Raw genomic sequence first — 56,315 nt, 5'->3', positions numbered from 1 at the left:
GGATCGGGGGGGTAACTTTCGTGGTGGTCGTGCTGGCGCTCACAGTCACGATGCTGGGTATGTTGGCGCAGTTTGGCCGTGCTCAGCGTGCGGGCACCGGGCGCAGTGTGGTTAGCGGGTTGGCCGTGTTGGCTGTCGCAGCCATTGCCCTGATCGCCATGCCGCAGCCGCGCCCGCTTGCCGCATCGGCGCAGGACAGTCTGCTGGCGCCCGAACCTTTCAGCGAGGCGGCGCTGGCCAGCGCCCGCACTTCAGGCAGGCCGGTGTTTGTGTGGTTTACCGCCGACTGGTGCGTCACCTGCAAAGTCAATGAAAGCGTCGCAATCGAACGTGAGACCACGCGCGCCGCCTTTGCCAAGGCAGACGTCAAAATATTGCGCGGCGACTGGACGCGGCGCGATCCGGAAATTGCGACTTTCCTGGCGCGTCAGGGCGCAGCGGGCGTGCCGTTATATGTGTGGTATCCGCCCGGCGGCGAGGCGCGGCAATTGCCGCAGGTGCTTACGCCGGATCTGCTGGCGGAACTGGCGCAGTCTGTTGCAGCCCGCGGCACTGCTCAATAAGCGTTCGCGGCAGATTGCTGGGATGCAGCACCACGCTACCGGCCCCGGGAATCGTAGCTTCAACTTCGCGGGCACCGATAAATACATCCAGCCGCGGGTCCGCAGCGGGCACTTCACCGTGCCACAGAAACACGTCCCTGGCCGGTGCCGCATCGACAAACAGACGTTCAACCCGGCCATTGCCGATCAGCGCCAGAATGCCCTGCGCGTGCTGGTCCGCCAGCGCAAAGCGCGTGATTGCGAACATGGGCCTGGCTTCATCGGTCAGGCATTCCAGTGCCATCAGGGGCTGCTGTCCGGGTATGCCGTAAAGCACGCGGTTGGCATGGCGGCCCGGTGCCCAGATCGCCCCTTCGACATCCGGGGAACCGATCGGTTCGGATGGCGCGGCAGCACGATCGGTAATGCGGGTGCGCGCGATATAGTCATCCGCAGCGGGCGGCTTGCACGCCGATAGCGTCAGCCCCAGCGTCAACACGGCCAGGGCGGTTCGGGATCGCATCATCACGGTTTGCCGCCCATTTTCTTGTAACGCGTCTTGCCATATCGGGTCTTGCGGGTCCCCGGCTTGCCTTCATTGCTGCGGCCCACCAGCGGCGCTTTCTTTTCGCCATCGGGTATGCCCAATTCATCAGCTTCAAGTCGTCTGATCTCGTCGCGCAGCCGGCCTGCTTCCTCAAATTCGAGGTCGGCTGCGGCGGTCCGCATGCGCTTTTCCAGATCCTGAATATAGGCGCGCAGATTGTGGCCGACCAGATTGTTGCGTTCAGGATCGCCGGTGCCGATGACCACGCCATCCTGACTGGCGGTATGCGCGACGATGTCCTGAATGCCGCGGATGATGGTGGTCGGCGTGATGCCGTTCGCCTGATTGAAGGCGTGCTGTTTCTCGCGGCGGCGGTCGGTTTCCGCCATCGCGCGTTCCATGCTGCCGGTGATGCGGTCGGCATAGAGAATGACCTTGCCTTCGACGTTACGCGCCGCCCGGCCGATGGTCTGGACCAGGCTGGTTTCTGAGCGCAGGAAGCCTTCCTTGTCGGCATCGAGAATGCAGACCAGCCCGCATTCGGGAATGTCCAGCCCTTCGCGCAGCAGATTGATGCCCACCAGCACATCATAAACGCCCAGCCGCAAGTCGCGGATCAGTTCGATCCGCTCCAGCGTCTCGACATCGGAATGCATGTAGCGCACCCGCAGCCCGGCCTCGTGCATGAACTCGGTCAGATCCTCCGCCATCCGCTTGGTCAGCGTGGTGACCAGCGTGCGATAGCCTTTTTGCGCGGTCTGTTTGCACTGGTCGATACAGTCCTGAACCTGATCCTCGACCGGGCGGATTTCCACCGGCGGGTCGATCAGGCCGGTGGGGCGGATGACCTGTTCGGCAAATACGCCGCCGGTCTGCTCCATCTCCCAATTTCCGGGAGTCGCGGACACTGCGATGGTCTGCGGGCGCATCGCGTCCCATTCGTTGAAGCGCAGCGGGCGATTGTCGATGCAGCTGGGCAGGCGGAAACCAAACTCTGCCAGCGTGATCTTGCGGCGGTGATCGCCTTTCGACATCGCGCCGATCTGCGGCACGGTCTGGTGGCTTTCATCGACAAACAGCAGCGCATTGTCGGGCAAATATTCGAACAGCGTTGGCGGTGGTTCGCCCGGCAGGCGGCCGGTCAGGAAGCGGCTGTAATTCTCGATCCCCGCACAGCTGCCCGTGGCGGCAATCATTTCGAGATCGAAATTGGTGCGCTGTTCAAGCCGCTGATGCTCCAGCAGTTTGCCTTCCGCCTCCAGCTCCTTGAGTCGTTCGGTCAGTTCAAACCGGATCGCGGCGGCTGCCTGCTTCATGGTCGGGCCGGGAGTGACATAGTGCGAATTGGCGTAAATCCGGACGGTTTCCAGGCTCGCGCCTTTCTTGCCGGTCAGCGGATCGAACTCGCTGATTTCCTCGATCTCGTCACCGAAGAAACTGATCCGCCATGCCATGTCTTCATAATGGCTGGGGAAGATTTCCAGACTGTCCCCCCGCACGCGGAAATTGCCGCGTTGGAAGGCGGCATCGTTGCGCTTGTATTGCAATGCCACCAGTTTGCGGATGATCTCACGCTGGTCGGCACTGGCGCCTTTTTTCAGATCGAAAATCATCGCCGAATAGGTTTCGACCGAACCGATTCCGTAAAGGCAGCTGACCGATGCCACGATGATCACGTCATCACGTTCCAGCAGCGCGCGCGTGGCCGAATGGCGCATCCGGTCGATCGCCTCGTTCACGCTGCTTTCTTTTTCGATGTAGGTGTCGGACCGCGGCACATAGGCTTCGGGCTGGTAATAGTCGTAATAGCTGACGAAATATTCGACCGCATTATCGGGAAAGAAGCTCTTGAATTCGCCATAGAGCTGCGCGGCGAGGATCTTGTTGGGTGCCAGGATCAGCGCGGGGCGCTGCAATTCCTCGATCACCTTGGCCATCGTGAAGGTCTTGCCCGACCCCGTCACGCCCAACAGGACCTGCGTGTTCTCGTCCTCTTTCAGCGATCCCACCAATTCGGCAATCGCGGTCGGCTGATCGCCAGCGGGTTCATAATCGCTGACTATGCGGAATTTCTTGCCTGGCAGTGATTTTTCGGGCCGCGCCGGTTTGTGCGGGACGAAATTGTCCGATGTGTCAGGTTCCGCGAGGCCGCGGCGGATTACGAGTTCTGCCATGCGCGAACATATGGGGGACATCACCGGGTGCTGCAACGCCCACTTTGGTGTTTCGCGCAGGGTTTGATAGGCTTGGGCAGATATACAGGGGGGACGGACATGCGGGGATATGCGATTGGGGCGGCGGCGGCACTGCTGCTGGCAGGGTGCGGCGGCAACGAAGCCGGGGAGAAGGGCGCTGGGGCAGGCGGTGACGGCGTCAGCAATGCCGAGGTGGCTGAACGCGCCAAGGCCGCGATCAGACCGCAGGCCGGGCAGTACCGCACCACCATGCAGCTGGTCGATATCGAAATTCCCGGTGCACCGCAGAGCGCCATCGACATGATGCGCAAGATGATGGACGGGCAGAGCCACGAATATTGCCTGACCCCCTCTGACGTGGAGCAGGGTTTCGAGGAAATGGCCAAGCAGTCACAGGATGGCGATTGCAGCTACGAAAAATTCGACGTTTCCGGCAGCAAGATCGACGCACTGATGCGCTGCAAGGGCGAGACCTCGATGACTATGGCGATGACCGGCAGCGTCACCGAAACTTCCGCAGAAATGGATATGACCATGAAGGGCGACATGACCGGTATGGGCGATTCGACCATCCAGATGCGCGCGAAGCACACAAGGATTGGCGATTGCGCGGGGTAATTCGCCTCGCCGTGTCAGGAACGCAATGCTGCACTGCGGCATTTACCTGTACATGGCAGACCGTACCCTCTTCGATCCCGAGGTCTTCAACCGGACAGAGCTGAGCCGGCGCTGGTCGCTGGCCAAGGAACCATGTCCTGACGAGGCGCGCGGTCCGCGCGCGGCGCTGCTGGCGCAGGAAATGCTGTGGCCGCTTTATCCGGTGAAACGCGTGTTCGGGAAGCTGGCGGTCACGCCTACTGCCAATCCGCGCACGGTGATGTTGCTGCCGGGCTTTGGCGCGCACCCGGTGCGGATGCGCTGGATGGCGCGCCAGCTTGAGGCTGCGGGGCATACTGCCAAGCGCTGGGGGCTGGGCTTCAATCTGGGCGCAACGGCACAGCGCTTTGCCAAGGTGGAGCAACGGCTGAGCGAACTTTACGGCAGGGCAGGCGAACCGATCGTGCTGGTCGGTTGGAGCCTGGGCGGAGTGATGGCCCGCGAAATCGCCAAGCAGCATCCCGACAAGGTGGCCAAGGTCATCACGATGGGCTCGCCTTTCTCGGGCAGTGCACGCGCCAACAATGGCTGGCGCGCGTATCAGGCGATTGCTGGCCACCGCGTGGATGAACCTGAAATCGACACAGAAATTGCCGCCAAACCGCCGGTTGAAACAGTGGCGATGTGGAGCCCGCGCGATGGCATCGTCAACCCGCGCAGCGCCAGCGGACGGCCTGGTGAACGCGACCGCAGCATTGCCCTGCGATGTTCGCATATGGGGTTTGTCCTGTCTGCCGAGGCTGTGAGCGCGGTTCTTGTGGAACTGGACCGCGTCTGAACCTTTGTGTTGGCAAGAGCGGCAGTCCTGCCCTCGCGGCTGCCTGACCGGGTGGCGTGGCTCCCCGGGGGAAAATGAGCGGTTCAGTCAACAGCTTCGATGAGATGCACAATGCGGACGGTTCCGTACGCGCTGCATATTCCGATTACAGCACCTGGTTTGAAGAACAGAACACCGCGCTGCTGAATCGCAAACACGCTGAGGCGGAAACCAATTTCCGCAAAACCGGGATCACGTTCAACGTCTATGGCGAGGATGAGGCCGAGGAACGGCTGATCCCCTTCGACATGGTCCCCCGCGTGATAACCGCGCAGGAATGGCGCAAGCTGACCCGCGGGATCGAGCAGCGCGTCTCCGCCATCAATTCCTTTATCCACGATCTGTATCACCGGCAGGAAATCATCCGCGCGGGCCGCATCCCCGAACGTCTGTTTCGCAACAATGCGGCATGGCTGCCAAACATGGTGGGCTTCACACCTCCGGGCGGGATTTACACACATATCGTCGGCATCGATCTGGTGCGGACCGGGCCGGACGAGTTCTTCGTGCTGGAGGATAATGCCCGCACCCCATCGGGTGTGAGTTACATGCTCGAAAATCGCGAAACCATGATGGCGATGTTTCCTGAGTTGTTCATGCGGGTGCAGGTCGCCAGCGTGTCCGATTACCCGCGGCGGCTGGCCAAGAGCTTGGCCGCTTGCGCACCGAAATGTGCTGGCGACAAGCCGGTGGTCGCGGTGCTGACGCCGGGCATCTACAATGCGGCCTATTTCGAGCATGCATTTCTGGCTGACCAGATGGGCGCGGAGCTTATCGAAGGCAGCGATCTGCGTGTCATGAACGGCCGCGTCGCGATGCGGACCACCAGCGGGTATAAACCCGTCGATGTCATTTATCGCCGTGTCGATGACGAATATCTCGATCCGCTGACCTTCAATCCCGACAGCGCGCTTGGCATTCCCGGGATCATGGATGTGTACCGCGCGGGGGGTGTGACGATCGCCAATGCACCGGGAACGGGGATCTCTGACGACAAGGCGATTTATTCTTTCATGCCGGAGATCGTCGAATTTTACACCGGCGAGAAACCGCTGCTGCCCAATGTGGAAACGCATCGCTGTGCTGATGAGGAGAGCCTGAAATACGTGCTCGACAACCTCGCCGAACTGGTGGTGAAGGAAGTCCACGGTTCGGGCGGCTACGGAATGCTGATCGGTCCGACCTCATCGAAAAAAGAGATCGAGGATTTCCGCAAGAAATTGGTCGCCAACCCTTCCAACTATATCGCACAGCCGACGCTGGCGCTGTCGACCTGTCCGATCTTCACCAAAAAGGGACTTACACCGCGTCATGTTGATTTGCGGCCCTTCGTGCTGGTTTCGCCAGACAAGATAGACATCACGCCCGGCGGATTGACCCGCGTGGCGCTGGAAGAAGGATCACTGGTCGTCAATTCGAGCCAGGGCGGAGGGACCAAGGACACATGGGTGCTCAAGGACTGATGGCCGGAGACCTGTCATGTTAGGCCGCACTGCCAATGGGCTGTACTGGATGTTCCGCTATCTTGAGCGGGCGGAGAACACTGCGCGTCTGCTCGATGCCGGTATGCGGATGGCACTGACCAAGGATATCGTCACCGCCGAAGAGGAATGGCGTTCGGTCATTGCGACCTCTGGCCAGCGTGCGGGGTACGAGGCCAAGCACGGCACCTATACCGGCACGCAAACCTGGAACTTCATTCTGCGCGACCGGGACAATCCTGCGTCGATCCGCACCATGTTCGGTCTGGTCCGGCAGAACGCCCGGCTGGCCCGCAACGCCATCAGCGGCGAGCTGTGGGAAGCGGTCAACGAAAGCTGGCTGGAAATCGAAAAGCAGCTGGCCGACCCGGTGGGGGAGAACCGCGTGCTGGAAGTGATGGGCACAGTGCGCCGCGCCGGAATGCTGGCGCATGGCGCGATGGCCGGGTCCATGCTGCGCGACGAATCCTTCCACTTCGCCCGTGCCGGGACCTTTATCGAACGCGCTGACAGCATCGCGCGCATTCTCGACATCAAATATTATTTGCTGCTGCCGTCGCTGTCATGGGTCGGGTCCAGCCTTGATACAGGTCAGTGGGACACCGTGCTGCGATCGGTTTCGGGCGACCGCGCCTATCGCTGGCTCAATGCCGGGCAGATTGACGCGCGGGGGATCTGCGAATTCCTGGTGCTCGACAACCGCTTCCCCAGAAGTCTGGCGTTCTGTCATTCTGCACTGCGGCAGGACCTGGCAGCGCTGGCCCGTCTGCATGGACAGGAAGGCGAATCCAACACCCTGATGCGCGATGCCGACACCCGCCTTACCGATCTGACGATTGATGCGATTTTCGATCAGGGGCTGCACCAATTCCTGCTCGACTTTACCGCCGCCAATGCCGCTGTCGGTGTCGCCATCGCCTCCGATTACAGGTTCCTTGCCTAATGCGCCTCTCGATCCGTCATACCACCCGCTACAATTTCGGCTCGCCCGTCATGCATGCGTTGCAACGGCTGCGACTGACGCCGAAGGCAACGCATGGGCAGGAGATCATCGAGTGGGCGATGGAATATGAAAATGCGGAGCCGGAAATCTCTTATGAGGATCAGCATCACAACACTGTTACCCTGGTCGCAGTGGCAGAGGGTGCCGAGACGGTCACGGTGACCTGTCACGGCGTCGTCGACACTAGCGACAAATCTGGGGTTATCGGCCACCATTCCGGCCATTTACCGTTGTGGAGCTTCATCGGACAGACCGATCACACGCGGCCCGGTCCGCAGATGGAAGAACTGGCCCGCCAGGTGAAAGCTGTGGAAGGTAGCCGGATCGATATGCTGCACGCATTGTCCTCCGCTGTCTCGGATAAGGTCACTTACCGCACCGGCACCACCGATTGGCAAACCACCGCCGAACAGGCCATCGGCGTGGGGTCGGGTGTGTGTCAGGATCATGCGCATATTTTCATCGGCGTGGCGCGGATGCTGGGCATTCCGGCGCGCTATGTCAGTGGCTATCTGATGATGAATGACCGCATCGATCAGGAGGCTTCGCACGCCTGGGCAGAGGCGCATATTGACGGGCTGGGCTGGGTTGGGTTCGATGTTTCGAACGGCATCTGCCCAGACGAGCGCTATGTCCGGGTGGCAACAGGCCGCGATTATCGCGATGCCGCCCCGGTGACCGGGATCAGTTTCGGCCCGGCCTCGACCAAGCTCGAAGTCGCGGTGGCGGTCGAACAGCAACCGCAAGTTCAACAATAGGAATAATTTGATGACGTATTGCGTGGGAATGATGCTCGACAAGGGCCTGGTGCTCATGAGCGACACACGGACCAATTCGGGCGTCGATAACATCTCGGTGTTCCGCAAAATGTTCACCTGGAGCGTGCCAGGTGAGCGGATCATTACCGTGATGACCGCTGGCAATCTGGCAACGACGCAGGCGGTGGTGAGCAAGCTGGAAGAACGCACCAAGGCGCCGGACGAGCGGGACAATGCGATCCTGCGGTCCCCGACGATGTTTCAGGTCGCAACCGAAATCGGGCGTCTGACGCGCGAGATCATAAGTGATCGCCAAGAGGCCAATGGCACACGCGGGCGCGGGCGGTTTACCGCCTCGATCATCGTCGCAGGGCAGATTACCGGCATGAAGCCGCGCCTGTTCATGGTCTATCCCGAAGGCAATTTCATCGAAGCCAGCACCGACACCCCGTTCTTCCAGATTGGCGAAACCAAATACGGTCGCCCGATCATCATCCGCGGTTATGACCGGACGATGAGCCTGGAGGATGCCGTGAAGCTGGTGATGGTGTCGTTCGATTCCACGCTAAAGGCCAATCTGTCGGTCGGCTTGCCACTGGACCTACAAGTGATCGAGAAGGATTCTTTCGCCGCGACGCATGAAAACCGTATCACCTTTGACGATCCCTATTTCGAGGCGATCTCGTCGAGTTGGGGCAATGCGCTGAAAAACGCGTTTCATTCGCTGCCCGGCTACAGCTTCGATCAGGATGATGATGCCAAAAAATCGTGAGGATTGGCTGCGTCAAAAATTAGTATATCGGAAACGGACCTTGATCGAACCGGGCAACTTCCCGACTCCTGAAGTGTACTGTAGAAATACATCGAGATGCGTAGTGATACGGAGTGCGCATTTCCCCTGATTGCGTAGTCTGCTCTTCATGAGAAACACAGATACGCTTCACCTTATCGATGGCTCTTCCCGGTCACGGGCAGAGATGTCTCATCTGATATTTGGCCTGGGCCATCACTGCGAAGTCTATGCCGATGTCGGTGAGCTGACATTGCGGCCGCCCGAAGATGGCGTTGTCCTTGCTTGCGATGATCCGCAGGCTGGCGGCATCGGCGGGGTCCTGGCGGCACTCGCTGAACTTGGAATATGGCTGCCAATAATTGCCACTTCGCCCGATCCCCGTCCGCGCCGGGTGGTCGATGCGATCCGTGTGGGGGCACTCGATTATCTGCGAACCCCGCTCCAGCCTGAGCGTCTGACAGAGGCATTAGGCCGGATTGCGAAAGAGGCTCAGGCCTACGCTGACGCCCGCCGCAAGATGGTCGCAGCGCGCAGCCGTATCTCCACGCTGTCACCCCGCGAACGCGAAGTGCTCGACTGGTTGGCCGAAGGGCGCAGCAACAAGATGATCGCGCGCGAGCTGGAAATCAGCCCGCGAACGGTGGAAATTCACCGGGCCAATATGATGGTCAAACTGGGCGCGTGCCATGCGGCGCAGGCGGTGCGGCTGAAGATCGAGGCGCATCTGGAGGAATCCGGCAACAGAGTCGCGCTCAACTGAGGTTCAGCGGCAAAAACTGCCGCCGCCATATTCCAGATGGAAATGGTCGCGATGGGCGGCATTGTATTCCGGGCCCAGCACGGTGCCAAACCGCTTGCAGGCGCTCTGGTGAATAGTCCGCAGGAATTCGCGCTCCTCTGCGGATGCATTCCAATTGCCCAGCACGCTGATCCGGCGGCCATCTGCCAGCACAAAGCCCGCAACATCGATCGCTTCTGCACGAGAATGCGCGGACATCCGCCCGGTCCCCGCGACATTTCGGCATGAATAGCTGCCCATCGTTTCGATCCGGGCGAGCGGGCTGCCGAGGATCTGGCGCGCGGCGCGGTCAACGCCGTAGCGTGCCCAACCGGCGAAAGTGTTGGCCAGCGGACAAGCCACCACGCCCAGATTGGTGACCGAAAACTGCGCTGTATCGCCGCCGACGCCGTCCAGCTTGACGCTATTGAGTGTCGAGCATCCGGCACCATAGAATTTGTCGGGTAGGGCGGCAAAGCGTGAGCCGGTCTGGCCAAGCTGGGTCACGCATTTGCGGGCTTCAGGCCGAGATACCGCTGCGGGTTGGCGCGCGCTGGCCGCTTGTGGGCGATCCGGTGCGCGCGCCGAGGGTATCGCTCCGCAACCCGCCAGGAGCAGCGGGGTAATGAGCAGGAATGGCAGACGGCTTCGCATGACTGCCAGTGTGCGCCGAACATGGTTAACATTTGCCTAGCGGTCTATTCGAGCCGTCTCATCCAGCCGTTCAGTCACATGGTAGATCGCATGACAAATCATATATCGCTTGAACTGCTAGGGTATTTAGCCTATTAGCTAAATTACGATGAGCACTGTATTCGACGCCCTGTCCCACCCGATTCGCCGCGAGGTTCTGGAAGAACTGAAGCGTGGCGGGCAGACTGCGGGCGAGCTGGCTGATCGTTTCCCGGTGTCGAAACCCACCATGTCCGGTCACTTTGCCAAGCTGAAGGCAGCGGGCCTGATTCTGGGCGAACAACGCGGCGGGTCGATCATCTACACACTCAATATGTCCACGCTGGAAGAGGCGTTGCACGGATTTATGGGCCGGATGGGGATGCGTCCGGGTGAACAGGAGGAAAGCGAATGAAAATCAGGGTTCTTGTCATGACTTCGCTGGCGCTGGCCGCTGCAATGGCGGTGTTCGCCTTTGTCACAGCAGCGCGCTTGCCTGCCGATGCGCTGTTGCCCACGCACTGGAATGCCTCGGGACAGGCCGATGATTTCAGCCCGGCGCTGACGGCATTGTTGCTGCCGGCCGGATTGGTTTTGTTTGTCACGGCAATTTTTGCGATCATCCCGCGGATTGAGCCGCTGCAAGATCGCCTGGAGGGATCTGCGCCGGTCCTGCGCGCGGCATGGGTAGGGATGCTGTTGGTGGCAGCGGTAATCCAGCTGACCATCGGCCTGCCTGCTTATGGCGTGACTGTGCCGGTCAATGTCATCATGCTGGGCGTCGGAGCTTTGCTCATGCTGTTGGGTAATGCCTTGCCGAAGAGTCGGCCCGGCTTCTTCGTGGGCATCCGGACTCCGTGGGCGATAGTCGATACCGACAATTGGATTGCCACACACCGGCTTGGCGGCAAGCTGATGCTGCTGGCTGGCGCCGCGATCATTGCGGCCAGCCTGTTGCCGATCTCGCCAGAGACGACTGCGATAATTGTGGTCGCCGCGATTGCCGTGACGGTGGTGGTGCCATTTGCCTATAGCTGGTGGTTCTGGCGCAATAAGCGCTCGCAGGCCTGACCGTTTAATCGGGCGCAGTGACCTGCTGCCACAGCTCGATTTTTACACCGTCCGGGTCAAGCAGCTAGGCAAATTTTCCGTAACCTTCGTCAACACTATCCAGCACATCGACGTCTTTGGCTTTCAACTGCGCCACAAAGCCGTCGAGATCATCGACGCGCAAATTGATCATGAACCGCCACGTCCGGGTTTGATGTAGCTGTCATCGGAGAAATGACTGATCAGCGAATAGGGCTTGTTGCCAGTCTCTTCAGACCAGTTGAGCTGCGGTCCGTATTCGCCGTCCACGCCCAGCGTGTCGCAATACCAGGCGCGGGTCGCTGCCGGGTCTTTCACCGCATAGAAGACTCCGCCCAATCCGGTAATCTTGGCCATCGTCAGATCTCCTGAGTGGCAGGCTCTGCATAGGTTGCGCGGCTGACCAGCACGATCACCAGCCAGGCGGCGATAAAGCCGGGCACGATCTCGTACAAACCGCCGCCAAAGCCCGGCAGTGCCGCGTTCCAGCCCAGTGCGATCCACGCCATCACGACCCCCGCGCCGGTGACCAGCCCGGCAACCGCACCTGTGCCGGTCATCTTGTCCCAGGTCAGCGCCAGCACGATCAGCGGGCCAAAGGCCGCGCCGAACCCGGCCCAGGCGTTGGAGACCAGACCCAGCACCTGGCTGTCAGGATTGCGGGCAATGACGATTGCCGCCAGCGCCACCAGCAACACGCACAGTCGCCCGATATTGACGCTCTCACGCTCACCTGCCTGCCTGCGGAAGAACAGCTTGTAAAAATCCTCTGTCAGTGATGATGAAGCGACCAGCAATTGCGAGCTGATGGTGGACATGATCGCGGCCAGCAATGCGGCATAGAGGAACCCGGTGACCAGCGGATGGAACAGCAGGTTGGCAAGTACAATGAAGATCGTCTCAGGATCATCGACCACCAGCCCGTTACGCTCGATATAAGCGCGGCCCGCCAATCCGACACCCAGCGCACCCGCCAGACATACCGCCATCCAGCTCATCCCGATGGCCCGCGCGGCGGGGACATCGGCGACACTGCGCAGCGCCATAAACCGCACGATGATATGCGGTTGACCGAAATAACCGAGGCCCCACGTCACCGCACTCATCAGGCCCAGCACGGTGAGCCCCTGTGTCAGGCTGAGGAAGCCCGGTACATCAACCGCCTGCAGCGAACCGCCTGCGCTTCCGCCGGGGCCAAAGATCACCACCAGCGGCATGATGACGAGTGCCAGAACCATGATGATACCCTGCACGAAATCGGTCAGGCTGACCGCCAGAAAGCCGCCGACCATCGTGTAGGCCAGCACCACCAGCGCGGTGATCCAGATCCCTGCCATATAATCGCTCATCCCGCCCAGCACGGGCAGCCCCTGCGCCACTCCGGCAAAGGCGCTGGCGAACAGCTTGCCTCCGCCAACCAGCCCGGCGGCAGTGTAAACCGCGAAGAACAGCACGATGATGATTGCCGAGATTACCCGCAGAGCGACGGCCTTGTCGGGGAAGCGGTTGGCGAGAAATTCGGGGATCGTCAGCGCATTTCCCAATTCCTCGGTCTGGCGGCGCAGACGCGGCGCGACAATGATCCAATTGGCCAGCGCGCCCACGAACAGGCCGATTCCGATCCATGCCTCCACCAGTCCGGCGGCATACAGCGCCCCGGGCAGACCCAGCAGCAGCCAGCCCGACATATCGCTGGCCCCGGCAGACAGCGCGGCGACTGCAGGCGGCAAATTGCGCCCCGCGAGCAGGTAGCCTTCCGAGGTGTCGGTAGATTTGCGCCAGGCGTAAAATCCGATGCCCATCATCAGGGCGAAGTACAGGGCGAGGCTGATCACAATTCCGGTTTGCATGGGCAGCGGGGTAACAGCCGCCGCCCGGCTTGGCTACCGATGCCCCCCGCACCTTTGACTGGCGGGGATTGCCCTGCGGCCTGCCCTCGGCCATATCCGCGATTGTGAACCAATCCCGCCCCCGTAAGACTGTGCTGACCTATGGCACATTCGACCTGTTCCACATCGGCCATCTGCGGTTGATCGAGCGGCTGGCGGCGCTGGGCGACCGCCTGATCGTAGGCGTGTCCACCGATGGGTTCAACGCGGGTAAGGGCAAGCATTCGCTGGTGCCGTATGAGGACCGTGCGGCAATCGTCGCGGCGCTGCGCCAGGTGGATGCGGTGATTGCCGAGGACAGCTGGGATCAGAAAGAGCGCGACATCGCCGCACATTCGGTCGACATCTTCGGTATGGGCGGCGACTGGCGGGGCCAGTTCGACCACCTGTCTGAGCTGTGCGAAGTGGTTTATCTCGACCGTACCGAGGGGATCAGCACAACCACGATCCGCGGCCAGTTGATCCCGCGTTCATCGCAGCCGTGAGGATTGCCTACGAAAACGGCGAGCCGAGTGCGGATTTGCAGCGGCTGCAACAGACCCTGCTCGCCATGTGCGCCAAATTGCTCACCTATTGCGAGCAACGGGGTATCGCGATTTTCCTGATTGGCGGGACCGCATTGGGCGCGCTGCGCGATGGCGAAATTATCCCGTGGGATGACGATATCGATCTGGCTTTATTGCGGCCTGATTATGAACGGCTGATGCTGTCGCTGGCGGCCGATTCAATCCCCGGAATGAGCTTGCAGGAATGGCGCACCGAGCCGCGCTATCACTACCCCTTTGCCAAGCTGCGGCTGGATGGCAGCAGCGCTGGCGAGGTGGATTTTGCAGGGACGGGAATGCACGAAGGGCTGTTCCTCGACATCTTCCCCTATGACCGCCTGCCGCTGGATGAGGCGGCGCGCGAGCGGCAGCGGCGGCGGTTGGGGTTGCTCAACCTGGTGATCCTGCCGCCTGTGCTCGATCCGCTGGTGGGCGGCAAACCTCTGTGGCGGCGTGCAGCGCGCGGGCTGGGGCTATTGCTGCGCCAATCCTTGCCGCTGCGTTGGTTCGTTTGGCTGCGCGAACGCGTGCAGCAAGCCAGCGGGGCCGCGCTGTCGGATGAATATGATAGCTTCGGAATGCTGGGCATCAGCCAATGGCGCAAAAAGGTACTGCGCGAGAGTGATCTGGTCCCGCCGCGCCCCGCGCAGTTTGGCCCAGTATCCGCCGCAATACCCGCCAATTGCGAACGTTTCTGTGAGCTACACTATGGCAATTGGCGCGACCCGCCGCCGCCTGAACACCGCAGGCCTATACACGTAGGAAAGGTTGTTTTGCCCGAATGAGGGCACCATCGCGGTGTCAGGGCAGGAACATGCCCGTGTTTGCAAGATCGAGCGGCATTGCAGAGTGCATATCTGCTGCCGGAGCCATCCAGTAACCACCATGAGCACCCGGACCATTGGCCGAATCGATATGGACATCGGCAAAATTGCTGACGCCCAGCAAGGTGACTGTGCCGCTGCCGTCACTGAAGAAAATCCGCAAATCGAGGTTGCCGTCACCATCAGCGTCGAGGACGCGGCTTGAGGTTGCAGAAACGCCGTCGAGCATCACGATCCGGTCGTCGGCAGTGCTGAAATCGGTGACTGTGTCATGCGCAGTGGCTTTGCCCACGGCAAAACTGTCACGACCGGCGCCGCCGGTCAGAATATCGTTGCCGCGGTCACCCTGAAGCCAGTCATGGCCTGCAAAACCGATCAGCGTGTCTGAGCCATTGCCGCCATACAGCCGGTCTTCGCCGCCAGTGCCTAGCAGCAGATCCTTGCCATTGCCGCCATAGAGCACCACGCCATCTGCCTCGCCCGTAATTACTATTGTCACAGTGGCGGTGTGGGTCAGGCCGTGCTCGTCGGTAACGGTGTAAGCGAAGCTGTCGGCCAGAACTTCACCCGGCTTGAGCGTATCGAAGACATCGGCATCGGCGGTGTAACGAAGCGTCGCAGTCACCGCGTCGAATTCGACCGTGCCGAGCGTGCCCGACAGATCGACTTCACTGATCGACAGGCGGCTACCCGCGTCGGGATCACTGTCATTGGCCAGCACATATGACCACAAATTCGCGGTCTGTGCGTCCTCGGCAACATCGATTGTGTCACTGGCCGCAACCGGCGCTTCGTTCACATCGCGCACCCGCACCACGACAGTCGCATCGGTCGATAGGCCGGTGCTGTCGGTTACGCGGGCTGTGAGGGTATAGCTGTTGTTGGCTTCGTAATTCAGCGCGCGGGTGGTGGTGACCAGGCCGCTTGCCGCATCGACCACGAAGCGTCCCCCGGCATCGTCCAGCAGGACATAGCGCAGCGTCTCGCCAGCGGTGTCATCCACCACCAGCTGTCCAGCCACCGCGCCGGGCCGCAGATTTTCTTCAACCGAACCACCATTGAGCAGCAGATTTTCTGGCGCATGGTCGAGGAAGATCGAGCTGACCAGGGGATCATGATTGCTGCCGCGCGGCTGTCCGGCAAATTCACTGTTGATATGGACGATGTCGAAATCGACCAGATCAAGCAGGCCGTTGCTGACCAGAATATTGTCGACCAGCTGGGCATTGCCATCGACGATGGTGCTGTACCGCTCCGCCGCGTCGAGTTCGAGCGCGAGATTGGCAAACAGGCCGGTGTCGGTGAGCTGTGTCTGCGCCCGCTCGAACATATAGCCGTTCCAATTGCCTGCCAGCATGACATTGGCGGCGGGATTGTGCGCCAGCAGATCGGTGACATATTCCTGCACCGCAGCAATCTGGTTGGTCCGCATGATGGTGCCGGCGTGATAGGGTGCCTGCACATCGCCCCACAGCGCATCGCTGCCTACACGTGAGGTGAAGTGGACATTGACTGTCGTCACCTCGTGCCCGTTGAACTCCCAAGTGGCGACCAGCGGGCTGCGGGTGCCTTCGAAAATCGCATTGTCGATCTGGACCAGGCTGCCTTCGACCAGGCTGACCCGGTCGGCGCGGTAGAGATAGCCATTGCGGATATTGCCATGCTCTTCGCCCGCTGTGGAATCCCGGCTGTTTGGCGCGATTTCGACATAGGTGTAGCGGATGCCGCTTTCTTCGTAGATGGCATCGATCAGCGCCTGTGCGGTCGCCTCGCCCGAAAGATCGCTGCCAGTGCCGGTCCCGTCAGCATCCTGCAGCCGCTGCACCGCGATGACGTCGGGCGCGCGCAGATTGGCGACGATGTCGTGGCTCAGCTGCGCAAAGCGGTCACCGTCGCCCGGATCGATGTTCTCCAGATCATAGGTTGCCACGGTCATGTGGTTGGCATCGCCCACCAGATCGGTGGTTTCGCGCTGCAGGGTCACATCCTGAACGATCCGTGCGCGCTGGGTGGCCTGCAATTCGTAATGGTCGAAGCCATAGCCGATCACACCGGTCAGATTGCCCAGCTGATCGCCGATGGTCATACCGGGCTGACGCACCAGATTGTCGTCGAGCTGGATCATCTCGGGATTCCAATCGCCTTCCGAGATCGTAATCCCGCCGCGATCATTCATCCCGGTGGCGCCATTGCCGCGTGCTGCGACAAGGTAAGTCTCGCCGTAGCTATTGGTATTCGAAACCGCCTGCGGTGCCACCATAGTGACGCGCATACCCTCAAGCGATTCCCAGAAATCGAGCCCGTCCGTCTGCGGGTCGTAAGACGTCATACCGTCATTATCGATGACCGAGGTCGGCGGGTTGAGGCCGTTGCCGCCGATCCGCACCGCTTCAGGCAAAGCGTTGCCGCGGCTTTCGATAGACAGAGTCTCGGCGGCGAGCTGGGTAATGGTCAGACCCGATCCGCGCACATCCTCATGAACCACGCCGGTAACGGTCAGCGCATCGCCAATGGCCACGCGAACGCCTGCTTCGTTGCGGACATAGATCGCGTCCGACGTCGCGGCATTGCCGTCGCCCTGAGCGGCCTGGAGGTAAAAGCCGTTGCCGCTGCGATCGATGGCGGTGACGATGCCGGTGGTGGCGACAAAATGCCCTTCGAAAGCCGACAGATGGCCTTCGCCCTGAATGTCATAAATTTGCACGACCGGCGGCACATAGTCGGCGTCACGAATGCTGGTGACGCTGATATCGTCGATCCCGATCCATTCGTCATAGCCGCTGGCGTCGACGGTCATGATGCGGATTTGCAGGTCGGCATGGCCCGAAGCTTCGTCCGGCAGCGTGACGGAGACATGCGTTTCCATCGTTGCATTATCGGCGCTGGCATCGGCGATGTAGCCGCCGGGCACATTGGTCCAGATCCCGCTATCGCCGATCCGGTACTGCACATTGAGTTGCTGGACAGAATTGTGACTGCCGGTTTCAAGATCGCGCGCGGTGAAGGACAGGGTGATGTCTTCGCGGCCCGTGGCGTCCATATAAAGCACCAGGCTGGGTGCACGCGTGCTGCCCGCGCCGCCCAGCGCGACTACCGGATTGTCGAGTTCGAATTCGGCGATACCGGCGCGGTTATAGCTGTTGGGATCGGACTGCCCAGTGGCGCTATAAAGATCGTCGGAAAATCCGGTGACGCTGCGCGCATCGACATCGGCGCGGCCAGTCAGGCTGGCCCCGCGATAGCCCATGATGCTGGCGACTTGCGACCAGTCATGAAACCGCGACAGGCGGGAGGTGTCGCTCCAGTCCTCGAAGAAATTACCCGATTCAAGCGAATGATAGATATTTGACACCGGCAAACGTCTCCGGCGGCCGGGCGACGATTCGCCGGTGAGCCAGAGGTAACTTTACTTGGGTTACCGTAAACGAATTGCTACCAAATCGCTGACGGAATGCCGGAAATTCGCGCTTTTTCGGTTAAGATTACTCTCAACGAAAAGGGTTAACTTTCGGTTACGCTCACGTTGAAATCATCCCTTGCGACGCGCTTTCTTGCGTTCATGCGGGTCGAGCAATGCCTTGCGCAGGCGAATGCTTGCAGGCGTCACCTCGACCATTTCGTCATCGTCGATATAGGCAATGGCCTGTTCAAGCGTCATCACCCGCGGGGTGGTGAGGCGGATGGCGTCGTCCTTGCCGGTAGAGCGGAAGTTGGTCAGCTGCTTCGACTTCATCGGGTTGACTTCAAGATCGTCAGGCTTGGCGTTTTCGCCAATGATCATGCCTTCGTAAATCTTCGCCTGGCTGCCGATGAACAGTTCGCCGCGTTCCTCCAGCATATTCAGCGCATAGGCCACGGCCTCGCCCGAACAATTGGATATCAACACGCCGTTCTGGCGCCCCTCGATGGGGCCTTTGTGGACGTCATATTTCTCGTACAGCCGGTTCATGATGCCCGTACCGCGCGTGTCGGACAGGAATTCACCGTGATAGCCGATCAGGCCGCGGCTGGGGGCGGAGAAGGTGATGCGGGTCTTGCCCACGCCGCTGGGGCGCATATCGGCCAGCTCGGCCTTGCGGCGCTGCATCTTCTCGACAACCGTGCCGGAATGCTCGTCATCGACGTCGATCACGACGGTTTCGTATGGCTCCATACGCTGGCCGTTTTCTTCACGGAACAGCACGCGGGGGCGGCTGATGCCGAGTTCAAAGCCTTCGCGGCGCATGGTTTCGATCAGCACGCCCAGCTGCAATTCGCCGCGCCCGGCGACTTCGAAGCTGTCCTTGTCTGCGCTTTCCGTGATGCGGATAGCGACATTGGTTTCGGCTTCGCGGTACAGGCGGTCGCGGATCATGCGGCTGGTGACCTTGCTGCCTTCGCGCCCGGCCAGCGGGCTGTCGTTGACGGCAAAGCGCATCGCCAGTGTCGGCGGATCGATCGGCTGCGAGGCGATGGGTTCGGTCACTGCCGGATCGGCAATGGTGTTGGAAACGGTGGCCTTTTCAAGCCCGGCCAGCGCGATGATGTCGCCGGCAACAGCGCTTTCCACGGGGACACGGTCGAGCCCGTCGAAGCTCATCAGCTTGGTGGCGCGGCCAACTTCGACAACCTTGCCGTCGCTGTCGATGGCGCGGATCGGGTCGTTGACGTTGATCTTGCCCGACTGGACGCGGCCGGTCAGCACGCGGCCCATGAAATTGTCGCGGTCGAGCAGCGTCGCCAGGAAGCTGAACGGACCGTCTTCATCCAGGCCGGGTGAGGGCACATGGTCGACGATCAGCTTGAACAGCGGGTCCAGATTGCCCGAACGGGCGGTTTCGTCTTCGCTGGCATAGCCATCACGGCCCGAAGCCCAGAGCGAGGGGAATTCCAGCTGGTCGTCATTGGCGTCGAGATTGGCGAACAGGTCGAAACATTCGTCGAGCACTTCCTGCGGGCGCGCGTCGCTGCGGTCGATCTTGTTGACGACCACAATCGGACGCAGGCCCAGTGCCAGCGCCTTGCCAGTGACGAATTTGGTCTGCGGCATCGGCCCTTCGGCGCTGTCGACCAGCAGGATAACCCCGTCGACCATGCTGAGGATTCGTTCGACCTCGGCGCCGAAATCGGCGTGGCCCGGGGTGTCGACGATGTTGATACGCGTGTTGGTGCCGTCTTCCTTGGTCCATTCGACACTGGTGCATTTCGCGAGGATCGTGATCCCACGTTCTTTTTCCAGATCGTTGGAATCCATCGCACGTTCTTCCACGCGCTGGTTTTCGCGAAAAGTGCCGGATTGACGGAATAGCTGGTCGACAAGAGTGGTTTTGCCGTGGTCGACGTGGGCGATAATCGCCACGTTGCGAAGGTCGCGGGACATGGGTGCGTGCTTTCGTAGAGGATGCCGTAGCGGAAGGCACATTAAGTGGCCTACCATCTTGGGCGCGCCCCTAACCCAGATGCTGCATTGCGGCAAGGAAAAGGGGGTGCCACACTGTGTTACTTGAAAGGCACAGTGCGGTGTCTCACGAGGGCAAAGACAAGCTAAACGCTTGAGGGCAGCGCTCTGGCGGAATATCTGACAAGTTGAAGTGGTCGCCTACGAACAAATCGGGCGGTCTAACGAATTTTATAATGGGAAGAGGATCCTACATGCGTTCCATCGCTTACAGCCTTTCCGCAGGCTTTCGTGTCGCATTGCTCGCCGGTGCCGCCGCACTGGCGCTGCCGTCGATTGCACAGGCCCAGGATGTCGATCCGGGCGACGTCAACACTGACGGCGACAGCTATGAAGAGCAGGAAGACAGCAGCACAGGTAACGTCATCATCGTTACCGCGACCAAGCGCGAACAGACGCTGCAGGAAATCCCTGTGGCGGTCAGCGTCACCTCGGCTGAAACCATCGAACGCAACCAGATCCGCGATCTGAAGGATCTGCAGACGCTGGTCCCTTCGCTCCGCGTGAACCAGCTGCAGAGCTCGGCCAACACCAACTTCCTGATCCGCGGCTTCGGCAACGGCGCCAACAACGCAGGCATCGAGCCTTCGGTTGGCGTGTTCGTGGACGGTGTCTATCGCAGCCGTACTGCCTCGCAGATCACCGATCTTCCCGATGTGCAGCGCGTCGAAGTGCTGCGCGGCCCGCAGTCCACACTGTTCGGCAAGAACGCCAGCGCGGGTGTCATCTCGATCATCACCAAGGAACCGGAGTTCAACTTCGGCGGCTCGGTCGAACTCAGCTATGGCAATTTCGACGCCATCGTCGGCAAGGCGCTGGTCACTGGCCCGATTTCGGACAGCCTGGCTTTCAGCGTGTCGGGCGGCATCAACAAACGTGACGGTTACCTCGACGATCTGGGCACCGGCAGCGATGCCAACACCCGTGACCGTTGGTTTACCCGTGGTCAGCTGCTGTTTGACAATGGCGGCGCGGTCAAGGTCCGCATTATCGGCGATTACGACAAGATCGATGAAGTGTGCTGCGGCGTCATCAACCTGCAACGCAGCGCGGCCAGCAATGCGATCCTGGCGATTGGCGGCCAGATCCCCAATCCCAATGATCGCTTCGCTGATGTGATCTACAACAATTTTGATTCGGCCAATGACATCGAGAACTACGGTATTTCGGGCCAGATCGACTTCGAACTGAGCGATGCCTTCTCGCTCACCTCGATCACCGCCTATCGCAAGTCGAACGTGATCACCAATCAGGATTCGGACTTCACCAGCGCCGATCTGATCGGTCGCAACTTCGCCGATGTCGGTCTCGACACCTTTACGCAGGAACTGCGGCTTGCTGGCGAAATCGGCGACAGGGTCACCTTCTTGGTTGGCGGCTTCTACTTCAATGAAGATATCGAGCAATCGAACGAAATCCTGTTTGGTAACGATTTCCGTGAATATGCGAATTTGCTGATCGGTGGTCCGGTTACCAGCCCGCCTAACGATTTTGCAGTACAGAGCATCGAAGCCACGCTTGGGCCACTTCTTGGGCAGGACTTTACCGGTCAGTTTTTCCAGGGCGGTCAAGGTCTATTCGAAGCCTACACGCTCAAAAATGAAGCGCTGTCATTCTTCGGTCAGGTCGATTTTGAATTCGTCGACGGCCTCGTTCTTACGCTGGGTGCGAACTACACCGACGACAAGAAGCGCGTGACAACCAATGTCGTCTCGACCGACGTGTTCTCAGGTCTCGACCTGCAGGTTGCGCGTGACAACGCCTTCAACTTCAATGTTGCACAGACAGTTGGCGGCTTCCTGGGTATTCCGGGTGGCGGGCTTGCAACGCCCGATCAGATTGCCTTCTTTGCGGCGAACTTCCCCGACGCATTCGGTGCCATTACACAGGGCGTCGCTGCTGCGGTTGATCCACTGCTCGACCTCCAGCCTCTCCAGTTCCTGCCGCCGTTCCTCAACATTCCCAACTCGGTTGAAGACGGCCGGACAGCCGACAATGACTGGAGCTGGACGGCACGGCTTGCTTATGACGTGACGCCTGAACTGAACGTCTATCTGTCCTATGCAACCGGCTTCAAGGCGAGTTCGTTCAATCTCTCGCGTGACAGCCGCCCGCTACAGAGCGATCTGCCGGCCATTGTGGCGGCGGGCCTGAACCCCAACAATCTGACCACCGGTTCACGCTTTGCCGGACCGGAAGACACCACGGTCTACGAAATGGGGATCAAGGGTAACTGGGACGTGTTCTCGGCCAACCTCACCTTCTTCCAGCAGCAGATTGACGGCTTCCAGTCGAACATCTTCACCGGCACCGGCTTTGCGCTGGCCAATGCGGGCAAGCAGGAAACCTTCGGCATCGAGTTCGACAGTGTCACGCGGATCACTGACAGCTTCAATGTGATGGCGGCCTTCACCTATCTGAAGCCCGAATATGTCAGCTTCCCCAACAGCTCGATCGGTGATCTTTCGGGCCGTGAGGTCGCGGGTATTTCGCAGCTGACGATGAGCATCGGTGCGCAGTACAACAAGGAAATCAATGATGCGGGCGACCGGATCATCCTGAACACCAATTTCTATCACGAAGCGCCTGTTCAGGTTGCCGACGGCCTGCCCGGGTTCAACGCCGGCGGTCAGGGCGCAGCCTTCGCCGCCGCCCGCCCGTTCCGCCGCCAGGTGGACGAGCTTTCGGCCAGCATCACCTATGCGATGGGCATGGGTCTGGAGCTGACAGCATGGGGCCGCAATCTGCTCGACGATCGTTACATCACGACGATCTTCGACTCGGTGGCGCAATCGGGCTCGATCTCGGGCTATCCGAACCAGCCGCGCACCTACGGCGTTGCTGTGAAGTACAAGTTCTGATCGCAGGACTGACCAGAAAGATAGGGAAGGGGGGCTTTCGGGCCCCCTTTTCTTTGCGTGCTGTGAATGTGTGCGAGGTGCAGACGGTCGGTTGCCGATAGGCTCATCTCCAGTCCTCCCAGCGAACTCTGAGATGACGGTGCGTCCGCCCCAATCAATCGCGCGTTAGAGCGCCCTCAGCGCCTGCGCAGGCTTGGCCCGCAGCAGGGGCAGCGAACCACCTACCGCAAACGCCAGCACCACCGCCAGGCCCGCACCCAGCACGCCCAGCACCGTGGGCCAGTCGGGCAGCCAGTCGAATTCGAACAATTGCGTCACCACCAGCCACGCCAGGGCGCTGCCCAGCGCCAGCGCAACCAGCGCCAAAGCGCTTGCCAGCACGGCAAACTCTACCAGCTGGATGGTCAGCACCTGCCGCCGGTCAGCGCCCAGCACGCGCAGCACCACAGTGTCATAGGTCCGCGCCGCGCGGGCCGCGGCAATCGCGCCCAGCAGTACTGCGAGCCCGGCCAATACCGCCACACTGGCAGCGGCGAGCGTGGCCAGCCCGACTTGCTGCAAGATCGTGCGAGCCTGCGCCAGCACTCCGCCAACCTCGATCACCGATGCGGAGGGGAAGCTCCGCACCAGCGCCTGTAGCAATGGCGCGGTCGGCGTTCCCTCGGTCAGCTCGATCGTCGCGGCCATATTGTGCGGCGCATCAGCCAGCGCATTGGGGCTGAGCACGAAGACATAGTTGAAGCCCATGCTTTCCCAATCGATGCGGCGGAAATTGGCGACGCGGGCGGTCTTCTCGACGCCCAGCACGCCAAATGTAATCAGTTCGCCTATCTCGACGCCGACAGCCTCGGCGAAATCCTGATCGACCGAAACCTGAGGTTCTCCGGCATAGTCGGCGCCCCACCAATTGCCCTTTGTCACAGTATTACCGGGCGGCACGCGGTTGGCATAGGTCAGTCCGCGTTCGCCGCGCAGTGCCCATGCTTCATCGGGAATTTCCTCCATCTCGGCGGTGCGGGTCATCTGCCCCTCTGGCCCGAATGCCAGCACTGAGCCGCGCAGCGCGGGCACCATGCGCACAGCGGCGTCCGGGTCGATCTTGCGAACTTCCTGCTCGAATGCGGAGGCCTGTTCGCGCGGAACATCGAGCACGAAATAGTCGGGTGCCTCGGCGGGAACGCGCTGCTCGATCGTGCCATCGATGGCGGTCTGGATCGCAGCCAGCATGACAAAGGCGGACAGGCCAAAACCCAGCGCGGTCACCAGCGTTCCGGTGGCAGAGCCGGGACGGTGCAGATTGGCCAGCGCGGTGCGCGCTATCGGGCTGGCCGGGCGCGGCAGCGCAGCGGCGGTCTTGCGAATGCCCAAACCGATCAGCGCCAGCAGCGCGAGCACCACAGCAGCGCCAGCCAGGAATCCGCCGGACAGCAGCGGGTTTTCCGCCGTCACCAGTGCCAGAGCAACCAGCGCCAGCAGCCCGCCGCCAACAATAGCCAGCGCCATCCGGTCACGTGAAAGCGGGGAAACCTGCGCGCGCATCATGGCCATCGCCGGGAAATTGCGCGCGCGCAGCAAGGGCGGGGCAGCAAATATCAGAGCAACCAGCAAGCCATAGGCCAGCGCCAGCAGCAGCGCGCCCGGAGCAAACACAAACCCGCTCCCCACCGGCAGCAAATCGCCAATGGCGCGCGCCAGCAGAGGCACGGCGGCGACCCCGGCGGCAATCCCGGCCAGACTGCCCACCAATGCCGCAGCAAAGATCTGCAGTGCATAGATCCGGGCAATATCACGCGACGTCGCGCCCAGAATCTTGAGCGTGGCAATCGCCTGTCTGCGCGCGTCGAGATAAGACCCGACCCCGCCGCCAATCCCGATGCCCGCAATCACGAGCGCGGCCAGCCCGACCAGCGTCAGGAATTCGCCCATCCGGTCAACAAAGCGGTCGGCACCGGGGCTGGCGCGGTCACGGGTGCGGAATTCAAACCCGGATGAGGGGAAGCTGGCTTCCAGTGCTTCCTGCACGCTCTCGGGGTCCTGCGCTCCGGTGAAGGCGACGCGGACCTTGTTGCGGTACATCGCTCCCGGGGCGAGCAGGCCCGCCACTTGCGGCACGCTCTGGTCGACAATCACGGTGGGGCCAAGCTGGAAGCCTTCGCCCAGCCGGTCAGGCTCTTCTGCGATAATGCCGCCGACTTGCAAAGTGGCAGTGCCGATGACGAAGCTGTCACCTTTGGCCAGCGCCAGCCGGTCCGCCGCGCCTTGCGACAGCCACGCGGTATCAGGAGCGGGCGCGCTGACTGCGCGGCCATCGGCAAGCGTCAGTTCGCCATAAAGCGGGTAGGCTCCGTCGACCGCCTTTAGCTCAATCGGAACCGCCTGCTCTTCGCTGCGGGCCATTGCTTGCAGCCTCGTGCCCTCGGACAGCAGGCCGTAGCGGGCCAGCGCGGTGCGCTCATCCTCGTTCAAGCCGCGTTGCCACAGGCTCAACTGCAAATCGCCGCCCAGCAGCACGCGGCCATTGGTTTCAAGTTCGTCGCCAATCGCCGCAGTCAGTGTGCCAATCGCCGCCAGCGCAGCAGTGCCCAGGAACAGGCACACCAGCAGCAGCCGCAGTCCGCGAAACCGTGCGTGCAGATCGCGCCGGGCGATCCGCCAGGCTTGTCCCCAGCTCATGTGACCCAAACTCATGTGGCGGTATCGCTGGCGATCTGTCCGTCGGCCAGCGTGATCACGCGGTCGCAATGTTCGGCCAGTTCGGGATCATGAGTGATCACCAGCAAGGTGGCGCCGGTTTCGGCGCGACGGGCGAATAGCAGATCAACGATTTCGTGCCCGGTGGCAGCGTCCAGATTGCCCGTCGGCTCGTCGGCAAAGATCAATAGCGGACGCGGTGCAATGGCGCGGGCGATGGCCACGCGCTGCTGCTCGCCGCCAGAAAGCTGTTGCGGGTAATGGTGCAGGCGGTGGCCGAGGCCAACCGCCTCCAGCTCTGCCTGAGCGCGGGTACGGGCATCGCTTTCTCCCGATAGCTCCATCGGAATGGCGACATTTTCCAGTGCTGTCATGGTCGGCAGCAGGTGGAACGCTTGCAATACGATGCCGATCCGCCCCCTCCGCGCGTGCGCCAAGGCATCTTCGCCCAGCGCTGCAAAATCCTGTCCCGCAACCTCCAGCGAACCGCCGCTGGCACGCTCCAAACCGGTCAGTACCGCCATCAGCGAGCTTTTGCCCGATCCCGATGGGCCGAGCAGGGCGACAGTCTCGCCATCACGCACGGTCAGGTCGATGCCGCGCAGGATCGCAACAGTCGCTTCGCCAGTGCCGAGCGAGAGGGTGAGGTTTCGGGCGGAAATCGCTGCTTGAGAAGTTGTCACACGGCTGCGATGGCACAGCGCACAGGGCCTAACAAGGACACTTGCCAATGCGTATCATGCTTTTGCCGATTGCCACTGCGCTGCTGGCGCTTGCTGGGTGCAAGGAATCTGCCCCGCAGGAACCCGCCGGGGCTGCTGCGCCCGGTGCGTCTGCCAGCCAGCAAACGCCTGTGGCCGGACCGCTGCGCCATATCTTTGCCTTCGGGGACAGTCTGTTCGCGGGGTACGGGATCGGCGTTCAGAACAGCTATCCCGCCAAGCTGGGTGAAGCGCTGCGCGCCCGCGGGATCAATGTGAAAATTGTCAACGCGGCGGTATCCGGCGAGACCAGCGCGGCGGGCAGCAAGCGGCTGGGGTACGCACTGGATGCCCAAAAGCCCAAGCCGGATCTGGTGCTGCTGGAACTGGGCGGCAACGATATGCTGCGCGGACAGCCGCCTGCCGGTACGCGGGCCAATTTTGCCGCGATGCTGGGCGAGCTAAAGCAGCGCGGCATCCCGGTGGTATTGATGGGAATGCGCGCTCCGCCCAATTACGGGCCGGAATACCAGCGTGATTTCGATGCGCTCTATGCCGATCTGGCGCGCGAATATGGCGCAACGCTGGTGCCGTTCTGGCTGGAAGCGATTTATGACAAACCGGCCCTGTTCCAGAATGACCGCATCCACCCCACTGCCGAAGGGATCGATATTCTGGTGGAGGACACGCTGGATGAAGTGGCGGCGGCGATCCCGCCAGCCAAGGATTAGGCAGTCACGGCGCTGCCGCCCTCCACGTGCCAGATCGCGGCTTCGCCTGCGATACTGGCGAAGGGGGCGGTTTCGGTCCCGGTCATCCACACCTGAGTGCCACTGCCGCGCAATTGATCGAACAGTGCGGCGCGGCGGACCGGGTCGAGATGCGCTGCCACCTCGTCCAGCAGCAGCACCCCGCGCCTACCTTTCGCCGCCAATCCGGCATGGGCCAGCGTGATGGCGACCAGCATGGCCTTTTGCTCTCCGGTGGAGCTTTGCGCGGCGGGTTGACGCTTGGCGGCGTGGATCACTTCCAGCTCGTCGCGATGCGGGCCGGTCAGCGTGCGCTGCGCCGCGCGGTCACGGGCGCGGCTGTCATACATCGCCTGCGCCAGCGCGCCTGCATCCATCGGGCCGCCGGGCACATAGGTGAGAGCCGGGCGGGCGAACGGTTCGGCGGGCATTGCTGCCAGCCGTGCCATCAACGTTTCGGCGAGCCGCGCGCGGCCCAGCGCCAGCGCGATACCATGCGGCACCAACTGCGCCTCGATCGCATCCAGCCATGCAGGATCGGGAGTGCGTTCGCCGCCCAGCAGCCGGTTGCGTTCGCGCAGCGCCTTTTCATAGCGTGAGGCGTGGCTGGCATGGGCAGGGTTCAGCGCCACCGCCAGCCGGTCCATAAACCGCCGCCGTTCGGATGCAGGATCCAGAAACAGGCTGTCCATCGCCGGGGTCAGCCAGGTCACGGCCAGCCATTCGCCCAGACCCACTGCGGCGGCATCGGCGCTGTTGATGCGGACGCGCCGCCGGGTGGGGTGCTGCGGTTCTATATAGGTGCCGAGCCGGAGAGGCTGGCTGGCATCGCCCGCTACAAAGTCAGCGCCAATGGCAAAGCCGCCGCCGCCGTCCTGCCGTGCCATGTCGGCCAGCGTAGCCCCGCGCAGCCCGCGCCCGGGGGCCAATAGCGACAGCGCTTCCAGGATATTGGTTTTGCCCGCGCCATTGTCGCCCACCAGCAGGTTAAAGCGCGCAGTGCCCGCAAGCGTGGTGGCTGCGTGGTTGCGGAAGTCCGAAAGCGAGATGCGATCCAGCGCCATAAAGCGCGCGAGCGATAGCGCGCCCTATGCTGGGCCGCCACTGCGAAAGCGCGAAACTAACATTTGGTGTATTTTCCCAACATTGCGCATTGATGAACGGAGTGATGCGGTATTGTCAGCAAGAGAGTGGCGGAATTCCGCCGTTTTCACGGTTTGGCACGGCTGTTGCAATGCTTGAGATATCCCCCGGATGGTCCGGCGGGAACACCGGGATCAAGGAAACCAGATCATGACCACTTTCGAAAATGCCACCAACAAGGCCTTCGCCGCAGTCTTCGCTTTCGCCTTTTCGGCAATTTGCATGGCCGCTGCCATCGTTCCAGCCAGCCCCGCCGGCCTTATCGCCTGATAGCGCCAAACGGCTTCACATTACTGAAGGGATCAGAAAATGTTCAACCATAACAGCACCGGCAGCAAGATCGTCGCCGCCGCTTTCTCGCTAGCGCTCTCGACGCTGTTCTTCGCCACCGCTATCGTGCCTGCTTCGCCGAACGGATTGATCGCATGAGTGACCTGAAATTCCGTGATGAACCGGCGGTCCGCCCAGCCAAGAGCTTTTCACTGGACCGCCGCAACGCCAAGGCTCTGGGTGTCTGCTCAGGGATTGCCCGCCACTACGGCATCGACGCCACACTGGTTCGCATCGGCTTCGTCCTCGGCACAATTCTTGGCTTCGGCAGCTTCGTGCTGATCTATCTCGCGATCGCTCTGATCGCCGACTGAGGGGGCCCTGCGAGGGCTCCCTCGTCACATTTTACCCAGGGTTACCATCACATGGCCGAGATACCGCCGTCGAGCTTCAGCTCCGCGCCGGTCATGAATTTGCTCTCGTCACTGGCAAGATAGAGCACAGCATTGGCGATATCGTCAGGTTCGCCAACCACCTTGAGCGGGATTTGCCGCGCAAGCTTTTCCAGCAACACACTTTTGTCGATATCGTGGTGACGCGCTGTCCCGTCCAGGATCGGCGTGTCGACGAATGTCGGGTGCACCGAATTGCACCGGATGTTCATCCGCTGTTTCGCGCAATGCAGCGCAATCGATTTCGACAGCATCCACACCGCCGCCTTGCTGGAATTATAGGCTGGCATGGTATCGCTGGCGATCAGCCCGGCGATGCTGGAGATATTTACGATCGATCCCGGCGCGTGTTCGCGCATCAGCGGCAGGGCCTTCTGGCAGCCATGGAAAATCGAATCGACATTGACCGAAAAGCACCGCTGCCAGTCGGCGAAGTCGCAGGTTTCGATATTGCCCGCCACGCCGATCCCGGCATTGTTGACCAGCACATTCAGCCCGCCCATCTCGTCGCGCGCCATTTCCACCGCCGCTTCCCAGCTGCCCGGATCGGTGACGTCGTGGCCGATGGCATAGGCGGTGCCAGCGCCGAATTCGGTATTGATCGCGCCGGCGGTTTCCGCCGCGCCTTCGCCATTGATGTCGGTGCAGAGGACGCGCGCGCCTTCGCGGGCGAGCAGAGCGGAATGCGCCGCGCCCAGGCCCTGCGCCGCGCCAGTGATCAGCGCCAGCTTGCCTGCTACCCGTCCTGCCATAAATTATTCTCCGCTGAGGATGCCTAGTCCCAGCAGCAAGAGCATGCGTACGTCGATCCCGCAACCTTCGCTGCGTTTGGCGGCGATGAAATCGGGCAGCGCGGAAAATGCCACGCGGTGGACGGTGATATTCTCGCCCTCGACGCCGCCGCCCTCGTGAATTTTGGTCAGCCCGGTCGCCCGTACCAGCGTGAAACTTTCGCTGACCATGCCGGGTGAGGAGAAATATTCGCCCATGTCGGCAAGCTGCGCCGCGCGGTAGCCGGTTTCCTCTTCCAGCTCGCGGCCCGCAGCGGCCAGATCATCCTCGTCCTCACCGCCCGCATCATCGCCGATCAGCCCGGCGGGCAGCTCAAGGCAATTGCGGCCCAGCGGCACGCGATATTGCTCGACCAGCAGGACGTGATCATCCTCGACCGCCAGAATAACCGCCGCGCGGATATTACGCGCCCGGCCGACATATTCCCAGCGGCCGCGCTGCTTGGTGGTGATGAAACGGCCCTGCCAGACGATTTTTTCCTCTGCGTCTTGGTCTGGGACAGGCATCGTCAGACCTCGATCAGGCGGTCGGGCAATTCATTGACGTCATCCTCGGCGCGGGGGAAATGTTCGGATAACACTGCGCCGACATCACGGACCCCTGCCGCCATGCCCTCGGCAATCTGGCCCTTTTTGATCTCGGCCAGCATATCGGCCATCGCCTCGCCCCAGACCTCAGGCGCGACTTCGCCAGCGATGGCTTCGTCGGCGACGATTTCGGCGCGGTGTTCGCGCATCGAGAGATAGATCAGCACACCCGTGCGGCCATGGGTGCGGCGTTCCGCGCCAACCTTGAAATGGCGAATAGCCGCCTCACGCACACGCGCCGATTTGACCGGCGGCGGGATCAGCCAGAATTTCAGCGGCTGCCATAGCTGGACCGCCAGCACGCCGAGGAATTTGGCGAGGCCGATGGCGATAACCACCGTGAGAATTTCGCCGTGCGTCCATTCGCTTCCCCAACCGCCCATAAACCTGTCCAGCGCTGTCAGGTAGAGTTCCGGGAACAGCGCAAATACACTCATCGCGGTGAAGGCCGCGGCAATGGCCCACCACAGCGCCACATCGGTGTAACCATCCGACCGGTCGGCCAGCACGGTGACAATCTCGCCAGCGGTATGGGCCTCGGCCTGCGCGACAGCATCGGAGACGATGCGATGCTGCTCTTCGTTCAGATAGCCCATGTCACCAGCCCCCCGAGGCGCCGCCGCCGCCGAAACTGCCCCCGCCGCCGGAAAAGCCTCCACCGCCGCCAAATCCGCCGCCGCCGCCACCCCAGCCGCCACCGCCGCCATCGCTCATGCCGCGGGCAATCGCCTTGCCGGCTTCCCACAGGATGATGTCACCCACCGCGCCGCCCATACCGCCGCGGCGATACCGCCGATTGCGACCGCGTGAGAACATCGGGAGAATGAAGAAGAACAGGATAAACAGCACCCAGATGATTGCGCCGATGGGAAATCCGCCCTCGTTTTCACGCTGTTCGCTCACCTGCTGGGCCACCTTGGCAGCCTCTTCAGGGGGCAGTTCCAGTTGGGTCATCACGCTGTTCGCCCCAGCAACGATGCCGCCGGTGTAATCGCCTTCGCGGAAATACGGTTTCATCTGTTCGATATATTCAAACGCCAGGCCGTCGGGCAGGATCGGCTCAAGGCCATAGCCCACCTCGATCCGCATCTTGCGTTCAGCCGGGGCGACAATCAGCAGCGCCCCGTCGTCATTTTCGCTGTCGCCCAATTCCCACTGCCGCCCAAGGCGATAGCCGTAATCGGCGATATCATAGCCTTCCAGATCGGGAATGGTGACCACCACGAACTGACGCTGCGTGCGCTTCTCGAAATCTTCAAGCTGCTGCGTCAGCTCCGCCTCGGCCGCATTGTCGATAATATTGGCCGCATCGACCACCGCCGCAGTCCCGCGATCAGGAAAGGTCTGCGCGGCCAGCGGTGAAGCCAGCGCAGCCAAAACGGCAAAAATGGCGGCGAAGCACCGCATGGCTGTTCTCATGTCGCTCAGTTATTGACCGCAGGGCGTTCGTCGGTGGCGGTATTGTCATTCGCGCCAGCAGCAGGAGCGCTGGTGCCGGGGCGCATATCGAGCGTCGGGGCGGTTTCGGCACCCGGCGTTGCGGCCTGATAGGGGACCATTGCCTCGGCGCCGTGGATGACCTTCGCACCGATCGCATCGGGGAAGGTGCGGATGGTTGTGTTATAGGCGCGCACAGCCTCGTTATAGTCGCGGATCGAGATGCGGACGCGGTTTTCCTGGCCTTCTATCTGAGTCATGAAGCGGCCGAAGTTTTCCTGGCTCTTGAGCTCGGGATACCGTTCAACCGAAACCAGCAGCCGCGACAGCGCCCCGCCAAGCTGGTTCTGTGCCTGCTGGAACTGCTGCATCTTGGCCGGATCGCTCAGATCGTCTCCTGACATCTGGATTTCCGGGCGAGTGGCCGAAGCGCGCGCCTGGATCACATCGTTCAGCGTTGCCCGCTCGTTCTCCGCAGACGACAGGACGATTTCCTGCAGATTGGGGATCAGATTGGCGCGTTCCTGAAACGCGGCCTGGACATCGGCCCATTTGGCCTTGGCATTTTCCTCAGCCGTCGGGACCGAGTTGAGACCGCAAGCCGATACGGCAAGCGCAAAAGCCGCGACAATGGCGGTGCGGAATGTGGCAAATCGAGTCATGGCTACGAAGATCCCCTTGTGGACTGTCTTATCAAGATAGCACGGTTCCGCTCGCGTGCAAGATTAACCCGCGCTTGTTTCCCGCTTTTGGCGATGGCAGTGGGCACGCAATTGGCAGAAAAGGAATTGCTTCAATGAGCCTTGGCAACGAATTCAAGAAGTTCATCGCCCGCGGAAACGTGCTGGACCTAGCGGTCGGCGTGGTCATCGGCGCAGCGTTCGGCAAGATCACCACCGCGCTGACCGAAAGCATCCTTATGCCGACAATCGGCTGGCTGTTCGGCGATGTCGATTTTTCCAACTGGTTCGTGCGGCTGGGCGAGATTCCTGCAGGCTATGCCGGCGAAACCGGCAATTACGCGCAACTGAAAGAAGCCGGGGTGGCCATGATCGGTTATGGCGATTTCCTGACGCAGATCGTCAATTTCCTGATCCTCGCTTTCGCGCTGTTCATGCTGCTCAAGGGTGTGAACAAGGCACTGGACGAGATGCAGGCAAAACAGGCGGCGACCGAGGACAGCTCGCAAAGCGACGAGGTCCCGACCGACCCACAGCTCGACGTGCTGAAGAAAATTCTGGTCGAGCTGCGCAAGGGCGAACATGCACCCCAGACCGATCCTTCATCGGCATCCACTTCCCATTAAGCCAGAGATCGCTATATAGGGGGTGCCGGTTTCGACCGGATATGGCGATAAATGGCGTTATGTAATAGATACAACGGACCCGGGGGCAGTACCCGGCGGCTCCACCACCAGACGCGGTTGCGAGAGCGCATCTGATGAAGGGGCCGAACTAGGATCGACGTGTATTGAAAGATATCGTTTTTGCCCGGGCTGAGTAACCCGTTCAAGGCTCAAAACCCACAAGTGCCAATGATAATGAAGCACTCGCAATCGCTGCGTAATCTGACGGCCTAACGGCCTGATCTTACAAAGCTAAAGCGCGGTTGGACCCACCGGGCAACAGAAGGGACTCCGGGGCTCCGGGGGTAGCTAGCAACAGAAACCCCCACCTTTCACCAGCTCCAGTCCCAGTTTAAATGGGCTCGTTGCAGACGAGCCGGAAAACTGCTGCCTATTGCGTGGATTTTTCAGCAGCATTCGCCAGCGCGGCCTGTTCATACCGGATCGCATCAAGGATTTTCGCGCCGCCCAGCATTACGGCACCGGCGGTTGCGGCAAACAGCAAATATCCGCCAAATCCAGGGTATTCGACCGTATAATGCGCGCCGCGAGTCATCGCCCCCAGCGCCAGCGCGAAGATAATCATAAAGGCTTCAAACCGCGTCTTGATGACGAACAGGCGTTTGATCTTCGACAGCACTCGCGTTCCCTTCTTAACCTTTCGGAGTGCAAAACCTGTGCCAGTGACGGCTTCGCGCGGTTTCCAATGGTTAATACGGTACCGAGTGTAAGCGCCCCGGACAAAGGGTGTCCAGCGCGTTAACCATGCGATGCGGTGTTCAGGCCAGACTGTCCAGCGATAGGACAGCGAGCAATGCTTCGCGCGCCTCGATCACGATCTTGGCGAGTGTGTCCGTGCCGATATCGGCGGGGTCGATCTGTTCGGGCCACATGGTGCCGATGACCGCTTCGATCCGGTCGGCCTTGGCCTCGTCCAGCAAAAAGCGTGCATCGACTGTCGCCGGGTCCGCAACCACGCGCAGCCGCAGACAGGCGGGGCCGCCGCCATTGGCCATCGACTGGCGGACATCGACCGGAACGACATGGCGGATCGGGCCATTGGAGGCGAGCATGGACTGGCACCAGTTCCATACAGCGGCGCTTTCCTGACACTCGCTCGGCACCACCAGCGCCATCTCGCCAGACGGCAGGGTGAGCAATTGGGCGTTGAACAGATAGCTGCGGATCGCCTCAGCCAGACTGATCGCGTCCTCGGGCACTTCGACCACTTCGAGCGCGGGGAAGGCGCGGCGCATGGCGTCGTAAGCCCCGGCTTGATCAACGAAGGCGCGGGCGTGAGTGAACAGCACCCGCTCGTTCGCCACGGCGACCACATCATTGTGGAACGCGCCCGCCGCAATGGCTTCGGGGTTCTGTTCGACAAACACGCAGCGGTCGGCGTCGAGGCGGTGCAATCGTGCAACCGCACGGCTGGCCTGTTCGTGCTGACGCGCTGGGAACCGGCCACCGGGGCGGCCATAGACGAACACTTCGACGCCTGCGCTGCCATGCCCTTCGCACAGCCGCATATGGTTGGCCGCGCCTTCGTCGCCAAAGCTTGGCGTGACGGCATCATGCACTTTAAAATGATCTGGATCGGCAAAGGCGATGGCCAATTGCGCCTTGGTATCGCGCCATTCCTGCGCGCGGTGGACCATCGTCACCAGATTGGCAGGAGTGAAATGGCAGCGGCCATCCGCGGTATCGGGCGCCGGGCTGACCGTGGCGGCATTGGCGGTCCACATCGAACTGGCCGACCAAGCTGCCGCGCGCAGTTGCGCCGGAGCGGTGTCGTCAATCGCCAGTTCGTTCAGCAGCGCGAAGTTGGGGCGGGGCAGCGGCAGCAGGAAACCCTGCGCCAGCCCGCGTTCCATATTGCCGCGCATCTTGGCGATGCCCTGCAGCGCGGCGGCGCGCGGGTAGGATGGGTCACCCCCGTGGTTGGCGCTGGCGATATTGCCCAGGCTCAGCCCGGCGTAATTGTGGCTGGGGCCGACAATGCCGTCAAAATTGATCTCGGTCAGCGTCATCTCGCCACGCTCCACACTTCGTCACCAGTGTCCACTTCGAGTGCTGCGGCGCAGACCGTGTCGATGGCCAGCGTGCCGTCCTCCAACACCTCGCGCATACCATAGGCGCAGCGGAAACTGTCCAGCTCGCCCGTCGCAATCAGGGCGCGTTCGCCAAGGTCCAGATCGGTCGGGCCGACGCGGGCGGGCGTGGCGTCGCGCACGCTTTTCACATTATCGGTGCGTGCCGTCATCGAGGGACCGCCATCGAAAATGTCGACATAACCCTCGAACGCCAATCCTTCGTTCTCCAGCATCCGCATTGCGGCGCGGCCACTGGGGTGCGGCACGCCAATAACCTGCCGCGCTTCTTCTTGCAGCATTGCGACGTAAACGGGATGCTTGGGCATCAGATCGGCAATAAACTGGTTGCCATTGATCGCGTTGAAATAGTCGGCTTCCTGAAAGCTCATGCCAAAGAACCGGCCCGCCACACCGTCCCAGAAGGGGGACCCGCCACGGTCGTCGATCACGCCGCGCAATTCGGCCAGCAGGCGGTCGGCAAAGCGGCTGCGGTGCATGGCGATAAACAGGTAACGGCTGCGGGCGAGCAGCAGGCCCAGCCCGCCGGCACGTTCACCGGGGTGCAGGAACAGCCCACCAACCTCTGCCGACCCTTCCAGATCGGTGGTCAGGCTGAGCAATTCGGCGCGCACTGTACGGTCCAGCTCTTGGGAATGCTGCGTCAGCGTGTTGAGGCGATAGGAATAGAATGGCAGTTGCTGGCCGACCTGGCTGAACATCTGGCAGGTGCCGCGCACCTGGCCGGTCTCAGTATTTTCCAAAACCAGCACAAACTGGTCATCGCCCAGTTCGCCGTCACGGCGCGCAAATGCGGCCCGTGCGCGTTCCAGCTTGGCAGCCAGCGCCTTGCGATCGGCGGGCAGATTGGTGAACCCGCCGCCGGTCAGCTTGGCCATTTCATACAGATGCTCGAGATCGTCGGGGCGCGCGGCGCGCAAGCGAAAGCTCACAGATGTTCTCCGGATGCAAGACGGGTGAGGACCAGCGCGGACAGCGCCGCGCGTTCCCTGAGTGATGGGACTATCATAAACTCGTCGGGCGAATGGATCGCGCCGCCGCGGACCCCCATAGTGTCAACCACGGGCACGCCGCAGGCTGCGATATTGTTGCCGTCACACACGCCGCCGGTGGATTTCCAGCCGATGGTCTGGCCCAGCTGGGCACCGCAGTCGCGCACCAGATCGAACAACTTCTGCGCCTGCGAATCGACCGGCTTGGGCGGGCGGGTAACGCCGCCGTGACGGTGAACGCCCACTTCATGCTGCACCTCTATTGTGCGCAGCAAAGCGTTCAGTTCACTATCGAACCGCCCCATCGCATCGGTTGATTTGGGGCGAATGTTGAACCGCAGCACTGCCAGATCGGGCACCACATTGTTTGCTGAACCGCCCTCGATCTTGGCCGGGTTGACGGTAATGTCCTCCGCCTCCAGCGCCTTGATCCGCAATACCAGATCGGCCGCCGCGACAATGGCGTTGCGACCTTCATGCGGGTTGCGACCGGCATGTGCCGATTTGCCGGTGATTGTGATCGAATAATTTCCCGTACCGCCGCGCGAATGCGCCAGTGTGCCATCGGGCAATGCAGAAGGTTCATAAGTCAGCGCCGCATATTTCCCGCGCGCCAGTTGCTCGATCAAGTCGCGGCTGGCCAGGCTGCCGGTTTCTTCGTCCGAATTGATCATCACGTCATAGCCAAGCCGCGCGGCATCGGGGGTTTGCTCAAAGGCGGTCAGCGTGTGGAGGATGACGTTGAGGCCGCCCTTCATATCGGCCGTGCCGGGACCGTTTAGCGTCTCATCGTCCAGCCAGCGCAGGTCCTGAAACGGGTGATCAATGGGAAACACCGTATCCATATGGCCGGTCAGCACCAGCCGCCGCTCCGCTTCGGGCCGGACGCGCAGAACCATGTGCTGGCCATGCGGCTTTGCGAATTCCGTGCCATCGGCGGCCACCGCCGTAACGGGGGCGGGATCGACCAGTTCGACATCGCCGGGCAGCGCGGAAAAGGCATTGGCGAGCACGCCCGCCATCGTCGCCAGCCCGCTAACATTGGCAGTGCCGGTATTTATCGCCGCCCAATCCTGCACCTCGCGCAGCATGGTATCGGCATCAATCGCCGCAAGCAGCGCCTCGGGAGAATGTTCCGGTTTCATCGGAAATGTCTCTAACCGCCGCGTCTGCCGAGTCCACCCCCGCGCCCGTTCTGGCGGTTGCAAAGCCGTGGATGCTTGGCCATAGAACCCCTCGCTCCTCCCCGGAAATTCAGACGTTTCACGATTTGCGAAAATGCGAGGAGTTTCATGAGCAATTTTGTCACCCATGCCGACCTGCGTGTCGATCCCGCCCTGGCGGCGTTTATCGAGGGTGAGGTGCTGGCACCGCTGGGCCATGATGCAGGGGCGTTCTGGCATGGCTTCGCTGCGCTGCTGGCCGAATTCGCACCGCGCAACCGCGCTCTGCTGGCCCATCGGGAGGCCTTGCAGCAGCAGCTCGACGACTGGCACCGGGCACAGCGCGGGACTTCAGTTGATCCCGCCGCCTACCGCAGCTTTCTCGAGGAGATCGGCTATCTGGTCCCCGAACCGGGCGCCTTCACGATTGGCACGCAGAATGTCGATGCGGAGATCGCGGCGATGGCGGGGCCGCAGCTGGTGGTGCCGGTGCTCAACGCGCGCTTCCTGCTCAACGCCGCCAATGCGCGCTGGGGCAGCCTGTATGATGCTTTCTACGGCACCGATGTGCTGGACGCGCCGCCCGCCCGGCCGGGGGGTTACGACCAGCAACGCGGCGCAGCGGTGATCGCGGCGGGGCGGCGGTTCCTTGACGAGGCGTTGCCGCTGGTGGGTCAAAGCTGGGCCACTATGGCCGACGAACCTGACGGCAAGCTGGCCGATGAACGCCAGTATGTCGGCAAGACTGCCAAGGGCCTGCTGTTCCGCAACAATGGCCTGCATATCGAAGTCCAGTTCGACCGCGCGCATCCGGTGGGCAAGGGCGATCAGGCCGGGATCAGCGATATCGTGGTGGAATCGGCGCTGACGACAATCTGCGATTGCGAAGATTCGGTCGCGGCGGTCGATGCCGAGGACAAGCTGCTCGCTTACCGCAACTGGCTGGGCGTGATCCGCGGCGATTTGCAGGAGAGCTTTGACAAGGGCGGCAAGACACAGCTGCGCACGCTGGCCGAGGACAAGCGCTACACCTCGCCTGACGGCAGTGAACATACGCTGCCCGGCCGCAGCCTGCTGTTCGTGCGCAATGTCGGCCATCTGATGACGAATCCGGCGATCCTGCTGGCCGATGGCAGCGAGATTCCCGAAGGCATTATGGACACCGTCATCACCAGCGCAATCGGCGCGCTGGATGTGGCGGGCAAGGGGCGCTTCGGCAACAGCCGCACGGGTTCGATCTATATCGTGAAACCCAAGATGCACGGACCGGCAGAATGCGCTTTCACCAATGATCTGTTCGATGCGGTGGAGGATTTGCTGAGACTGCCGCGCCACACGATCAAAGTGGGCGTGATGGATGAAGAACGCCGGACTTCGGCCAATCTGGGGGCCTGCATCCATGCGGTGAAGGACCGGATAGTGTTCATCAACACAGGTTTTCTCGACCGTACGGGGGACGAGATTCACACGTCGATGCAGGCGGGGCCGATGCAGCGCAAGGGCGCGATGAAGGATGCGCCGTGGCTCAAGGCTTACGAGGCACGCAATGTCGGCATCGGCCTGCGCCACGGGCTGTCAGGCCGCGCACAGATCGGCAAGGGGATGTGGGCCGCGCCCGATCTGATGGGCCAGATGATGGCGGAAAAGATCGGCCATCTGCGCGCCGGGGCCAACACCGCCTGGGTGCCCAGCCCCACCGCCGCCACGCTGCACGCGATCCACTATCACCGCGAGGATGTGTTCGAAATCCAGCAGGGACTGGGCGATGTGCCGGGGCTGGAGGATCTGCTGACCATCCCGCTGGCCACGGGCACCAACTGGTCCGACGAGGAAATCCGCGCCGAGCTGGACAACAATTGCCAGGGCCTGCTGGGTTATGTCGTACGCTGGATCGATGCCGGGGTGGGCTGTTCCAAAGTGCCCGATCTGAACGACGTCGGCCTGATGGAAGACCGCGCGACACTGCGCATTTCATCGCAGCATATCGCCAACTGGCTGCTCCACGGCGTGGTGAGCGAGGATCAGGTGATGGACGCGCTGCGCCGCATGGCCGCCAAGGTGGACCAGCAGAACGCAGGCGACCCGTTCTATCTGCCGCTGATGGAGAACGAGGATGGCCCGGCGTTTTCAGCCGCGAAGGATCTGATCTTCAAGGGTGCGGAGCAGCCCAGCGGCTATACCGAACCGCTGCTGCATAAATGGCGAGCGCGGGCGAAGGAGGCTATTTAACGAAGCGCTCTTCGCTTGACTACGCGGACATCCGTTTCAGTACCCAATGTAATCTGCAATTCAGTGGTGGGACCATGAGTGAATGCAATCAACCATGATCTGAGACCCCTGACGTAATTACCGGAATTATCAGTTAAAGGAGCTGAGAACTCTGGCTGTTTAATGATCGAGCATGCCAATTCGTCCAATTTTTGATCGCCGCTTGTGTCCGTGACGTGGCATGCCGTCTGGTTGGCTACAGGATTGAGCGTAACGATGATTTCAGCAAAGATCGGGCTTTCTACTTCGATCTCTGACGACGAAAGCATCACGTCCGCATTATCAATATGGCTATTGCTCCCATAGGCTTGAGGTTTCCATATCACCTTGTCTCTTCGAATCGAGTAAACAGGTGTTCCTTCTATGTCTTTTGCCGGTTTGAAACGTGCTCGTTTTAAAATTGCATTACATACGGCACGATCCAGATCATCTGAGCCACTTTCAACCACGATAGCGCAGCGAATTGGACGACCTTTGTCATCTATTACAATTTCGAAAATAGTACTGGCACTCGTGCTGTCGATGGCGGATAAGTCACTAGCGAGGACCCATCTCGACGGACTTCCTTTTGCTTCGGATTTCACTGGCCCCGTTGCGAGCATTGCCAGAACACCTAAGATGATTCCTATCACGGCGATGAACCTTCCTTGCAATGGTTTCTAATTAATTTAATATGGCAAATCAGTGAAATGGACAAACTGATTTCTAGTTACTGCTGGGTGTCATTTAATCAGCTAACACCCGCGCCACTGCCACAAACTCCGCCACACTCAGCGTTTCGGCGCGCCGGGTTGGTTCGATTCCCAATGTCTCCAGCGCCTCGACTGCGCCGGGCAAGCCTTTCAAGCTCTGGCGCAGCATTTTGCGGCGTTGGCCGAAGGCGGCTTCGGTGACGCGCTCCAGCGTTCTGGCGCTGACGCCATCGGGCATGGCGGCGGGCGTGACGTGGACGATGGCGCTCATCACTTTGGGCGGCGGGGTGAAGGCGCTGCGGTGGACTTTCATCGCCAGCGCGGCGGCGCTGCGCCATCCGGCCAGCACGGCGAGGCGGCCATAGGCCGAGCTGCCCGGAGCCGCGACGATGCGCTGGGCGACCTCTTGCTGGAACATCAGCGTCAGGCTGGTCCACCGGGGCGGCCAGTGCTCCCCGCCCAGCCAGCGCACGAACAATGCGGTGCCGACATTATAAGGCAGATTGGCGACCACGGCGTAAGGCTCGCCCATCAGATCGTCATGACCGATCTTCATCGCATCGCCTTCGACCACGCGCAGCTGGCCGGGGAAGGCGGCTTCCAGTTCGGCCAGCGCGGGCAGGCAGCGGCGGTCCATCTCCACGGCGGTAACCCGCGCTCCGGCGCGCAGCAGCGCACGGGTCAGGCCGCCGGGGCCGGGGCCGATTTCCAGCACTGCTTTGCCGGTCAAATTGCCGGGCAGCGCGGCGATGCGGCTGAGCAATTGTTCATCCAACAGGAAGTTCTGGCCGAGCGCCTTGGAGGCGGTGAGGCCGTGACGGGCGATGACCTCGCGTAAAGGAGGCAGGTCAGTCATGCGAAGCCCGCCCTGCCGCACACTCGCCCGCCATCCGCAGCGCCGCGATCATCGCGCCGGGGTCGGCGATATTCTTGCCCGCAATATCGAAAGCCGTGCCGTGATCGGGACTGGTGCGCACAATCGGCAGGCCCAGCGTGACATTCACTCCGGCATCGAAGTCGAGCGCCTTGAGCGGGATCAGCGCCTGATCGTGATACATCGCCAACGCCGCATCATAGGTTTCGCGCATACGCGGGGTGAACAGCGCATCGCCGGGGATCGGTCCGACCACGTCCAGCCCTTCGCTGCGCAAAGCGGCGATGGCGGGCGCGATGATCGCCGCTTCTTCGCTGCCGAACTGTCCGCCTTCGCCGGCATGGGGGTTCAGCCCCGCCACTGCCAGCCGCGGTGCGGCAATACCGAAATCGCGGCGCAGTGCCTCGGCAACGATACGTGCCTTGTGCTTGATCAGATCGGCGGTGAGCAGCGCCGGCACGTCGCCCAGCGCGCAATGGACCGTCAGCGGCACTGCCCGCAGGCTTGGCCCGGCGAGCATCATCACCGCGTCATGTTCGGGCCGCCCGCAGGCGGCGGCGAGATATTCGGTCTGGCCGGGGTGCTGGAAGCCGACAGCCACCAGCGCGCTTTTCGCCACGGGTGCGGTTACCAGCCCGCTGGCCAATCCCAGCCGCGCAATCTCGGCACCGCGTTCCAGCGAAGCCAGCGCCAGCTGCGCACCAGCCGCATCGGGCGTGCCGGGGGTATAGGGACTGTCGAACGCGCCCAGTACCGGCAGCGCGTCCGCAAAGACGCCGCCCGCCTGATCTGGATCGTCGATTGCCGTGACACTCAGCGCAATGCCGCGTGTCCTGGCCGCAGCCTCGATCACCGCCTTGCCGCCGATCACGAAGAACGGCTTCAGGCCCGCGCTGTCACGCTGCGCCCAGGCTTCGACAATCAGCTCGGGACCGATCCCCGCGGGATCGCCAAGCGAGACCGCGAGGGGTTTAAGCGGCGCTGTCAATTATACTCGATGTAAGCGTCATTACGCAGATCACGCAGATAACTTTGCGCGCGCTTGTTAATGCGTTCGTCTTCCAGCTGACCCATCAGCGTGTCGAAGTCAGGGCCGGATTCGAGCTTGGGATCGTCACGTCCGCACAGCATCAGCACGCGCACGCCTTCCTCGGCAGAACCGAAGGGCGGGGTGGTCTGGCCAAGCTGCAGATTAAGCACGATGTCCTGCAATTGTTCAGGCAGTGAGCGCACGCGGATCTGGTCATTGGTGACCACCGTCGCGCCCAGAGCCGGAGCAGCGGTTTCAGCATCGCCGCAGCCGCGCATTGCCTGAACACCGGCGACAAAGCGGTCGAGCTTGCCGCGGTTTTCCTCTTGCGTGGTGCCCGGCTCGAACGTGATCTGGATCTGCTTGAGCGAGAGCAGCGCATCACGCGGATCAGCCATCAGGATCTGGCGCTTGTCGATCAGATAGAGGATCGATACGCCGCCGGGAATGCTGACCGGGCCAACCAGCTGGCCGGGCTGCATTTCACGCGCCACTGCTTCCAGCTGGGCGTTCTTGAGCTGACCCAGCTGGATCCAGCCAAGGTCGCCGCCCACTGCGGCAGTGGAGGCCTGCGAGAACTGGCGGGCATAGGCAACAAAGCTGCCGCCCTGACGCAATTGTTCGACAATCTTTTCGGCATTGGCCTGTACGGTGGCCGCGCTTTCGGGTGTGGACGAGAGGAAAATCTCGCCGATCCGGTATTCATCGGTGCCGCGCGACGCTTCGAGCCGGGTAATCAGCTCGTTCACCTCTTCGGCGGAGACATTGACGAACGGCGCGACATTGCGGCTCATCAGGCGCTGCCACGCCAGCTCGCCGGCGATCTGGCGCTTGAGCGAGCCGGGCGAGGAACCGATGCTCGCGAGATATTCGTCCATAGCATCGGCGCGCTGGCCGAAATTCTGCGCGGCAACACGCGCGTAAGTCTGGTCGATTTCTTCAGAGGTAATCGCCAGCTCCTGAGCAGTGGCGGCCTGGATTTGCAGCGTTTCGTCGATCAGATTGCGCAGCACCTGGGTGCGGACCCGCTGCAACTCGTCGGCAGGCAGCTCGGTACGATTGGCGGCCACCAGCAGGGCGACACGGTGATCGACATCAGTGCCGGTAATCACCGACCCGTTCACCACTGCCGTCGCCTTGCGGATATTGGGGTTGGTATCGCCCAGCATCGAGAAATTCGCGGGCAGGTCCAACGTATTGTCCGTCGCCGATTGGGCCTGGACCGCGATGGGCGCAGTGGCCATTCCTGCGGCGGCGGCGAAGGTAAGCAGCTTGGAAATGGTCTTTGCAGTCACACGCATATACTCAGTTGCGGCGCTCATATGGCGCCCGATTGATGCCGCCAATGCGGCCTGCCGGCTTAACCGTAGCTTATTGCGGAGGCGCGGATAGCGCTTTTGTTCGCTGCTGCCAACGGGGGCGGATCAGCGAAAGCCCAGATTTCGCAAGCTGAAATACAGCTGGAAGGTATCGCCGCGCTGCGCATCGCCCGAAGTGATGTAGTCGCGCCGCCAGGTCAGGCCCATTTCCATACAGTCATCCTGATAGGCGACACCCAGCCGCGTGCGAATCGGATCGAAGCCATCGGATTGAAAACTGGGATCTTCTTCGCGGTCGGTCAGGTTGAACACGCCCGACCCGAAGACCGACCAGTATTTGGCAAAGGCCACCCGCACTGCGGCGCGTGCTTCCTCGCGGTCCTGCAAATCCTCCAGCCCGGCGATATTGCGGTTAAGCCGCAGATAGCCAAGCTCGGCATAGGTGCGGCTGGTGCCGATGGTGGAGTCGATCTCGTTCCGGCGGATCGCCAGATTGTCCTTGTCGAGCCGGTAGCGATGCGTGAGCTTGACGAAATCGCGATAACGCACCTGCGTGCGGCCCACGAAGTCGGACACGCGCTCGCTCAGGCCTGTGCCATCGGGCAGGATCTCACGTGCGCTGTCGAGCCGGTAGGACTGGCCGAAAGTGGTGCGCACTTCGAAATCGGGAATGCGCAATTCCCAGTCGACGCCGTAAGTGATGCGCGCGCCATCCTCGATACGGTCATAACCGGGAAAGCGGTTGAGTGCGAAGAGGTTGGTATCCTCCAGATCGATCGCGCGCGAATCTTCATTGGGAATCGCCAGATTACGGATCGGCGGGGAAGCAAACAGCTGGATGCGCGGGGTCAGCACCTGTTCGCCGCCAAACAGGGTTCCGACAAACGGCCATTCCACATCCAGCGCGCCCAGCGCCACGCCGCGCGTCTGCCATCCGGGCGTGCCGCGATAGCTCGACGTGGTGGTCAGGAAATTCTCGTCGGAATGATAGACATCGCCGCGCACCAGCCCGGTCAGGGTGAAGACCTGCCCCAGCGAGGTAACGCGGCGCAAATCCCACTGCGCCTTGGCAAAGGCGCGCTGGGTGTCCTGACCCGCAGTGCGCTGGATCGCCAGCGTGTTGGCCTGCAATTCGACCTGTCCGCCCAGCACCGGGTCCTGAAGCCGCCGCCGGTAATCCAGGACGGGCAGGGCAATCGGCACCTGGCCCTGCTGCTGGTTCAGCCGCAGCGTCTGCGTCGCCCAACCGGCGAGCGAGAAATAAGACTGTTCGTCAATTCGCTCCAGCTCGACCATCGAACGCAGCCGGTCATCGCGGCTGATGTCATAGCGGCGCAGGAAGGTGCGGTCGCTGGCCAGACGCAGCGATCCGGTCAGGCTCCATTCCGGGTCGAACTGGAACTTGCCATTGGCGAATATATAGCCGCGCGGATCTTTTTCGCTGGTGGGTACGCCGGTAAAATCGGTGATGCGGCGGCTGTGCGTGGCATAGCCGGTGATCTGATACGCGCCCTTGTCGGTCAGATGCCGCCACTGCGCCGATAGCATGGGCGGCGCTTCGCTGAAGACATAGCCGGTGACGGCCAAATCCTTGTTATCGCCAAAGCGCAGGTAATAGGTGCCGGAAACCTCGACCCCGTTGCTTTCCGATATCCGCAGATCAGGGACCAGAAAACCTGCCACAGCGCCGCCATCGCTGCGGATGGCAAGACCGGGCAGCGGCAGGATGCGCGCGCCAAACAGTTCCAGATAGGCACCGCGAAAACGGATGCGGTTTTCCACCGGATCATAGCTGACCCGGTCCGCCGTGATCCGCCAGCTGGGGTTGCGCGGGCAGCCATCCGAATCGGCAACCGCACAGCCACTATAAGCCGCCTCGCTCAACGTGATGGTGCCGTCAGCTTCGCGCATTCCGGCATTGGCGGCCAGACGTCCGCCCTGCCGCAGCGCCAGCAGCAGATTCTCCATCGCGCCCGTTTCGAATGTGTCGGTCAGCTCGACATGGTCCGAAAATAGCTGATTGCCGTTCTCGTCCACGAACCGCACACGGCCCTGCGCCATGATGGTGCCTGACGGGCGGTGCCAGATGACCTTGTCGGCGCGCACCGAACGGTCCCCATTGCTGAGCACCACATTGCCCTCGGCCGTGACAGTGTCGCCATCCGAATCGTAATTGAGGATGTCGGCTTCGAAATCGATCTCACGTTCGCCAGCGGCGTTGAGACCGTCATTGGCGATGGGGTCTTCTGTAACCTGATCTGCGGAAACAATCGGCGGTGCGGGCAGCTGGGTCGTTTCATCGCCCTGCGGATCGGCGGTGGTGCCCATGCCGGGACCCGCGCCGTCCTGCGCCGCCAGCGGCGATGCACAGGCCAGCGCCAGCGCAGCCGCCAGCGATCCGAGCGCGGTGCGGGAATGCGGCGCGGCGCGCAAAGCTGGCTCGACAGGCGGGACCATGCCTTGCCTATCGCACCGGCCACGCCTAATCGCAATCGCCATCCGCAGGCTGGACGCGTTTCGCGACCCGTCCGCCGCAGTGATATATTCGGGAGATTCCATGCAAATTCAGTTCAGCCAGGCCCGTCCGCAATCGGCGCGCCTTCTTGCGCAAACCATTGATCAGGGCAAGCTGCCTTCTGCGCTCGAAAAATCCGTGACCGAAGGCGCGCAGGCCGCCCGCTTCAAGGGCAAAGCCGGTCAGGTCTTCGAAACCTTTGTCGAGCGCGATGGCGATGTCCTGCGGCTGGCACTGGCCGGTGCGGGCGATAAGAGCGCCGAAGATCGCAACGCCAATCTGGAAAAGGCCGGCGCGGCGCTGGCGAGCAAATATCAGTCATCCGGCGAGACCGAGCTGGCACTGGATGTCAGCGAATCGGGACTGTCGGCTGCGGAAGTCGCGCATGTTCTGCTGGGCCTGCGCCTGCGCAACTGGCGTCACGATGTCTATCGCACCAAGATCAAGGACGACCAGAAAATATCGCTGGAAACGGTCACCGTGGTGGGCGCACCCGATGATGCCGAGGCTGCGTGGACAGAAACCGCGCATCTGGCGACCGGCGTCGAATTTACCCGCGAACTGGTGACCGAACCGCCAAATGTCATTTATCCCGAAAGCTTCGTCGCACGCTGTCAGGCGCGCTTTGAAGGGACTGGCGCAGAGCTGATCGTGCTGGACGAAGCGGCGATGGAGAAGCTGGGCATGGGCGCGCTGCTGGGCGTGGGTCAGGGCTCACGCAAGGCATCGCAGATGCTGGCGATTCGCTGGAACGGCGGCGCTGCGGGTGATGCTCCGGTGGCGTTTGTTGGCAAGGGCGTGACCTTTGACACCGGCGGCATCAGTCTGAAACCGGGGCCGGGCATGGAGGACATGAAGTTCGACATGGGCGGCGCGGGCGCGGTTGCCGGTGCCATGCTGACGCTGGCCCTGCGCAAGGCGAAGGCCAATGTGGTCGGCGTGTGCGGACTGGTCGAGAATATGCCTGACGGCAATGCGCAGCGTCCTGCCGATGTGGTCACCTCGATGAGCGGGCAGACCATCGAAATCCTCAACACCGATGCCGAAGGGCGGCTGGTGCTGGCCGATGCGCTGCATTGGACGCAGCAGGAATTTCAGCCGTCGCGGATCGTCGATTTCGCCACGCTGACCGGCGCCATCATCATTGCATTGGGCAATGAACATTGCGGCGTTTTCTCGAACGACAACACGCTAGCCGAAGATCTTGAAAAGGCTGGCCGGACCAGCGGAGACAAGACCTGGCGGATGCCGATCGGCCCGGCCTATGACAAGCTGATCGACAGCCCGATCGCCGATATGAAAAATATGGGCAACAAGGGCGCTGGATCGATTACTGCTGCGCAATTCCTGCACCGCTTTATCGCCGACGGCACGCCGTGGGCGCATTGCGACATTGCCGGAACCGTATGGGCGGACAAGCCCGGTGCGACCTGGGGCAAGGGTGCAACCGGGTTCGGCGTGCGGCTGATCAACCAGCTCGTCGCCGATACTGCGGAGAGCTGAGGCACCACGCCATGCGGGTCGATTTCTACCAGCTGAGCCGCGATCCGGTTGACCGGGTCGTGGCTCTGCTGGCCGCAAAAGTCATGCAGGCGGGCGAGCGGCTGGTGGTGGTCACCGAGGATGCCGACCAGCGCCGCCGTATCTCCGAGACGCTGTGGGCGCAGGACGGCGCGGCCTTTCTGGCTCATGGTGACGCGGGTGAGGGCGATGCGGGCGCGGCCGATGCGGCGCGTCAGCCGATCCTGCTGTCGGCGGAATGCGCTTTTCCCAATGGCGCGCGGATGGCGATCCTGGCTGATGGCAAATGGCGTGAGGAGGCAGCAACCCTCGACCGCGCGATGCTGCTGTTCGATAATGCCGCCACCGACGCAGCGCGCGACCTGTGGCGGGTTCTGGATGCGCGTGAGGCCATTGATAACCGCATTTTCAAACAGCGCGATGATGGCGGCTGGCGCGAAGGGCGCTGACGCTGCGGAACAGAGCCGGGGTTCAGCCGTCGGTTATATATGCTCCGTAATGTCCGATATTTCTCACTTGTCGTGTCCGCAACCACTGCGCTGGTCCTGACCGGATGCAGCAAGGCTGAAGACTCTGAGGCCGAAATTGCGGCGTCTCCCACGGCCACACCGGCAGGCAGCTATGCCACCGACCCTGCTACGGGTGAGACCAGTGCAATTCTGACTGAAGCGGGCGGCGCAGTGACCAAAATGCGCTCAGGCGAAAAGGTGCCGGTCAAACTGCCCGCGGGCTTTACGCTTTTTCCCGGCGCTCAGGTGGTCACCAGCACTCACGTGGACCGTGACGGCGGTTCGTCCAGCGTGCTGGTGATGGATAGCGAGGCCGAGCCGGGCACAATGGCAGACTTCTACCGCGAGCAGGCAGAGGCGGCGGGCGTCAATGTCGAAGTCGTCATCTCTGCTGGTGGGGGAGAGACGATTGCGGGCCGTTCCAGTGACGGATTGCGCTTCAGTTTCCATGCCCGCCGCGACACCGCAATGACGCGCGGTGAGCTATCACTGGCCGAGCCGCAAAGCTGACAAGTCTTGCCCGCGCGCTCCTGCGGCGCTAGGGGCGCGCGCGAGACAATATTTCCCCCCCCAAACGACAATCCGAGGAATTTTCCATGGCGGCTACCCGCACCTTTTCGATCATCAAGCCAGACGCCACGCGTCGCAACCTGACCGGCGCGGTCACCAAGATGCTGGAAGACGCCGGTCTGCGCGTCGTCGCATCCAAGCGTATACAGATGAGCCGCGAACAGGCCGAAGGCTTTTACGACGTTCACCGCGAGCGTCCCTTCTTCGGTGAACTGGTCGATTTCATGATCAGCGGCCCGGTTGTGGTCCAGGTGCTGGAAGGCGAAAACGCCGTAAAGGCCAATCGCGACGTGATGGGCGCAACCAACCCCGCCGACGCCGATGAAGGCACGATCCGCAAGACCTATGCCGAAAGCATCGAAGCCAATTCGGTCCACGGTTCGGATTCGGAAGAGAATGCGGCCAACGAAATCAAGTTCTTCTTCAACGACGACGAACTCGTCGGCTGATCCGGCACGGGGCACCGGCCCGCTGGTGCCCCGTCCGTTTTCTTGCAGAAGCTGCCGTCAGAACCGGTCGACGGCATCCATCAGCTTGGTCGCGCTTTTGGGCGCGACCTGACGCCAGCTGCGCCCTAGCCATTCCGCCACATGGTCCCAGTCCAGTCCGGGGCGGTTGAGGATCACGCCTATCCACCCGCTGGCGCCGTAATAGGCGGGCTTGAAATAGGTTTGCGGCTGCGCTTCGACCAGATTCTCCAGTTCGTCCATTCCGCCGGTTTTCACCAGCACAGCAATATGTTCGCTGCCGTGATGCTGATCGAGGAAATGGGCGAAATACTTTCCCGACTTGACCGCGCCGACCCGGAAACCGGGTGATCCGTGGCTGTCGCGTTCGTGCGTTTTCGGCAGCGCCAGCGCTAGCTCTTTCACGCGCTCAAGCAGATAATCGGGATCATTCGCGCGCGATACGTAATCGGCGAGCACGCGCGGATAGAGCTGATGTTCGGCAAAGCGGACGCGCGGTGCCAGAGTTTCGGCGTCGTCGTCCGGCAGGACGGCCACTGCGATCTGGCCCAGCGATTCGCCTGCATCGAGGTCTTCGGTGACCAGATGCACTGTGGTGCCCGCATGGCTGTCACCCGCCGTAATCGCGCGGTTGTACGTGTCGAGGCCAGGGTATTTGGGCAGCAGCGAAGGATGGATGTTGAGCATCAGCCCCTCCCACCGGGCCACAAATTCGGGTGTCAGGATGCGCATATATCCGGCCAGCGCGATAAAGCCCGCATTGGCTTCCTGCGCGGCGTTTTCCATCGCTGCATCATGATCGGCGCGAGACATGCCGCGATGCGCCAGAGCAAAGGTCGCGATGCCTTCGGCCTGCGCCAGCGCCAACCCTTCGGCCTGTGGGTCATTGGCAGCGACCAGCACGATCTCATACGGGCAATCGGGCAGGCGGCTGGCATAGAGCAGCGCGGCCATATTCGTCCCCTTGCCGGAGATGAAAACCGCAACGCGCGCCTTGTCAGCCAAGGTGGACCGCCTCCCAGTCCTCGCGCGCCGACCATGTGCCAGCCGATCCGCGCACAGTGCAGCCCTTGTCGCCTTCAGCGATGCGGCCAATCGTCAGCACAGTCTCACCAGCATCCTCGAGTCGGCCGCGGACGGTTTCGACCTTGTCCGGTGTAACCGCCAGCACCATGCCGACGCCGCAATTGAAGGTGCGCGCCATTTCTTCCGGTTCGATCTGGCCCTGCGCCTGCAGGAAGGCCATCAGGCGCGGCTGGTCCCAGTCATCGGCGTCAACCTGCGCATGGGCGCCCTGGGGCAGGACACGCGGGATATTCTCCAGCAAGCCGCCGCCAGTGATATGCGCCAGCGCATCGATCAACCCTTCGCGGACCAGCGGCAGCAGACTGGCCACATAGATTCGCGTTGGTTCGGCCAAAGTGTCGATCAACAGCCGCTCGGGATCAAAAATCGCCGGACGGTCCATTTTCCAGAATTTGTCTTCGGCCAGCCGCCGGACCAGCGAATAGCCGTTCGAATGCACACCCGAACTGGCCAGACCCAGCAGCACATGACCCGGGGCCACGCGCTCCCCCGTCAGCTGTTCGCCGCGCTCGACTGCGCCCACGCAAAAGCCCGCCAGATCGTAATCATCGGCGGCATACATGCCCGGCATTTCGGCCGTTTCGCCGCCGATCAGCGCGCATCCGGCCAGCTTGCAGCCTTCCGCAATGCCCGCGATCACCCGCTCCGCGACACCATTCTCCAGCTTGCCAGTTGCGAAATAGTCGAGGAAAAACAGCGGTTCTGCGCCCTGAACGATCAGATCGTTGACGCACATGGCGACCAGATCGATGCCCACCGTGTCATGCCGGTCGTAATCAATGGCCAGCTTCAGCTTGGTGCCCACGCCATCATTGCCGGCGACCAGCAGCGGGTCTTTATAGCCCGCCGCCTTGGGATCGAAAAAGCCGCCGAAGCCGCCAATTTCGCCATCGGCTCCGGGCCGCATGGTGGCTTTGACCAGCGGGCCGATTGCCTTGACCAGACGGTTGCCCGCCTCGATCGAAACACCGGCCTGCGCGTATGTATAGGGGGTTGTGTTCGAGCTCATCCTACCCGCCTTACGCATTCGCGCTTGGATTTCCAGAAGGCTTTGGGCAAAAGGCCCGCAGTTTCCCCATGCGACATTCGCTTCCCCTCCCGGCTTGGCCCCGTCCCGCGCTCGTTTTTGGCGCCCTGCTACTGCTATGCGCGGCGGGATTCGCGGTGTGGGCGCAGATTTCCGGAGAGCGCGGAATTGCCGCCGTTGCCGCCACCAACGATATTCAGGTGGGTGGCATCGAAGTCGATATTCACGGCGATACCGGCGAAGAGGCGCGGCAGGAAGGCTGGGTCGAGGCGCAGCGCAAGGCGTGGGAAAAAATCAAAGGCCCCAAACTCTCCGATTCGCAGCTGACCTCGATGGTTTCGGCCATCGTGATCGAGCGTGAGCGGATGGGACCGAAGCGGTATATCGCCACACTGGGCGTGGTGTTCGATCGCACCCGCGCCTCGCGCTATCTGGGCAGCGAGGGCCAGGCGACCCGGTCTGCACCGATGTTGCTGGTGCCCGTGACATTCACGGCCGGAAGCCAGCTGGTCTATGAACAGCGCAATCCCTGGCAGAGCGCCTGGGCGCAGTACCAGCCGGGGACCAGCCGCATCAATTATGTCCGCCCTTCTGGCGCGGGTGGCGATTCGATTCTGGTGACCTATGGCCAGACCGGACGGCGCAGCCGCACATGGTGGCGCAATGTGCTGGACCAGTTTGGCGCGGCTGACGTGCTGGTGGCGATTGCCAACCTTGAATACAGCTATCCCGGCGGGCCGGTAGAGGGGCGCTTCACCGCGCGTTACGGGCCGGACAACAACTACCTCGGCAGCTTCACGATGAAAGCCGCCGACCCTGAACAGATTCCCGCCATGATGACCAGGGCGGTCACACGTTTGAATGGCATTTTCGAAGCCGCTCTGGCGGATGGCACATTGCGGCCCGATCCCACGCTCAATATCGGCACGCCCGATCTCTCGCCTGCCGTTGCGCAGCTGATCGCGCAGGGCCGGGCAGAACAAGCGCGTCAGCGGGCCGAGGCGGCGCAGCGTGACAATCCGGCGCCGACCACAACCACCAGCGAACCCGCCGCCACGCCGACCCCCACCGCCACTCAGGCACCCGCAGCAGCCACCAGCTATACGGTGCAATTTGCAAGTCCTGATGGCGCGGCAGTCGATGCGGCGATTGCGGGTGTGCGCGGTGCAGCAGGGGTGCGCAGCGCGGCCACCAGCAGCCTGGCAATCGGCGGCACGTCGGTCATGCGGGTCAGCTATGCCGGCTCGCTGGAAGACCTTGCCGGGGCCTTACGGGCACGCGGCTTTACCGTTCGTCAGGCAGCGGGCGGGCTGTCGATCAGTCGCTGAGCGGCGGAGCAGCGCCATGTCGCAACTCGCACTGCCCCTTGGTCATTCCGGCCCGGACCATCCCGAAACCATTGTGATCGGCACAGGCAACCAGGCAGTTGCCGATGCCCTGACCGCGCCTGAAAGCTGGCCGTTCCGCACCGCAGTGCTGACCGGGCCGCCGCGTTCAGGCAAGTCGCTGCTGGCGCATTGGTTCGCCGTGCAGGGCAAGGGCGAGGTTATCGACGGCGCGGACAGCGGTGATGAAACCGCCCTGTTCCACCGCTGGAACCGCGCGCAGGAGGATGACCGGCCCCTGTTGCTGGTGATCGACAAGGCACCGTGGACCATCGCTCTGCCCGATCTGGCAAGCCGTATGGGTGCAGCATTGCAGCTGGAAATCGGCGCGCCAGATGATGCTATGGCGGGCGATCTGATCCGCAGCCATGCCGCCGCGCGCGGGCTGGTGCTGGGCGACGGTGCACCTGCCTATCTGGTGCCGCGGATGGAGCGCAGCTATCCCGCAATCGAGCGTATTGTGGCCGAGATCGACCGGCTAAGCCTTGAACGCAAGGCCCCTGCGACCCTATCTCTATGGCGCGACGCACTGGATGCGGTGCAGGGGCCCGAGCAGGGCCGCTTGCTTTGATGCGCGCTTGGTGGAAGGATCGCCGCACATGCTCGAAAAGCTGATAGCCTATCTGGATTCAATCCACGCCCGTGATCCCGCCCCCCGGTCGCGCTGGGAGATATTGCTGTATCCCGGCGTGTGGGCGCTGGTCTATCACCGGGCGGCGCACTGGCTGTTCGAGGCGGATCTGTTTTTCCTGGCGCGCATGGTCAATCACTGGAGCCGGATGGTCACAGCAATCGACATCCATCCAGGGGCCAAGATCGGGAAGAACTTCTTCATCGATCACGGCTTTTCAGTGATCGGCGAAACGGCGGAGATTGGCGACGATGTCACCATCTACCAATGCGTTACGCTGGGCGGAACCAATCCCACCAATGGCGTGGGCGGCAAACGTCATCCCACAATTGGCGACAATGTGATCATCGGATCGGGCGCTCAGGTGATCGGGCCGATTACGGTCGGGCCGCGCGCGCGGATCGGGGCCAATGCGGTGGTGACCGACGATGTGACCGAAGGCGCGACGATGATCGGGCTAAAGGCGCGCAGCACGCTGGTGCCTGCCGAACAATGGCTCAAGGAATTCCTCCCCTACGGCACGCCCTGCGACGATCCGTGTGCGCCCAGCCGCGATTGTCTGGAAAAGCTTGAGGCCGAAATGCAGGCCCTGCGTGCCGAGGTTGCCGAATTGCGCGGCACCAGCCTGCCTGCGCAGCGGAGCGGCACGGTCGACTGATGGCGGGATTGCAAGGCGAAACGATTGTCGCCTTTCCCGGTCGCCGGCCCTTGCAGGTCGCCTTCACGCGCATCGAACTCAACCGGATACTCGACCTCTATGGCCGGATGGTCGCCGCCGGTCAGTGGCGCGATTATGCGATGGATTTCACCCGCGATTGCGCCAGCTTTGCCGCCTTTCGCCGCGCTGCGGAACGACCGCAGAGCCTGATCGAGAAGCGACCTGCCCTTCGCGGCAAGCAGGGGATGTGGACGCTGTATGGCGAACATGGCCAGGTGCTGAAACGCGGGCATGAACTGACCGGCGTGATGGCCCCGATAGAGCGGCGACTGCTCAAGGCGGTTGGCGACTAGGCCTAGGACGCACAAAAAAGGCCCGCACCGAAGTGCGAGCCTTTTTCGTTTTGCTATCCGTCCGCGTCAGGCGGTGACTGGCAACAGTCTTGCTGCAGAAAGGGCTTAGCCGCGCGCGCTGGAGGGTGCGGCATCCTTGCCGAGCACCTTCTGCATAGCGGTCAGGATCGCGCCCGACTGCTCCGAACCCGAATTGGGTGCGCGCAGATTGTTCTGGGCCGAAATCTCTTCCCAGTTCGCCGCGAAGCCTTCAACCGTGCGCTCTTCTTCCTTGAGCCAGACCGCGTCGTTCATCATCACCCATGCCGAGTGATACCCGCCCGCACCCGCGCCGACGATGGCATTGGTGGGCGAATCTTCGCTGACCAGGAACAGCGCGGCGGGGACCACATTGACCGGATCGAACAGCTTGAACGCTTCTTCGGGGAACAGGTCTTCGGTCATCCGCGTGCCCGCAACCGGGCTGAGCGTGTTGACGCGGATATTGTATTTCGCACCTTCGAGTTGCAGCGTCTTGGTCAGACCCGCCAGACCCAGCTTGGCCGCGCCGTAATTGGCCTGGCCGAAATTGCCGAACAGGCCAGTGCTGCTGGCGGTCATCAGGATGCGGCCATAGGCTTGTTCGCGCATGGTTTCCCAGCATGCCTTGGTGGCGAAGGCCGATCCGGTGAGGTGGACCTTGAGCACGAATTCAAAATCTTCGGGGCTCATCTTGGCATAGGTCTTGTCGCGCAGCACGCCGGCATTGTTGATCAGGATGTGCACGCCGCCCCATTTCTGCTTGGCGTCGGCAACCATCTTTTCCATCTGGTCATATTCGGTAACGGACGAGCCATTGCTCATCGCGGTGCCGCCAGCGGCTTCGATTTCCTCGACGACTTTCAGCGCCGCGTCGGAATGGCCCGTGCCATCGCGCGTTCCGCCCAGATCGTTGACGACAACCTTGGCGCCGCGTTTCGCCAGTTCGAGCGCATATTCACGGCCCAGACCGCCGCCAGCGCCCGTGACGATGGCAACTTTGTCCTTGAAATCGATGGTCATGGCGGGTTCCTCTTTCGTTTACGTAAGGGTCAATCGGCGCGTGGAGTGGCACTTTCTTTTCGCACTTGCAACACCGCCTGCGGTGCGCCGCCATGCCGTAAGGGCAGGGCGAAAGATCAGAGCGTTTCGAGCGCCGTGATCAGCTGGTCCAGCGAATCAATCGCGGCATCTGCGCCAAGCTCCTGCGCGCTCTGGTCGCAATAGCCATAGCACGCCGCGACCACCGGCACCCGCGCCGCGCGCGCCGCCTTCATATCGTAAGAACTGTCACCCACGAAAGCGAGACTGCCGCCGCCGCATGCCTGCTGGACATGCCAGATCAGATCGGGTGCAGGCTTGGCGCGGCCCTTGCCCAGCGAATCCCCGCCAACGATGATTTGGAAATGCTGGTCCAGCCCCAGCGCGGCGAGCACGCCCTTGGCGAAGTTTTCGAACTTGTTGGTGACCACGGCCAGCTTCACCCCGCGGCCCGCCAATGCCTCCAGCATCGCGACTGCGCCGGGGTAGGGGCTCGTGTGAACGGCGTAATTCTCTCCATAATAGGCCAGCATCGCCTTGTAGAGCGTGTGGAATCGGTCATCGTCCAGCCCGCCCTGATCATCGATCGCGCGGCGCAGCATGACCTTGGCACCGCCGCCGATAAGATCGGTCGCGGTTTCCAGCGGGAAAGACGCAAACCCGCCCAGCGTCAGCGCATGGTTCACCGCCGTGCCCAGATCCCGGTGCGTTTCCAGCAGTGTGCCATCCAGGTCGAATGCGACAATATCGAAAGGAAAATCAGCCATCGGGGCCACGCGTGGCGGATGGTTCTTCAAACCGCAAGCAATTGGTGGCATGGCCCTTTACCATGACCAGTCAGCCCCCCATCAGCACGCGCGAATTCGCCGCCATCATCCTTGCCGCCGGCAAGGGCACCCGTCTGAACAGCGGGGTGCACAAGGTGCTGCACCCGGTCGCCGGACGGCCCATCATCGAACATTTGCTGGCATCTGTAGAGGCGCTGGCCCCCACGCGCACCATCGTGATCGTCGGTGACGAACGCGAACAG

The 56,315-nt window shown here is 61.9% G+C and carries 56 protein-coding genes and 1 other RNA gene (2 of these 57 cut by a window edge); 29 read left to right on the top strand and 28 right to left on the bottom strand.

Features of this window, described 5'->3' with window-relative positions:
* A protein-coding gene (locus FEV51_RS04380) for a protein-disulfide reductase DsbD family protein (RefSeq protein WP_246034442.1) crosses the window boundary here: on the top strand, nt 1-563 show its end. The gene continues 1,540 nt to the left of window position 1, outside the view; 563 of the gene's 2,103 nt are visible here — the last part of the coding sequence; the start codon falls outside the window, past its left edge; its stop codon occupies nt 561-563.
* Here FEV51_RS04380 and FEV51_RS04375 read toward each other — a convergent pair.
* Entirely contained in the window at nt 502-1,068 is a 567-nt protein-coding gene (locus FEV51_RS04375) for a hypothetical protein (protein ID WP_138616208.1), read from the bottom strand. The two genes, FEV51_RS04380 and FEV51_RS04375, sit on opposite strands and share 62 nt — an antisense overlap.
* Nucleotides 1,068-3,263 (bottom strand): excinuclease ABC subunit UvrB, encoded by a 2,196-nt coding sequence (gene uvrB, locus FEV51_RS04370; protein WP_138616206.1) that lies wholly within the window; start codon nt 3,261-3,263, stop codon nt 1,068-1,070. Before uvrB ends, FEV51_RS04375 begins: the two co-directional genes overlap by 1 nt.
* 99 nt (nt 3,264-3,362) lie before the next feature.
* Here uvrB and FEV51_RS04365 point away from each other — a divergent pair, with 99 nt between their 5' ends.
* The 7 genes from FEV51_RS04365 to FEV51_RS04335 all read left to right on the top strand — a co-directional run bounded on the left by FEV51_RS04365 (nt 3,363) and on the right by FEV51_RS04335 (nt 9,553).
* Nucleotides 3,363-3,902 (top strand): DUF3617 domain-containing protein, encoded by a 540-nt coding sequence (locus FEV51_RS04365; protein ID WP_138616204.1) that lies wholly within the window; start codon nt 3,363-3,365, stop codon nt 3,900-3,902.
* Between the two features lie 52 nt (nt 3,903-3,954).
* Nucleotides 3,955-4,719, top strand: coding sequence for an esterase/lipase family protein (locus FEV51_RS04360; RefSeq protein WP_138616202.1), 765 nt, complete (start codon nt 3,955-3,957; stop codon nt 4,717-4,719).
* Between the two features lie 74 nt (nt 4,720-4,793).
* Nucleotides 4,794-6,221: a circularly permuted type 2 ATP-grasp protein gene (locus FEV51_RS04355; RefSeq protein ID WP_138616200.1), complete on the top strand. Its 1,428-nt coding sequence runs from the start codon at nt 4,794-4,796 to the stop codon at nt 6,219-6,221.
* Nucleotides 6,222-6,237: 16 nt separating this feature from the next.
* Entirely contained in the window at nt 6,238-7,182 is a 945-nt protein-coding gene (locus tag FEV51_RS04350) for an alpha-E domain-containing protein (protein WP_138616198.1), read from the top strand.
* Nucleotides 7,182-8,000, top strand: a complete 819-nt coding sequence (locus FEV51_RS04345) for a transglutaminase family protein (protein ID WP_138616196.1) — start codon at nt 7,182-7,184, stop codon at nt 7,998-8,000. The genes FEV51_RS04350 and FEV51_RS04345 overlap by 1 nt, the downstream gene beginning before the upstream one ends.
* Nucleotides 8,001-8,010: 10 nt before the next feature.
* Nucleotides 8,011-8,772 carry a proteasome-type protease gene (locus FEV51_RS04340; RefSeq protein WP_138616194.1) on the top strand — a complete coding sequence of 254 codons (762 nt, stop codon included), beginning with the start codon at nt 8,011-8,013 and terminating at the stop codon, nt 8,770-8,772.
* A gap of 205 nt (nt 8,773-8,977) precedes the next feature.
* Nucleotides 8,978-9,553: a response regulator transcription factor gene (locus FEV51_RS04335; protein ID WP_246034428.1), complete on the top strand. Its 576-nt coding sequence runs from the start codon at nt 8,978-8,980 to the stop codon at nt 9,551-9,553.
* A 3-nt stretch (nt 9,554-9,556) separates the two neighbouring features.
* On the opposite strand, the gene FEV51_RS04330 is transcribed toward FEV51_RS04335, so the two are convergent.
* A complete protein-coding gene (locus FEV51_RS04330) occupies nt 9,557-10,078 on the bottom strand; it encodes an extensin family protein (protein WP_342773728.1) in 522 nt (173 codons plus the stop codon).
* A gap of 295 nt (nt 10,079-10,373) precedes the next feature.
* On the opposite strand from FEV51_RS04330, the gene FEV51_RS04325 reads away from it, so the two are divergent.
* Nucleotides 10,374-10,658: a metalloregulator ArsR/SmtB family transcription factor gene (locus FEV51_RS04325; protein WP_138616188.1), complete on the top strand. Its 285-nt coding sequence runs from the start codon at nt 10,374-10,376 to the stop codon at nt 10,656-10,658.
* On the top strand, nt 10,655-11,314 hold the full coding sequence (locus FEV51_RS04320; protein WP_138616186.1) for an SdpI family protein: 660 nt from the start codon (nt 10,655-10,657) through the stop codon (nt 11,312-11,314). Before FEV51_RS04325 ends, FEV51_RS04320 begins: the two co-directional genes overlap by 4 nt.
* 168 nt (nt 11,315-11,482) lie before the next feature.
* Here the strand turns inward: FEV51_RS04320 and FEV51_RS04315 are convergent, their stop codons facing one another.
* Together FEV51_RS04315 and putP are read right to left on the bottom strand one after the other, a co-directional pair.
* Nucleotides 11,483-11,689 (bottom strand): hypothetical protein, encoded by a 207-nt coding sequence (locus FEV51_RS04315; RefSeq protein WP_246034427.1) that lies wholly within the window; start codon nt 11,687-11,689, stop codon nt 11,483-11,485.
* A gap of 2 nt (nt 11,690-11,691) precedes the next feature.
* Nucleotides 11,692-13,182 carry a sodium/proline symporter PutP gene (putP, locus tag FEV51_RS04310; RefSeq protein ID WP_138616184.1) on the bottom strand — a complete coding sequence of 497 codons (1,491 nt, stop codon included), beginning with the start codon at nt 13,180-13,182 and terminating at the stop codon, nt 11,692-11,694.
* Between the two features lie 104 nt (nt 13,183-13,286).
* Between putP and FEV51_RS04305 the strand changes: the two genes are divergently transcribed.
* Entirely contained in the window at nt 13,287-13,706 is a 420-nt protein-coding gene (locus tag FEV51_RS04305; RefSeq protein ID WP_138616182.1) for an adenylyltransferase/cytidyltransferase family protein, read from the top strand.
* Nucleotides 13,703-14,551, top strand: coding sequence for a LicD family protein (locus FEV51_RS04300; protein WP_138616180.1), 849 nt, complete (start codon nt 13,703-13,705; stop codon nt 14,549-14,551). The genes FEV51_RS04305 and FEV51_RS04300 overlap by 4 nt, the downstream gene beginning before the upstream one ends.
* A 16-nt stretch (nt 14,552-14,567) precedes the next feature.
* On the opposite strand, the gene FEV51_RS04295 is transcribed toward FEV51_RS04300, so the two are convergent.
* Both FEV51_RS04295 and typA read right to left on the bottom strand, forming a co-directional pair.
* Entirely contained in the window at nt 14,568-17,942 is a 3,375-nt protein-coding gene (locus FEV51_RS04295; protein WP_138616178.1) for an Ig-like domain-containing protein, read from the bottom strand.
* Between the two features lie 177 nt (nt 17,943-18,119).
* Nucleotides 18,120-19,949 (bottom strand): translational GTPase TypA, encoded by a 1,830-nt coding sequence (gene typA / locus FEV51_RS04290; protein WP_138616176.1) that lies wholly within the window; start codon nt 19,947-19,949, stop codon nt 18,120-18,122.
* A gap of 272 nt (nt 19,950-20,221) precedes the next feature.
* Between typA and FEV51_RS04285 the strand changes: the two genes are divergently transcribed.
* Nucleotides 20,222-22,888, top strand: a complete 2,667-nt coding sequence (locus FEV51_RS04285) for a TonB-dependent receptor (protein WP_138616174.1) — start codon at nt 20,222-20,224, stop codon at nt 22,886-22,888.
* Between the two features lie 165 nt (nt 22,889-23,053).
* On the opposite strand, the gene FEV51_RS04280 is transcribed toward FEV51_RS04285, so the two are convergent.
* Together FEV51_RS04280 and FEV51_RS04275 are read right to left on the bottom strand one after the other, a co-directional pair.
* A complete protein-coding gene (locus FEV51_RS04280; RefSeq protein WP_138616172.1) occupies nt 23,054-25,561 on the bottom strand; it encodes an ABC transporter permease in 2,508 nt (835 codons plus the stop codon).
* Between the two features lie 11 nt (nt 25,562-25,572).
* On the bottom strand, nt 25,573-26,262 hold the full coding sequence (locus tag FEV51_RS04275; RefSeq protein ID WP_138616170.1) for an ABC transporter ATP-binding protein: 690 nt from the start codon (nt 26,260-26,262) through the stop codon (nt 25,573-25,575).
* Nucleotides 26,263-26,309: 47 nt separating this feature from the next.
* On the opposite strand from FEV51_RS04275, the gene FEV51_RS04270 reads away from it, so the two are divergent.
* Nucleotides 26,310-27,011, top strand: a complete 702-nt coding sequence (locus FEV51_RS04270; RefSeq protein ID WP_138616167.1) for an arylesterase — start codon at nt 26,310-26,312, stop codon at nt 27,009-27,011.
* Here the strand turns inward: FEV51_RS04270 and recF are convergent.
* Nucleotides 27,008-28,093 (bottom strand): DNA replication/repair protein RecF, encoded by a 1,086-nt coding sequence (gene recF, locus FEV51_RS04265; protein ID WP_138616165.1) that lies wholly within the window; start codon nt 28,091-28,093, stop codon nt 27,008-27,010. The genes FEV51_RS04270 and recF overlap by 4 nt on opposite strands.
* 229 nt (nt 28,094-28,322) lie before the next feature.
* On the opposite strand from recF, the gene FEV51_RS04260 reads away from it, so the two are divergent.
* The 3 genes from FEV51_RS04260 to FEV51_RS04250 are packed head-to-tail and all read left to right on the top strand — an operon-like array spanning nt 28,323 to nt 28,816.
* Nucleotides 28,323-28,442 carry a recombination protein F gene (locus FEV51_RS04260; protein ID WP_138616163.1) on the top strand — a complete coding sequence of 40 codons (120 nt, stop codon included), beginning with the start codon at nt 28,323-28,325 and terminating at the stop codon, nt 28,440-28,442.
* Between the two features lie 39 nt (nt 28,443-28,481).
* Nucleotides 28,482-28,601, top strand: coding sequence for a recombination protein F (locus FEV51_RS04255; protein ID WP_138616161.1), 120 nt, complete (start codon nt 28,482-28,484; stop codon nt 28,599-28,601).
* Nucleotides 28,598-28,816 carry a PspC domain-containing protein gene (locus FEV51_RS04250; protein ID WP_138616159.1) on the top strand — a complete coding sequence of 73 codons (219 nt, stop codon included), beginning with the start codon at nt 28,598-28,600 and terminating at the stop codon, nt 28,814-28,816. The genes FEV51_RS04255 and FEV51_RS04250 overlap by 4 nt, the downstream gene beginning before the upstream one ends.
* Before the next feature lie 47 nt (nt 28,817-28,863).
* On the opposite strand, the gene FEV51_RS04245 is transcribed toward FEV51_RS04250, so the two are convergent.
* Genes FEV51_RS04245 through FEV51_RS04225 form a run of 5 tightly spaced genes read right to left on the bottom strand, consistent with a single transcriptional unit; the run spans nt 28,864 to nt 32,372 of the window.
* Nucleotides 28,864-29,646, bottom strand: a complete 783-nt coding sequence (locus FEV51_RS04245; RefSeq protein ID WP_138616157.1) for an SDR family oxidoreductase — start codon at nt 29,644-29,646, stop codon at nt 28,864-28,866.
* Nucleotides 29,647-29,649: 3 nt separating this feature from the next.
* Nucleotides 29,650-30,192, bottom strand: coding sequence for an NUDIX hydrolase (locus FEV51_RS04240; protein WP_138616155.1), 543 nt, complete (start codon nt 30,190-30,192; stop codon nt 29,650-29,652).
* A gap of 2 nt (nt 30,193-30,194) precedes the next feature.
* On the bottom strand, nt 30,195-30,869 hold the full coding sequence (locus FEV51_RS04235; protein WP_138616153.1) for a TPM domain-containing protein: 675 nt from the start codon (nt 30,867-30,869) through the stop codon (nt 30,195-30,197).
* A 1-nt stretch (nt 30,870) separates the two neighbouring features.
* A complete protein-coding gene (locus FEV51_RS04230; protein WP_138616151.1) occupies nt 30,871-31,680 on the bottom strand; it encodes a TPM domain-containing protein in 810 nt (269 codons plus the stop codon).
* 17 nt (nt 31,681-31,697) lie between these two features.
* A complete protein-coding gene (locus FEV51_RS04225; RefSeq protein ID WP_138616149.1) occupies nt 31,698-32,372 on the bottom strand; it encodes a LemA family protein in 675 nt (224 codons plus the stop codon).
* Between the two features lie 134 nt (nt 32,373-32,506).
* Here FEV51_RS04225 and mscL point away from each other — a divergent pair, with 134 nt between their 5' ends.
* Nucleotides 32,507-33,016, top strand: a complete 510-nt coding sequence (gene mscL / locus FEV51_RS04220) for a large conductance mechanosensitive channel protein MscL (protein ID WP_171033028.1) — start codon at nt 32,507-32,509, stop codon at nt 33,014-33,016.
* Nucleotides 33,003-33,349: a transfer-messenger RNA gene (gene ssrA / locus FEV51_RS04215) on the top strand. Before mscL ends, ssrA begins: the two co-directional genes overlap by 14 nt.
* Before the next feature lie 97 nt (nt 33,350-33,446).
* On the opposite strand, the gene FEV51_RS04210 is transcribed toward ssrA, so the two are convergent.
* The 4 genes from FEV51_RS04210 to FEV51_RS04195 form a co-directional block, all read right to left on the bottom strand.
* Entirely contained in the window at nt 33,447-33,695 is a 249-nt protein-coding gene (locus tag FEV51_RS04210; RefSeq protein ID WP_138616146.1) for a hypothetical protein, read from the bottom strand.
* Nucleotides 33,696-33,834: 139 nt separating this feature from the next.
* Nucleotides 33,835-35,085 (bottom strand): N-succinylarginine dihydrolase, encoded by a 1,251-nt coding sequence (locus FEV51_RS04205; RefSeq protein ID WP_138616144.1) that lies wholly within the window; start codon nt 35,083-35,085, stop codon nt 33,835-33,837.
* Nucleotides 35,082-36,098, bottom strand: a complete 1,017-nt coding sequence (locus FEV51_RS04200; RefSeq protein ID WP_138616142.1) for an arginine N-succinyltransferase — start codon at nt 36,096-36,098, stop codon at nt 35,082-35,084. The genes FEV51_RS04205 and FEV51_RS04200 overlap by 4 nt, the downstream gene beginning before the upstream one ends.
* Complete coding sequence (locus FEV51_RS04195) at nt 36,095-37,303, bottom strand: hydrolase (RefSeq protein ID WP_138616140.1); 1,209 nt, start codon at nt 37,301-37,303, stop codon at nt 36,095-36,097. The genes FEV51_RS04200 and FEV51_RS04195 overlap by 4 nt, the downstream gene beginning before the upstream one ends.
* A gap of 147 nt (nt 37,304-37,450) precedes the next feature.
* On the opposite strand from FEV51_RS04195, the gene FEV51_RS04190 reads away from it, so the two are divergent.
* On the top strand, nt 37,451-39,550 hold the full coding sequence (locus FEV51_RS04190) for a malate synthase G (protein WP_138616138.1): 2,100 nt from the start codon (nt 37,451-37,453) through the stop codon (nt 39,548-39,550).
* Here the strand turns inward: FEV51_RS04190 and FEV51_RS04185 are convergent.
* The 5 genes from FEV51_RS04185 to FEV51_RS04165 all read right to left on the bottom strand — a co-directional run bounded on the left by FEV51_RS04185 (nt 39,547) and on the right by FEV51_RS04165 (nt 45,961).
* Nucleotides 39,547-40,221, bottom strand: a complete 675-nt coding sequence (locus FEV51_RS04185) for an energy transducer TonB (protein WP_138616136.1) — start codon at nt 40,219-40,221, stop codon at nt 39,547-39,549. The two genes, FEV51_RS04190 and FEV51_RS04185, sit on opposite strands and share 4 nt — an antisense overlap.
* Before the next feature lie 94 nt (nt 40,222-40,315).
* Nucleotides 40,316-41,137, bottom strand: coding sequence for a 16S rRNA (adenine(1518)-N(6)/adenine(1519)-N(6))-dimethyltransferase RsmA (rsmA, locus tag FEV51_RS04180; protein WP_138616134.1), 822 nt, complete (start codon nt 41,135-41,137; stop codon nt 40,316-40,318).
* Nucleotides 41,130-42,143, bottom strand: a complete 1,014-nt coding sequence (gene pdxA, locus FEV51_RS04175) for a 4-hydroxythreonine-4-phosphate dehydrogenase PdxA (protein WP_138616132.1) — start codon at nt 42,141-42,143, stop codon at nt 41,130-41,132. Before pdxA ends, rsmA begins: the two co-directional genes overlap by 8 nt.
* The gene (locus tag FEV51_RS04170) at nt 42,140-43,507 is read right to left on the bottom strand and encodes a peptidylprolyl isomerase (protein ID WP_246034426.1); all 1,368 of its coding nucleotides are present in this window, start codon (nt 43,505-43,507) and stop codon (nt 42,140-42,142) included. The genes pdxA and FEV51_RS04170 overlap by 4 nt, the downstream gene beginning before the upstream one ends.
* Before the next feature lie 102 nt (nt 43,508-43,609).
* Nucleotides 43,610-45,961 (bottom strand): LPS-assembly protein LptD, encoded by a 2,352-nt coding sequence (locus FEV51_RS04165; protein WP_246034425.1) that lies wholly within the window; start codon nt 45,959-45,961, stop codon nt 43,610-43,612.
* A 100-nt stretch (nt 45,962-46,061) separates the two neighbouring features.
* Between FEV51_RS04165 and FEV51_RS04160 the strand changes: the two genes are divergently transcribed.
* The 4 genes from FEV51_RS04160 (at nt 46,062) to ndk (ending at nt 49,068) form a co-directional block, all read left to right on the top strand.
* Nucleotides 46,062-47,522 carry a leucyl aminopeptidase gene (locus FEV51_RS04160; RefSeq protein ID WP_138616130.1) on the top strand — a complete coding sequence of 487 codons (1,461 nt, stop codon included), beginning with the start codon at nt 46,062-46,064 and terminating at the stop codon, nt 47,520-47,522.
* Between the two features lie 11 nt (nt 47,523-47,533).
* Nucleotides 47,534-47,989 carry a DNA polymerase III subunit chi gene (locus tag FEV51_RS04155; RefSeq protein WP_138616128.1) on the top strand — a complete coding sequence of 152 codons (456 nt, stop codon included), beginning with the start codon at nt 47,534-47,536 and terminating at the stop codon, nt 47,987-47,989.
* A gap of 39 nt (nt 47,990-48,028) precedes the next feature.
* Nucleotides 48,029-48,559, top strand: a complete 531-nt coding sequence (locus FEV51_RS04150) for a hypothetical protein (protein WP_138616126.1) — start codon at nt 48,029-48,031, stop codon at nt 48,557-48,559.
* A gap of 86 nt (nt 48,560-48,645) precedes the next feature.
* The gene (gene ndk / locus FEV51_RS04145) at nt 48,646-49,068 is read left to right on the top strand and encodes a nucleoside-diphosphate kinase (protein WP_138616124.1); all 423 of its coding nucleotides are present in this window, start codon (nt 48,646-48,648) and stop codon (nt 49,066-49,068) included.
* A gap of 57 nt (nt 49,069-49,125) precedes the next feature.
* Here the strand turns inward: ndk and purN are convergent, their stop codons facing one another.
* Together purN and purM are read right to left on the bottom strand one after the other, a co-directional pair.
* Nucleotides 49,126-50,091: a phosphoribosylglycinamide formyltransferase gene (gene purN, locus FEV51_RS04140; RefSeq protein ID WP_138616122.1), complete on the bottom strand. Its 966-nt coding sequence runs from the start codon at nt 50,089-50,091 to the stop codon at nt 49,126-49,128.
* Nucleotides 50,084-51,181 carry a phosphoribosylformylglycinamidine cyclo-ligase gene (purM, locus tag FEV51_RS04135; protein WP_138616121.1) on the bottom strand — a complete coding sequence of 366 codons (1,098 nt, stop codon included), beginning with the start codon at nt 51,179-51,181 and terminating at the stop codon, nt 50,084-50,086. Before purM ends, purN begins: the two co-directional genes overlap by 8 nt.
* A 155-nt stretch (nt 51,182-51,336) precedes the next feature.
* On the opposite strand from purM, the gene FEV51_RS04130 reads away from it, so the two are divergent.
* From FEV51_RS04130 to FEV51_RS04115, 4 genes are read left to right on the top strand one after another with little or no spacing between them, the layout of a single operon-like run.
* Nucleotides 51,337-52,527, top strand: coding sequence for a heavy-metal-associated domain-containing protein (locus tag FEV51_RS04130; RefSeq protein ID WP_246034424.1), 1,191 nt, complete (start codon nt 51,337-51,339; stop codon nt 52,525-52,527).
* A gap of 16 nt (nt 52,528-52,543) precedes the next feature.
* Complete coding sequence (locus tag FEV51_RS04125; protein WP_138616117.1) at nt 52,544-53,155, top strand: P-loop NTPase family protein; 612 nt, start codon at nt 52,544-52,546, stop codon at nt 53,153-53,155.
* Nucleotides 53,156-53,183: 28 nt separating this feature from the next.
* The gene (epsC, locus tag FEV51_RS04120) at nt 53,184-53,873 is read left to right on the top strand and encodes a serine O-acetyltransferase EpsC (protein ID WP_138616115.1); all 690 of its coding nucleotides are present in this window, start codon (nt 53,184-53,186) and stop codon (nt 53,871-53,873) included.
* Nucleotides 53,873-54,226: a DUF2794 domain-containing protein gene (locus tag FEV51_RS04115; RefSeq protein ID WP_138616113.1), complete on the top strand. Its 354-nt coding sequence runs from the start codon at nt 53,873-53,875 to the stop codon at nt 54,224-54,226. Before epsC ends, FEV51_RS04115 begins: the two co-directional genes overlap by 1 nt.
* A gap of 105 nt (nt 54,227-54,331) precedes the next feature.
* Here FEV51_RS04115 and FEV51_RS04110 read toward each other — a convergent pair whose 3' ends face one another.
* Nucleotides 54,332-55,267: an SDR family NAD(P)-dependent oxidoreductase gene (locus tag FEV51_RS04110; RefSeq protein WP_138616111.1), complete on the bottom strand. Its 936-nt coding sequence runs from the start codon at nt 55,265-55,267 to the stop codon at nt 54,332-54,334.
* Between the two features lie 116 nt (nt 55,268-55,383).
* Complete coding sequence (locus FEV51_RS04105; RefSeq protein WP_138616109.1) at nt 55,384-56,052, bottom strand: HAD-IA family hydrolase; 669 nt, start codon at nt 56,050-56,052, stop codon at nt 55,384-55,386.
* A 62-nt stretch (nt 56,053-56,114) separates the two neighbouring features.
* On the opposite strand from FEV51_RS04105, the gene glmU reads away from it, so the two are divergent.
* Nucleotides 56,115-56,315 carry the start of a bifunctional UDP-N-acetylglucosamine diphosphorylase/glucosamine-1-phosphate N-acetyltransferase GlmU gene (gene glmU, locus FEV51_RS04100; protein WP_138616107.1) on the top strand. 1,182 nt of this gene lie beyond the right edge of the window, so 201 of the gene's 1,383 nt are visible here — the first part of the coding sequence; it begins with the start codon at nt 56,115-56,117; the stop codon falls past the right edge of the window.

The sequence above is a fragment of the Qipengyuania marisflavi genome, assembly GCF_005884405.1.
Taxonomy (GTDB): domain Bacteria; phylum Pseudomonadota; class Alphaproteobacteria; order Sphingomonadales; family Sphingomonadaceae; genus Qipengyuania; species Qipengyuania marisflavi.
This window is presented reverse-complemented; position numbering and strand designations above follow the sequence as displayed.

Bases quoted from the DNA above. Each gene is read 5' to 3' on its own strand.
- putP (WP_138616184.1), bottom strand. From the start codon at position 13,182: ATGCAAACCGGAATTGTGATCAGCCTCGCCCTGTACTTCGCCCTGATG.
- typA (WP_138616176.1), bottom strand. From the start codon at position 19,949: ATGTCCCGCGACCTTCGCAACGTGGCGATTATCGCCCACGTCGACCAC.
- FEV51_RS04355 (WP_138616200.1), top strand. From the start codon at position 4,794: ATGAGCGGTTCAGTCAACAGCTTCGATGAGATGCACAATGCGGACGGT.
- FEV51_RS04170 (WP_246034426.1), bottom strand. From the start codon at position 43,507: ATGAGCGCCGCAACTGAGTATATGCGTGTGACTGCAAAGACCATTTCC.
- FEV51_RS04195 (WP_138616140.1), bottom strand. From the start codon at position 37,303: ATGAAACCGGAACATTCTCCCGAGGCGCTGCTTGCGGCGATTGATGCC.
- FEV51_RS04325 (WP_138616188.1), top strand. From the start codon at position 10,374: ATGAGCACTGTATTCGACGCCCTGTCCCACCCGATTCGCCGCGAGGTT.
- FEV51_RS04350 (WP_138616198.1), top strand. From the start codon at position 6,238: ATGTTAGGCCGCACTGCCAATGGGCTGTACTGGATGTTCCGCTATCTT.
- FEV51_RS04360 (WP_138616202.1), top strand. From the start codon at position 3,955: ATGGCAGACCGTACCCTCTTCGATCCCGAGGTCTTCAACCGGACAGAG.
- FEV51_RS04250 (WP_138616159.1), top strand. From the start codon at position 28,598: ATGAGTGACCTGAAATTCCGTGATGAACCGGCGGTCCGCCCAGCCAAG.
- FEV51_RS04225 (WP_138616149.1), bottom strand. From the start codon at position 32,372: ATGACTCGATTTGCCACATTCCGCACCGCCATTGTCGCGGCTTTTGCG.
- FEV51_RS04315 (WP_246034427.1), bottom strand. From the start codon at position 11,689: ATGGCCAAGATTACCGGATTGGGCGGAGTCTTCTATGCGGTGAAAGAC.
- epsC (WP_138616115.1), top strand. From the start codon at position 53,184: ATGCTCGAAAAGCTGATAGCCTATCTGGATTCAATCCACGCCCGTGAT.
- FEV51_RS04320 (WP_138616186.1), top strand. From the start codon at position 10,655: ATGAAAATCAGGGTTCTTGTCATGACTTCGCTGGCGCTGGCCGCTGCA.
- FEV51_RS04335 (WP_246034428.1), top strand. From the start codon at position 8,978: ATGTCTCATCTGATATTTGGCCTGGGCCATCACTGCGAAGTCTATGCC.
- FEV51_RS04345 (WP_138616196.1), top strand. From the start codon at position 7,182: ATGCGCCTCTCGATCCGTCATACCACCCGCTACAATTTCGGCTCGCCC.
- purM (WP_138616121.1), bottom strand. From the start codon at position 51,181: ATGAGCTCGAACACAACCCCCTATACATACGCGCAGGCCGGTGTTTCG.
- FEV51_RS04115 (WP_138616113.1), top strand. From the start codon at position 53,873: ATGGCGGGATTGCAAGGCGAAACGATTGTCGCCTTTCCCGGTCGCCGG.
- FEV51_RS04240 (WP_138616155.1), bottom strand. From the start codon at position 30,192: ATGCCTGTCCCAGACCAAGACGCAGAGGAAAAAATCGTCTGGCAGGGC.
- FEV51_RS04270 (WP_138616167.1), top strand. From the start codon at position 26,310: ATGCGTATCATGCTTTTGCCGATTGCCACTGCGCTGCTGGCGCTTGCT.
- FEV51_RS04190 (WP_138616138.1), top strand. From the start codon at position 37,451: ATGAGCAATTTTGTCACCCATGCCGACCTGCGTGTCGATCCCGCCCTG.
- rsmA (WP_138616134.1), bottom strand. From the start codon at position 41,137: ATGACTGACCTGCCTCCTTTACGCGAGGTCATCGCCCGTCACGGCCTC.
- FEV51_RS04205 (WP_138616144.1), bottom strand. From the start codon at position 35,085: ATGACGCTGACCGAGATCAATTTTGACGGCATTGTCGGCCCCAGCCAC.
- uvrB (WP_138616206.1), bottom strand. From the start codon at position 3,263: ATGGCAGAACTCGTAATCCGCCGCGGCCTCGCGGAACCTGACACATCG.
- FEV51_RS04235 (WP_138616153.1), bottom strand. From the start codon at position 30,869: ATGGGCTATCTGAACGAAGAGCAGCATCGCATCGTCTCCGATGCTGTC.
- recF (WP_138616165.1), bottom strand. From the start codon at position 28,093: ATGGCGCTGGATCGCATCTCGCTTTCGGACTTCCGCAACCACGCAGCC.
- FEV51_RS04285 (WP_138616174.1), top strand. From the start codon at position 20,222: ATGCGTTCCATCGCTTACAGCCTTTCCGCAGGCTTTCGTGTCGCATTG.
- FEV51_RS04230 (WP_138616151.1), bottom strand. From the start codon at position 31,680: ATGCGGTGCTTCGCCGCCATTTTTGCCGTTTTGGCTGCGCTGGCTTCA.
- FEV51_RS04160 (WP_138616130.1), top strand. From the start codon at position 46,062: ATGCAAATTCAGTTCAGCCAGGCCCGTCCGCAATCGGCGCGCCTTCTT.
- FEV51_RS04125 (WP_138616117.1), top strand. From the start codon at position 52,544: ATGTCGCAACTCGCACTGCCCCTTGGTCATTCCGGCCCGGACCATCCC.
- FEV51_RS04340 (WP_138616194.1), top strand. From the start codon at position 8,011: ATGACGTATTGCGTGGGAATGATGCTCGACAAGGGCCTGGTGCTCATG.
- FEV51_RS04365 (WP_138616204.1), top strand. From the start codon at position 3,363: ATGCGGGGATATGCGATTGGGGCGGCGGCGGCACTGCTGCTGGCAGGG.
- FEV51_RS04255 (WP_138616161.1), top strand. From the start codon at position 28,482: ATGTTCAACCATAACAGCACCGGCAGCAAGATCGTCGCCGCCGCTTTC.
- FEV51_RS04150 (WP_138616126.1), top strand. From the start codon at position 48,029: ATGCTCCGTAATGTCCGATATTTCTCACTTGTCGTGTCCGCAACCACT.
- FEV51_RS04110 (WP_138616111.1), bottom strand. From the start codon at position 55,267: ATGACCATCGATTTCAAGGACAAAGTTGCCATCGTCACGGGCGCTGGC.
- FEV51_RS04105 (WP_138616109.1), bottom strand. From the start codon at position 56,052: ATGGCTGATTTTCCTTTCGATATTGTCGCATTCGACCTGGATGGCACA.
- FEV51_RS04245 (WP_138616157.1), bottom strand. From the start codon at position 29,646: ATGGCAGGACGGGTAGCAGGCAAGCTGGCGCTGATCACTGGCGCGGCG.
- FEV51_RS04155 (WP_138616128.1), top strand. From the start codon at position 47,534: ATGCGGGTCGATTTCTACCAGCTGAGCCGCGATCCGGTTGACCGGGTC.
- FEV51_RS04165 (WP_246034425.1), bottom strand. From the start codon at position 45,961: ATGGTCCCGCCTGTCGAGCCAGCTTTGCGCGCCGCGCCGCATTCCCGC.
- FEV51_RS04280 (WP_138616172.1), bottom strand. From the start codon at position 25,561: ATGAGCTGGGGACAAGCCTGGCGGATCGCCCGGCGCGATCTGCACGCA.
- FEV51_RS04260 (WP_138616163.1), top strand. From the start codon at position 28,323: ATGACCACTTTCGAAAATGCCACCAACAAGGCCTTCGCCGCAGTCTTC.
- ndk (WP_138616124.1), top strand. From the start codon at position 48,646: ATGGCGGCTACCCGCACCTTTTCGATCATCAAGCCAGACGCCACGCGT.
- FEV51_RS04375 (WP_138616208.1), bottom strand. From the start codon at position 1,068: ATGATGCGATCCCGAACCGCCCTGGCCGTGTTGACGCTGGGGCTGACG.
- mscL (WP_171033028.1), top strand. From the start codon at position 32,507: ATGAGCCTTGGCAACGAATTCAAGAAGTTCATCGCCCGCGGAAACGTG.